Below are 57671 nucleotides of genomic sequence, written 5' to 3' on the forward strand. Positions count from 1 at the left end.
ATCGTGCTGATCTTCTTCTGCTTCCAGCTCATCCTCGGCCTGATCCGCCGCGACCCCACCGCCCTGTCTCGTGCCGCGCTCGGCGCCGGGAAAGCGGTGCTCGGGTCGTTTGTGGTGATCACGTTGGCGGCGTTGGCGTTGGAGATCACCGACCAGCTCACCATCGGGATCATCCAGGCCGCCGGGGAGACCACCGCCACGATGGGCGACAAGATCATCCTGCTCTCCGCGGGCCTGGCCGGTCTGAACCTCTCCGCGCCCGGGGTCGGGGCGATCATCACGATCTTCCTCGGCGGGCTGATGGTCGCCGCGACCGCGATCGTCTGGTTCTCCCTGTTGATCCGCAAAGCGCTGTTGTTGATCGCGATCGTGCTCGCGCCCTTGGCGTTCGCCGGGGCGGCGTGGGATGCCTCCCGGGGGTGGATCGGGAAGTGGGCCGCGTTCGTGCTCGCCCTGATCGTCTCCAAGCTGGTGCTGGTGGTGGTGTTCCTGGTCGCGATCACGCAGATGGCGACCCCGATCGAGGCGGACCTGACCGCGGTGACCGAGCCGATCACCGGGATCGTGATGCTCGCGATCGCCGCGTTCGCCCCCTACATGGTCTACCGGGTCATCGCGTTCCTCGGCTTCGACCTCTACAACTCGATGGGCGCCGAACAAGAAGCCAAGAACGCCATGAACCGCCCCGTCCCGGTCCCGTCGAAACCGCAAGGCGACGGGCCGAAGAAAGTCCTCGACGACAACGGCGGCGGGAACCCGCCCGGCGGCGGAGGAGGTGGGAACCCGCCCGGAGGCGGTGGAGGGGGTGGGAACCCGCCACCCCCGGGCGGCAGCGCACCACCTGCCGGGGCCGGCGCAGGTGCCGGTGCTGGCGCGGGTGCGGGTGCTGGTGGTGGGGCGGCTGGTGCTGGGGCTGCGGCAGGGCCGGCCGCGGCGGTGGTCATCGGCGCGGAGGTCGCGAAGAAGGCCGCCACCGCCGGCCCCGAGGCCGGCAAGGCCGCAGGCTCGCAGGCCGAGACCGCGGCCGACGGCGCGAACCAGAACACCCACAACAGCAACGACGGCGGGGGTGGGAAGGGGTCGCAGGCGCCGCCGCACCAGAACCCGCGACCGAACGCCCCGTCCGGCCCGAACCCTCCCTCCGGGAACGACACGCGGCCGCCCTCGGGCGGGAAGGAGTGACCCGTCGTGAGCACGAAACACAACAACGACACCACGAACACGGGTGCGGAGTTGGTGCCGGTGAAGTTCTCCCGGCTGACCCGCCGCGGCATCCTGCTCGGCCTGTCCGCCTCCCAGCTGGTGACCCTCGGCATCGGGGTGCTCGCGCTGGTGGGGGCGTTCTACGCCGGCGGCGGCAGGCTCATCGCCTACACCGCCCCCGTCTGGGCGGTCTCGGCGGTGCTGACCTGGATGCCCATCGCCGGCCGCCCGGCCGTGGAATGGGTCCCGGTGGCCGGCTGGTGGCTGTGGCGCAGCACCGGCGGGCAGCTGCTGTATCGGCGGCGGATCGTGAAGCCCCGACCGGCGGGCACGCTCGCGCTGCCGGGCGACATGGCGCGGCTGCGTGAGCATGTCGACCCCGAGACCGGGGCGGGGATGATCCACGACCCCCATCAGGGCACGCTGACGGTGGTGTGCGAGGTGCGGCATCCGGCGTTCGTGCTCCTGGACCCGGCCGAGCAGCACCGCCGGGTCACCTCCTGGGGGCGGGTGCTGGCGACCGTGTGCCGGTCGGGCCGGATCGCGACCCTCCAGGTGCTGGAGCGCACCCTGCCCGACTCCGGCACCGGCCTGGCCGAGTGGTGGGCCGCGCACGGCACCCCCGACGCGGACACGTGGGCGGCGACCACCTACCAAGAGCTCATCGACCGGGCCGGCCCGGCCGGGGAACGCCACGCCACCACCATCAGCCTGAGCCTGGACATGCGGGCCGCGGCCCGGCAGATCCGCACCGCCGGCGGGAGCCTGCGCGGCGCCGCCGCCGTGCTGCGCCAGGAGATGAGCACCCTCACCGCCGCGCTGCGCGCCGCCGACCTCACCCCGACCGGCTGGCTCACCCCCGGCCAAGTCGCCGTCACCCTCCGCTCGGCGTACGACCCTGCCGTCGCCGCCACTTTGGAACGGCACGGCGAGCTCGGGCAATCCTTGGCGACGGCGGGGCCGGTGGCGGTGACCGAGACCTGGACGAACCTGCGCACCGACTCGGCCCATCACGCGGTGCTGTGGATCAGCGAGTGGCCGCGGTCGATGGTGTATCCGGGGTTCCTCGCCCCCGTGGTGCTCTCCAGTGGGATCGGGCGGGCGCTGTCGCTGCTGTATACGCCGATGCGCACCGACCAGGCCGCCCGCGACATCCGCAAGAAAAAAGTCGAACACATCAGTGACGCCGCACAACGGCGCAAGATCGGGCAGATCGAGGACGCCGCCCAGACCGCAGAATACGACGACGTGCTCCAACAGGAAGCCGACCTGACCGCCGGGCACGGGGTGCTGCGCGTGACCGGACTCATCGCCGTCTCCGCCCCCGGCATCGAGGAGCTGGACGCGGCGGTCTCAGCGATCGAGCAGGCCGCGATCCAAGCCTCCTGCGAGACCCGCCGCCTGGTCGGCCAGCAGGCGCAGGCGTTCACCGCCGCCGCCCTGCCCCTGGCCCGCCACCTCTGACCCCTCACCACCGCCGACCCCCGTCACCTCTGATGCGCCGTGGGGTCGCAGGTCGCGCACCTGACACGTAACCGATCATCCATCCACCGTCCGGGAGGCTTGTCATGCCCACGTTCTACGATCCTGTCGCCGACGCCGAGGAGGCCTCGCAAGCATTGCGGGGCCTGGCGCACGCCAGCCGCGACTTCGCCCACCCCGAGGACGCCTACGGCGTGATCGGCGACCTGCTGGGCGGGGTGCGGTCTTTGCAGCAGTCCATCGAGCAGATCGCGCAGCGACACAACCGGCACGAGGGCCGCGCCTTCGATGACGCCGGGAGCCAGGCCGCGGGCATCCGCGACGCGCATCGGGCCGCCGAGCAGCTCTTCGACGCCGCCACCGCCCTGGACACGGTCGAAGAACGCCTGAACGCCGCCTCCCAGACGGCCGGGCGGATCGCCTGGCACCCCACACCCACCACCATCGACACCGACCCTGTCGACGCCGATGCCATCGACGCGGAGGCGGTGGATGCCGGGGCTGTCGGGAGCGAGGCGGCCGGCGCCGAGTCGCGGTGGGTCAGCGTCGTGTTCCTGCAGGGCGACGAGGCGGACTCGGTGCTGTGGCTGATCGACCGCGACGGGCCGGAGGCGGCGATCGAGTACCTGGCCGGTTGGGATGTCGGCGAGGAGACCACCAACGCGGCGATGGAGAACGGCTACGTCTACGACACCGTCCCGACCGGGGCGCTGGACAAGGAGGCCACCGCGAGCGTCTACGCGCTGACCTACAACCACGACCTGGGGCACGTCGGCCTCTACCGCAGGCATCCGATCCCACCCGAAGACCGCCTCGACGCCGAAACACCCGCCCCCGCACCCGTCGCCCCGACAACGGCGGCGGCTGAGCCGGCGGTCGCTGAGGGTGGGGAGGGTCGGTGGGTGCGGGTGGCCTCGTTCGGGCGCACCGGCACCGAGCGTGTGACGGGCATCCTGGCCGAACTCGGGCACGTGGACGCGATCGACCATCTGGCCTCCTGGGACCGCGGCGAGCAGAGCACCACGGAGGCCATCACCCGCGGCGAGGTCTACGACACCCTCCCGGCCACCCCCGATGACCGTGTCCTCGCCTCCGGCCCGTACCGGATGCTCCTCAACCCCGCCGCCGGCACCGTCTCCCTGCTGCGCCACACACCCGACACCCCAGCACCAGCGGCACCGGCACCGGCGGCGCCGGCGCGGCGGGGGCCGGAGCTGCTCCGTTCCTACTCTTCACCCGGCGCTCCACCGGCCGCGCCCGCGCCGAAGAACACCACGGCCGAGAGCGGCCCGCGGGGCGGGGCCAAGAAGAGCGCCCCGGCGGCGCGGGCGAAGCGGGCGGAGTCGGCCGGGTCCTGGTTCGCCCATCCCGGCGTGAGCGCCGTCAAACACGACCGCGGCCTCGGCCGCTGACACCGGAAGCTGAGGGAGGCTGCTGATGCCCACGACCAACTACTATCCCGCCGGGTACGCGTCCGAAGCGGCCCGGAACCTGCGCGAGCTCGCCGGTGCCGGCCCGTTCGCGACCACCGATCCCGGAACCGGCCCGCTCATGATGCAGCTGCGCGAGGCGGCGACCGCGATGCGGCAGGTGCTCGACCAGCTCGCCACCGACCACGCCGGCCTGCGCCACCCGGGCAGGCTGCGCGTGGCCGCCCGCCGCACCGGCGATGAGCTCCACCAGGCCGGCAACGCCCTGGAAGCAGCCCACACCCACCTCGCTGGTGCGATGAGCGCCGCCGAACAGATGACGAGCATCCCCACGGTGCCCACCCGCGAATGGGTGCCCGTCGCGGACCTGCACGGCGCCGACGCCGCCCACGCCCTCGACCTGCTGGATCGAGATGGCCCGCAGGCGACCGTGGTGTTCCTCTCGCAATGGGATCAGGGCGTCGACACCGACGACCGCGCCATCGACCAGGACACCACGCAGGAGCAGCTGCCGCTCGAGCCGGGCGACAAGGCCGTGTCCTTCGACGCCTACACGATCGTCGCCGACCCCGGCCGTGGCCACATCGCCATGTACCGGCTCCTCGACGACCTGCCCAGCCCCGACATCCTCGACGCCCAAGACCGACACATGGCCCCGCCACCGCCCGCCATACCGACGACCTCGCCCGCGACGGCAGCGGCTGCGGCGGCTGAGCCGGCGCCGCCTGAGCCGCCGACACGACGCTCGCAGCGTCAGCAGGCGCCGGCGCGGCACGCCAAGCCCCCGGCACCCCGGGGCTCCTGGTTCGACCCACCCGCCACCGGCGGGGGTGCCGTTCGCGGGCGGGGGCCTCGGCTGTGAGCGAGAAGGAGCGCCTGCACACCGCGGTACTGGTCGCGCCGGCGGCGGAGCGGCGCCGGTTGCGTAAGCAGCGCCGCCAGGCCGCCGCCCGCCTGCAAGCCGAACAACGCCGCCAGGAGGTCGCCGCCGCGAAAGCGAAAGCCGAGGCCGAGCGTGCCGAACGCCGCGCCACCCGCTACCTGCCCGCCGCCGGCGAGCCCGGACCGGCAGCGCTGCGGTCGCCGGGCCGGTTCCGGCTGCCGCGCCACCAGGACACCTCGGCGACGCTCGCGGCGCAGTACCCGTTCCTCGCCGAAGGCGGCCTCGGCTCCCACGGCGTGTTCGTCGGCCAAGACCTCTACTCCGGCGCATCGTTCGTGTACGACCCGTGGGTGCTGTACCAGGCCGGGATCATCACCGCACCGAACGTGGTGCTCGCCGGCATCGTCGGCTCCGGCAAATCCTCCCTCGCCAAGTCCCTGTACACCCGGTCGCTGCCGTTCGGACGGCGGGTCTACGTGCCCGGAGACCCGAAAGGCGAGCACACCGCCATCGCCCGCGCCGTCGGCGGCCGCGCGATCCAACTCGGCCACGGCCTGCCCACCCGGCTCAACCCCCTCGATGAGGGGTACCGGCCTTCTGGGCTGTCGGATGCCGAATGGGCGACCACGGTCGCCTCCCGCCGCCGCGACCTGGTGGGCGCGCTGACCGAGACCGTGCTGGCCCGGTCGATGACGCCGCTAGAGCACACCGCGATCGACACCGCCCTGACCGAGACCGTCACCGAGAACCAGGTGCCGATCCTGCCGATGATCGTCGACCACCTCCTGCACCCCTCCCACGACCCCGACGGGCGCCTCACCGAAGACGGCCGCCTCGTCGGCCACGCACTCAGACGCCTCGTCGCCGGCGACCTCTCCGGCCTGTTCGACGGCCCCTCCACCGAAGTGTTCGACCCGACCCTGCCGATGGTGTCGCTCGACCTGTCCCGCGTCACCGAGAACTCCACCCTCGTCAGCGTCTTGATGACCTGCTCCAGTGCGTGGATGGAATCGGCGCTGCTGGACCCGAACGGCGGACAGCGCTGGTGCATCTACGACGAAGCCTGGCGCCTCATGAGCGAACCCGCGCTCTTGAAGCGGATGGACGCGCACTGGCGCCTCGCCCGCGCCTACGGCATCAGCAACATGCTCATCTTCCACAAACTCACCGACCTCGAAAACGTCGGCGACCAAGGCTCCGCCATGCGATCACTGGCGAACTCGTTGCTCGCGAACGCCGAATCGCGGATCATCTACCGGCAGGAATCCGACCAGCTCGGCACCACCGCCAAGACCCTCGGCCTGACCGGCACCGAACGCGAACTGCTCCCCACCCTCGGCACCGGACAAGGACTGTGGCGGATCAAGGACCGCTCCTTCGTCGTCCAACACCAGCTCCACCCGGACGAATACGACCTCTTCGACACCACCGCCCGCATGAGCTGAAGTTTAAAAGTTCGTCGAAGTAATGAAGGTTTTGGCGGAAACTTGAGTACTCGATGCCCGTTCAGGCTATCTCGTGGTTCAGGTTCGCGGAACAAGACGGTCCGATGCGGGGCGAGGGACCGCGCCCAGGCGCGATGCGTTCGGGGCGTGGGCCTTCTCGGCTCGCTGCGAGTTACCTGCTGGCTGTCGCGGCGACCGGGTCCGGGGTGTGTGTTGTGTCCGGGAGCGCAGTGCGGCGTGTACGGGCGGCGCGGAGGCCGTTGCCGATCACGATGACCTCGGCGACTTCGTGGACGAGGACGACGGCGGCAAGGCCCAGCGTGCCGGTGATCGCGAGCGGGAGCAGCACGACGATGATCGCGAGGGACAGGACGATGTTCTGGTTGATGATCGCCCGTCCGCGTTTCGCGTGCTGCAGGGCTTGTGGGATGAGGCGCAGGTCGTGGCCGGTGAACGCGATGTCGGCAGACTCGATCGCGGCATCGGAGCCGGTGGCGCCCATCGCGATCCCGACGGTCGCGCCGGCCAGGGCGGGGGCGTCGTTGATGCCGTCGCCGATCATCGCCGTCGGCCGCTCCGTCGCGAATGCTGCGACGAGGCGGGCTTTGTCCTCGGGGCGGAGCTCGGCGTGCACGTCGGTGATCCCGGCCTGGCTGGCGAGGGCGTGGGCGGTGCGGGTGTTGTCGCCGGTGAGCATCGACACGGCCACCCCCTGCCCGGTGAGCGTGTGGACGACGTCGGGGACTTCGGGACGGAGCTCGTCGCGCACCCCGATCGCGCCGATCAGCATGTCGTCGCGGGCGACGAGGACGCAGGTCTGCCCGGCGGCCTCCATCGCCGCGACATCGGCGGCGAGCGGACCGGGGGCGATCCAGCGGGGGCTGCCCACGGTGACCCGGCGGCCGTGGATGGTTCCGGAGATGCCGTGCCCGGCCTCCTCGGCCACATCGGCCGCGGCAGGGATCTCGGATGCGGCCGTGGTGATCGCGGTCGCCAGCGGGTGGGTGGAGTGCTGCTCGATCGCGGCCGCGACACGGAGCACCTCGGCGTCGCTCGTATCCACGTCGGGGGCGGTGACGACAGCGGTGACGGTAGGCTGGTTGCGGGTGAGGGTGCCGGTCTTGTCGACGGCGAGGTGGCGGATTGTGCCGAGGCGCTCGAACGCGGCCCCGCTCTTGATGACGACACCGAACCGGCTCGCTGCGCCGATCGCGGACACCACGGTGACGGGCACCGCGATCGCCAGCGCGCACGGGCTGGCTGCGACCAGGACGACCAGGGCGCGGGTGATCCACGTCTCCGGGTCGCCCAGGAGAGATCCGAGGACGCCGACGAGGACGGCGAGGATGATGACGCCCGGGACGAGAGGTTTCGCGATGCGGTCGGCCAGGCGCGCCCGTTCACCCTTCTCCGCCTGGGCCTGCTCGACGAGTTCGACGATCGTGGTCAGCGAGTTGTCTGCCCCGCCTGCGGTGGTGCGCACGTCGAGCGCGCCGGCGGTGTTGATCGCCCCGGCGGACACCGCATCGCCGGGAGCGACCTCGACGGGGATCGACTCGCCGGTGATCGCCGAGGTATCCAGACTCGACCGGCCCGACAGGACGATCCCGTCGGTCGCGACCCGCTCACCGGGCTTGACGACGAGGACCATCCCGACAGTGAGCTCGGCGGCGGGAATCTCCACCGTCGCATCGTTCCGGCGGATGGTCGCCGTGTCGGGCACAAGCTTCAACAGGGCGCGCAGGCCGCTGCGGGCACGATCCATCGCCTTGTCTTCCAAGGCTTCGGCGATCGAGTACAGGAAGGCGAGAGCGGCGGCTTCCTCGACGTAGCCGAGGACCACCGCACCGATCGCGCTGATCGTCATCAGCAGCGCGATCCCGATCTTCCGGCGTGTCACCAGAGCACGGATCGCGCCGGGCATGAAGGTGTATGCGCCCAACAGCAGACCCGCCCAGAACACCCCCAGCGCCACCGTGTCCTGCCCAGACCATTCCAGGATCAGGCCGGTGAGGAACGCGAGACCGGAGAGGATCGGGATCAGGATTCCCGGATCCCGCCACCATGACCGCGACGGCTCATCCCTCTCATCCCCGACAGAGGCAGCAGGGGCGACGTCGGGGGCGCAGCAGTCGTCGCTCACGAGGCATCCTCGTCGGCGTCGGCGGCCGTGCCGCAGCAGCCGGGCACCGAACACTCCGGGTCGATGCACGGCACCTGCTCGTCCACCGCGAGCGTCACATCCACCAGAGCCGTCAACGCCGCCGCGAGATGCGGGTCGGCGATCTCGTACCGCGTCTGCCGCCCCTCGGGCTCGGCGACCACGATCCCGCACCCGCGCAGACACGCCAGATGGTTCGACACGTTCGTGCGGGACAGCTCCAGCTCCCGGGCAAGCTTCGCCGGATACCCCGGCGCGACGAGCAGCGACAGCAGGATACGAGACCGGGTGGGATCGGCCATCGCCCGCCCGAGACGGTTCATCACATCCACACGAGAAGCAAGAGTCAGCATGCACTGACCATACATCAATTGCTGACCAGTCAGCAATTGATGTACCTATAGTGGGGAGTGTGAACTCGGGCGAAAGGAACGCTGTGCGGATAGAAGTTTTGAGCATCGAGGACTGCCCGAACTCCCGGCTGGCCCTCGCAGAGGCAGAAGCCGCCCTGGCATCGCTCGGACTTTCGGCGATCCCGGTCATCGAGCGCCGCGTGACATCACCCGCGGACGCTGCGGCGATCGCGTTCGCCGGGTCGCCGACCGTGCTCATCGACGGCGCGGATGTGATCCCCGGGACCGTGCCGACCGGGAATCTCGCCTGCCGTATCTATCGCACCGAGACCGGCACGGCCGGATACCCGAGCCGGATGCAGATCGTCCACGCGATCGGTGCCCGCACGGACGCGCAGACATAGCCCTCGGTCTTCCCCGCCAACGGCCCGAGTCCGAAGCCTGCGGTCATGCCCGCGCCCGCCGGATTACGGTGCCGCTGGGGTGAGCAGGCTGTCGATCAGGGTCTGGATGCGGGTCTTGATGTCGTCGCGGATCGGACGCACGGCGTCGATGCCTTGCCCGGCGGGGTCGTCGAGCTTCCAGTCCTCGTAGCGTTTGCCGGGGAAGAACGGGCACGCGTCGCCGCAGCCCATGGTGATCACGACGTCGGAGTCCTGCACGGCCTCGGTGGTGAGGATCTTGGGCTGCTCGGCGGTGATGTCGATGCCCTCCTCAGCCATGGCCTCGACGGCGACCGGGTTGATCTGGTCGGCGGGCATCGACCCGGCCGAGCGCACCTCGACCCGGCCTGCGGCGAGGTGGCGGAGGTAGCCCGCGGCCATCTGGGAGCGGCCGGCGTTGTGGACGCAGACGAACAGCACGGAGGGCTTCTGATCGGTCATGTTCGGTTCGCTTCTTTCGTTCAGTGAGTGAGGGTGGTGAGGAGTGCGCGGACGCGGGTTTCGATGTCGTCGCGGATCGCCGCGACCCCTTCCGGGGAGGCGAGGGCCGGGTCGCCCACGGCCCAGTCCTCGTAGCGGACGCCCGGGATGATCGGGCACACGTCGCCGCACCCCATCGTGATCACGACGTCGGCGGCGCGGACGGCGTCGTCGGTGAGCGGCTTCGGGAACGCCGTCTCCGCGTCGTGCTCGCCCTCGATCTCGGTCAGTAGAGACCGCACGTGTGGGTGCACGTCGGCCGCGGGGGTCGACCCGGCTGAGCGTGCGATGACGGTGCCGCCGGCGAGCTGGTTGACGAGGGCGGCGGCGAGCTGGGAGCGGCCGGCGTTCTGCACGCATACGAACAGCACCTGCGGCACCCCGGCTTCCCAGTTCCGGGTGAGATCGGCCAGGCGTTGCCGGGCGAACCGCTCGGTGAGCGGGATCAGGTGCCGGGTCAGCTTCGCCGAGCGGACCAGACCCGCGTAGGACTCCCGCACGATCGCGATCACGAGGTCCCGGTTCAGGCCGGTGAGCTCGTCGGCGAGTTCCTCGGCGAGACGGGTGACGCGTGTGTCCATGTCACGCAGCGCCTCAGCACGGTCCTCGGTCTGCTCCGGCTCGTCGGCAACCGCGGCCGGCGCGAACGCGTCCAGGAGGGCGGCGACGGCGCGCTGCCGGGCCGGGGCGATCCGGTACCAGACCCATGTGCCGCGCCGTTCCGACAGCAGCATCCCCGTCTCCTTGAGCACCTTGAGGTGGTGGGAAACGGTCGGCTGGGACACCTCGGCAAGCTCAGCGAGGTCGCACACGCACGACTCGCCCCGCGGGTCGGTGGCGATCGCGGACAACATCCGCAACCTGAGCGGGTCGGCGAGCGACTTGAGTGCGCCGGCCACGGTCGCGGCGGCATCCTGTCCGATCGCGTGCGTCGAGGACGGTGCGCACGCCTCGACGTCGGGGATGACGGTCGTATCGGTCATGACGTCCTCGATTCGGTGACGGCTTCCGTCGCGTAGGGGTCGGTGTGGAACCAGGCGCGCGCGGCCCAGAGGGAGACGTAGACGAGGCCGACGAGCACGGGCACCTCGATCAGCGGGCCGACGACACCTGCGAGCGCCTGACCGGAGGCGGCACCGAAGGTACCGATCGCGACCGCGATCGCGAGCTCGAAGTTATTGCCCGCCGCCGTGAACGCCAGCGTCGTCGACCGCGCATACCCAAGGCCCAGCCCCTTGCCGAGCAGGAGGCCGGCGAACCACATGAGGCCGAAGTACACCAGCAGCGGCAGCGCGATCCGGGCGACGTCGAGCGGGTTCTGGGTGACCGCCTCACCCTGCAGCGCGAACAGCAGCACAATCGTGAACAGCAACCCGTACAACGCCCACGGCCCCACCCGGGGCAGGAACGTCTCCTCGTACCATTCCCGGCCTCGGCGCTTCTCACCGATCCAGCGGGACGCGAACCCGGCGATGAGCGGGACGCCGAGGAACACGAGCACGTTCAGCGCGATCTGCCACACCGAGATCTCCAGCCCCTGGGTATCCAAGCCGAGCCAGCCGGGCAGCACGGTGAGGTAGAACCATCCCAACACCGAGAACATCACGACCTGGAACACGGAGTTGACCGTGACGAGCACCGCGGTCGCCTCGCGGTCGCCGCAGGCGAGGTCGTTCCAGATCACGACCATCGCGATGCACCGGGCCAAGCCCACGACGATGAGCCCGGTGCGGTACTCGGGCAGGTCGGGCAGGAACACCCAGGCGAGGGCGAACATGACCGCGGGGCCCGCGATCCAATTCAGCAGCAACGAGGAGACGAGCAGGCGCTTGTCGCCGGTGACAGCCGCGACCTTGTCGTAGCGGACCTTCGCGAGCACCGGATACATCATCACCAGCAGGCCGAGGCCGATCGGCACGGAGATCCCGCCGACCTCCATCGCGGACAGCGCGTCGGAGAGCGCGGGAACGAAACGACCCAGCAGCAGGCCCGCGACCATCGCGAGCCCGATCCACGCCGGCAGCCACTTGTCCAGCGTGGACAGCCGCTTCGGGGCCGCCATGACAGGGGCAGTGTTCGTCTGGGTCATGCGAGCAGCTCCTCGATCTTCGCGGCGATCACGGGCTTCGGGTGCGCGCCGATCAGCACGTCCACCCGTTCCCCGGCCCGATAGAACCCGAGCGTCGGGATCGAGGTGACCCCGGCCGCGGTCACGGCCTCCGGATTCGCATCGGCGTCGATCTTCACGATCTTCGCCCGTCCCGCGTACTCCTCACTGAGTTGGTCGAGGATCGGGGCGATCGCCTTGCACGGCCCGCACCAGGCCGCCCAGATATCGACCACGACCGGCAGCTCGGACTCGATCACCTCGCTCTGGAACGTCGCGTCGGTGACATGGGTGACGGGGTTCATGCGGAGACCTCCAGGACGGGAGCCGGCTGGGCGGCGGGGGCGAGATGGGAGAGGTAGTGCTGGGCGTCCTGCGCTGCGGCGCACCCGGTGCCCGCGGCCGTGATCGCCTGCCGGTACGTGTGATCGACCAGATCACCGGCCGCGAACACGCCCGGCAGGTTCGTGGCCGTCGACGGGTGCGCGACCCGCACATACCCGTCCGGATCAATGTCGACCTGCCCGGTGATGAGCTCGGAGCGCGGGTCATGCCCGATCGCGACGAACACCCCGGTCACATCCAGGGAGCGCTCGGCACCAGTGACCGTGTCCCGCAGCCGCAGCCCCGTCACACGGTCGTCGCCGAGGACCTGGGCCACCTCGCTATTCCAGGCGATCTCGATCTTCGGATCGGCCAGCACCCGCTCGGCCATGATCTTCGACGCCCGGAACTCATCGCGACGGTGCACGAGCGTGACCTTCGACGCGAACCGCGTCAGGAACCGGGCCTCCTCCATCGCGGAATCCCCACCGCCGACCACAGCGATCTCCTGCTGACGAAAGAAGAACCCGTCACAGGTCGCGCACCACGAGACCCCGTGGCCCGACAGGCGCTCCTCTTCGGGGAGGCCGAGCTTGCGGTAAGCGGAGCCCATCGTCAGGATCACCGCGTTCGCCTGGAACGTCTCACCGCTGCCGGTCTCGACGGCCTTCACGGGGCCTGTGAGATCCAGCCGTATCGCGTCATCCATCAGGATGCGCGCACCGAACCGCTCCGCCTGGGCGCGCATCGACGCCATCAGCTCCGGACCCTGCACGCCATCGATGAAGCCGGGGAAGTTCTCCACCTCCGTCGTCGTCATCAACGCCCCACCGGCCGTCACCGATCCCGCCACCACGACCGGCGTCAGCCCTGCCCGCGCCGCGTAGATCGCGGCCGTGTACCCCGCCGGGCCGGACCCGACAATCACCAACTCCTGCATCGACATGCCTCTATATTGACGTCTATCGATACAGCTTGCAAGTCGCAAGGCCTCATCCGGGCGAGTGTTCACCCACTGTTCAACCGCGGGAGGGCGATGGAGTGCACACCCGCACGTTCAGTGATCCTGGCCCCTGACTTGCGCAGATGCGGTTTGCAAGCCTGTGTTCGCAGAGGCCGTCGACCGGCGCCATCACGCGAACAGGGGTCGGCATCGTCCTCGAAACGGTGACGGAGAGCGCACCTGCGTCTCGTACCCCGCCCGGGGTACGACGCAACGGAACAGAACGAGGAGGGCGTCGTGTCCGATCAGAGTGAGTTCAGTGATGGCAGCGGTGGTTCACCGTTCCTCGATGCCCTGTCCGCGTTCGAGGCCGGCGTTGACAAGTATGAGGCCGTGCCGGACGCGGTGTTCGCCGAGCCGTCGTTCGGCCGGGATCAAGCGCAGTTCGGGCTGCTCGTCGGCCGCAACAAGGTCATCGAGTTCCGCGCCGGCCCAGAAGGGCTGCAGGCGCGGATCGGCCGTTTCACCGGCAACCGCCGCCGTCCCATCAGCACCGCCGGCGTAGCGAAAGCCCTCGGCAAGCCGGTCTCAGAGACCGAGCGCATGGTGACCCACATCGAACAGGCGCTACGCTCCGGAATCGCCGCCTACCAGGACACCTACCGGCGGCTGGTCATCGAGGCCTACCGCACCGAGAACCCCGTCACCATGACGCCGCAGCAAGACCAGCACCAGGAGCGCATCGAACAGGCCCCGGTCATCGAACACGCCCCAGGCAACGAGCAGCAACAGGCGCTGAAGCACCGGCTGAACGAGGACCCCCGAGTCCGCCCGGCACGCCCGCGCAGATCGGGCACGCACCGCCCTATCGCGCCGTTTCCCACCGAGCGCCCCGGCCGAGATGCACCAGGCCGCTCGTCCGGGCTCTCCCTCTGAACAGCAGCCAACGCGCCGCATGATCCCGCGGCAGCCTCGGGGCGGTGCGGGTGCACCTGGGCGGCATGAGACGACACACCACCCCGCCCGCATCCGAGCCTGTGCCGGTGCAGCTGCGCACCGTGATCCTCGACATCCACACCGATGGGTCGATGGCCGTGACCATCGACGGCGCCCCGCATCCGCCGCCCGAGGGGGTGCCGGCGTGGGTGCGGGGGTCGTTCCCGCAGGTCATCGACCACGCCAGTGAGGACCGGAGGGTGCCGGTGCGGGTCGAGGTGCACGAGGCCGACGGCACCAGCTTCACCGAACTCCTCCCAGCACGCCCGCCCCGCAAGACCGCTACCGAGTCGGCGCCGAAACGGAAGCGGGAGAAGCCGGCTGCGCCGGTGCTGGTCGAGGTCACCGGGGAGGGGTTCGTGCCCGGGGAGGACGTGGCCTGCTGCCTGATCGTCTCCCACACCGACGCCACCCCGCACGGCACCGCCCGCGCCCTCCTCGACCCGAAACAAGCCACTGGCGCTGACGGGGTGGTGCTGGTCGGGCGCATCTCCGGCACCGTCGTGACCCGGAGCCTGCCATGAGCACCACCCCGCCGGGCCGGCAGACCGGCAGCTTCGGCGACGAGCTCACCAACGCCGCGATGATCGGACTGGTCGCCCTGTTCGGCCTCGCGCTGATCCTGCGCGCCGCCGGCAGCGTGGCCGCATTCCTCACCGGCATCCCGCAACCGGACGCGGGGCCTGCCGCCGGGGTCGGGATGCTGTTCCGCCCCGGCAACCCCGCCGACGCACTCGACGCGCCAGGGCTCCACCCGTTCGCATACTGGGCCGTCGCGGTCGTGATGCTCACCGCCCTGGCCGCCGGCGGCGGCTGGGTGTGGGTCCGGCTGCGCCGCCACTCCCGGAAGCAGGCGACCGATCCGCACACCACCGCCGGGATCGCAACCGGCCACGAGATCACGACCATGGCGTCGGCGAAAGCGCTGCTGCGCCGGGCCGGGAACCTGCGCCCCTCCGTCGAGCGCCCCACCCCGGCCGACGCGGGCTACCGGCTGGGCACCAGTCGGGGCCGCGAGGTCTGGGCATCAGTGGAGGACTCGATCCTGCTCATCGGCCCACCCCGCTCCGGCAAAGGCCTGCACGTGGTCATCCCCGCGATCCTGGACGCCCCCGGCGCGGTCATCGCGACCAGCACCCGCCCCGACAACCTCACCGCGACCCTGCGTGCCCGCAAGCGCATCGGCCCAGTCGCGGTGTTCGACCCGCAACATCTAGCCGAGGGCGTGCCGGCGGGAATGCGCTGGTCACCCATCCGCGGCTGCGCCGACCCGCTGACGGCGATGATCCGCGCCACCGGCCTCGCCTCCGCCACCGGCCTGAGTGCGGGCGGGGTCGAGTCCGGCGGGTTCTGGGAAGGCAAAACCCGAACCGCGCTCCAAGCGCTACTGCACGCCGCCGCCCTCGACCACCGCACCCCCGAAGAGCTGTTCCGATGGACGCTCGACCCCTCCGCCGCCGCGGAGGCGGTCGCGATCCTCACCAACAGCCCGACCGCGGCGACCGGGTGGGCGGACTCGCTGGAATCGATGATCGACGCCGACCCCAGAACCCGCGACTCCATCTGGCAAGGCGTCTCCCTCGCACTCGGCGCACTGGCAGACCCTCGGGTGCTCGATGCCGTCAGCCCCGGCCCCGGTGAGGACTTCGACCCCGAAACCTTCATCCGCGAACGTGGCACTCTGTTCCTCCTCGCCACCGGCGCCGGAGCCGGCGCCAGCGCGGCGCTCGTGGCGGCGTTGGTGGAAGACCTCGTGGAGACCGCCCGCCGCCTCGCCGCCCGCTCACCCGGCGCCCGCCTCGACCCGCCGATGTTGCTCGCCCTCGATGAGATCGCCAACCTCGCACCACTGCCCTCGCTGCCGGTGCTGATGGCAGAAGGCGGCGGCACCGGCATCACCTGCCTGCCCGTCCTGCAATCCCTCGCCCAAGCCCGCGACCGCTGGAACGAGAACCAGGCCAATGCGATCTGGGATGCCTCCATCGTGAAGATCATCCTCGGCGGCGCGTCCAGCTCCAAAGACCTCCACGACCTCTCCACCCTCATCGGCGAACGCGACGAATACACCGACAGCATCACCCTCGGCGACCACGGCACGAGGAGCAATCAGCGCTCCGTCCGTCGAGTCGCGATCTTCCCGCCCGACCGCATCCGCACCCTCGCGTTCGGCACCGCCGTCACCCTGCTGCGCGCCGCCCCGCCCATCGTCACCGACCTGCGCGCCTGGCCCGACCGACCCGACGCCACCCAGCTCACAACCGACCGGGCCGAGATCGAGAGCCTGCTCCAGCGCGGCGACCCACGCCGCTGAACCGGGGCGGGTGCGTGCACCTGCCTGCCACAGCGGCCACCAACGAGTAGGGGCTGCCTGAACACAGGAGCCAGCCATGTCCATGCATACCCAGACCTCGACCTCGGGGTTCATCGCTTCCGATCCACAGCTGAGCCAGACCGCCAAGGGCGATGCCCGGTTCTACGCCCGGTTCGGGCAGGAGCACTACCGCCGCGAGTCCGACGGGTCGTTCACCCAGCTGGAGACGACGTACCACAACATGGTGATGTTCGGCCGGTCGGCGCGGCACGCGCACGAGCGGTTCGCCAAGGGCGACAAGTTCATCGCCGAGGGCTACACCCGCACACCGGAGTACGAGCGCGACGGGGCGATGGTCGCCGGTGAAGAGGAGTTCATCGCCAAGCGGATCGGGCACGACGCGGCGCGCACTCGCTACGAGGTCGACCGCACCCCGCGCCGGCCCGCGGCAGAACACGCCGCCGAACGCCAGGCGCCCTCGTTCGACCCGCCCGAGCGCCAGCAGGCCCGGCCCGCGCCCGCGATGGGCATGTGAGGACGAGGGAGGCGACAGCGATGACCGACCAGACCCCGCACGATCCCGCCGCGGACGAGACCCAACCCGGAGACCTCCCCGACGACCTCGACCTCGACGAAGACGACTACGACGACGAGTACGAGCCCGAAGACGAAGACGAGGAGGAGGCTGGCCCGCCGCATCCGGTGAACTGGCACCTGCTGCGCGCCGACCCGCTCGAGAAGGAGTGGTACGCCCTCAACCGATGGGTCGAGACCCTCCGCCGCACCTACGGGCTGCCGGCCAGCGTGATCCCGCCGTTCTGGCACCGCCACGACGAACTCGTCTGGGAACTGTCCGCGCTGCACCTGCACTGGCTGTGCGCGTACCACCCCGAACAAGACGGGTCGGCCCCGTTCGGGTGGCACCGCGACTTTGCCGACGCCCGCGCCCGTCTGCGCGAATGGGTCGCATCCTCCGGCACCCGCCTGGACCGCGACCGCCCCACCCGGCAAACGACCTGGCCCGGTGAGGACCCCGCCGACCCCGTCGAGGACGTGTTCGTCGCCGACCGCGACCAAGACTTCGTCAAACACGTCGCCGCACAGGTCGCCGAACGCCGCGCCAAAGAAGACGCCTTCTTCGCCGGTGCCGACCCGGAAACCGGGGAGGTGAGGGGCTGATGGGCACCTATGTCAAGAAGACCAACCGGCGCCGCTACGAGGACCGCAAGTTCTCCGTGCGCCCTGTCCACCGCGACGCTCCGGACCTGCACAAGCTTTGCGAGGTGTTGATCCGCCTGACCCTGCACGACAGCGGACAATCCCGCATCGACCGACGAGCCGCCGAACCACCCGACACCTACCGCGCCGACACCGTAGCCACGCCCAGCGACGAAGGCCATCGCCCGACCAGGAGTGAAACGGTAGAATGAATGGTGCAAGCCTCGCGCTCAGCGTGGCGTGCTGTGGTCCCAACCCCCCGACCCTGAACGAGGACGGGGCAAGCGTTACGTGGCCGGCGACATCGTCGGCCTGGTCCTAGAACCCCACCGCGGGGTTCCTCTCACGATCAGCACCCGCCAGACGGCGTACACCGTCTCGGCGCGAGGTCCGATCTACGTGAGAGAAGGACCCATGAACGCCACATCCCTGCACACCGACCCGGTGCGCAGCCTTGTCGAACCACCCGCCAGCGGCGCCCTGGCCGTGTCCTACCTGCGCGTGTCCACCCGCGAACAGGCAGAACGCGGCGGAGCCGACGAGGGCTTCTCCATCCCCGCGCAACGGGATGCGAACAACCGCAAGGCCGAACAGCTCGGCGCGGTCATCGTCGAGGAGTTCATCGACGCCGGAGCGTCCGCGAAGTCCGCCGACCGGCCCGACCTGATGCGGATGATCCAGTACGTCAAAGCCAACAAGGTCGCCTACTGCATCGTGCACAAGGTCGACCGGCTCGCCCGCAACCGCAGCGACGACGTGGCCATCCACCTGGCCCTCCAGCAGGCCGGGGTCATGCTCGTCTCCGCCACGGAGAACATCGACCAGACCCCCTCGGGGATGCTGCTGCACGGCATCATGTCCTCCATCGCAGAGTTCTACTCCCGCAACCTCGCCACCGAGGTCACCAAGGGTATGACCCAGAAAGCCATCGGCGGCGGCACCGTCGGCAAAGCCCCCATCGGGTACCTCAACATCCGCACCACCGACGAGCTCGGCCGCGAAGCACGCACCGTCGAACTCGACCCCGAACGCGCCCCGATGATCCAGTGGGCGTTCAAGGCCTACGCCTCCGGCAACTGGACCGTCAGCCAGCTCCACGACGAACTCACCTCCCGCGGGCTGACCAGCCTGCCCACCCCGAAACGGCCCGGCAAACCGCTCGCGGTGTCCTCGGTGCACCGGATGCTGATCAACCCCTACTACAAGGGCGACGTGATCTACCGGGGCACTCGCTACGCCGGCAGCCACGAACCACTCGTACCGCCCGAGGTCTGGTACCAGGTGCAATCGGTGCTCACCGCGCACAAGACGGCCGCCGAAGCGACCCAGCTGCACGACCACTACCTGAAAGGCACCGTGTTCTGCGGCGCCTGCGGATCACGGCTGATGGTCTCGAACGCGAAGAACCGTCACGGCAACGTCTACCCCTACTTCGTCTGCTCCGGCCGGCACTCCAAGCGCACCGACTGCACCCGTGGCGCGATCCTCATCGAGGACGTCGAGCAGATGATCGAGCGGTACTACCAGCGAGTGCAGATCACGCCCGCGCACCGAGAAGCGCTCGGCGGGATGCTGCACCACGAGTTCGACCGGCTCATGGCCGACGAGACCGACGAACTGAACCAGCTCACCGCCAACCGCGACCGACTGCAGAACGAGCAGGAACGACTCCTGCAAGCCCACTACGCCGACGCGATCCCGCTCGCCCTGCTCAAACGCGAACAGGACCGCATCCTCGGCGAACTCGACCAGGTCACCCGCCGTATCGACGCCCACCACGGCGAGTACGCCGACGCCCGCGCCCACCTCGAAGACGCCCTCAACCTGCTGGCCAACTGCGCCGACATCTACGCCCGCTGCGACGACACCAACCGGCGCCTGTGCAACCAAGCCTTCTTCACCAAGGTCTACGTCGAAGAAGACGACGAGCTCCGCGTCGAGTACCAGCGCCCCTACGAGATGCTGACCGACCCCGAGATCAACGGCAACGCCCTCAACTGGGCGCAGGACAGCCAAAAGGCCCGAACCCCTGCCAACGATTCGTCGGGCAAGGGTTCGAGCCTTGTGCGTGGGGTGGAGGCAATGGAGTGTTGCGGGAACAGGCGACCACGGGTTGAGAGGCTGGTTTCCGCGTGGAATCCAAGCACTCGTGGGGATGCCGAGCCCGAGGGCGAGGTCGACGACCCTCTGATCGGCGCGTCGGCGGAACCAAAGAAACGACCTCGAACACGTCTCACTGACACCGAAGTGGACGTTATGCGAACAGCCCGCGCCGACGGTGTCAGTGTGAAGACGCTGGCACGCCGGTACGGAGTTCACCGGGGCACGGTGTGGGCGAAGACGCGGAGGCCGTGAGGAAAGATGAATCGACCGGCTGTTGATGTGGCTAGCGCTATCGCTTGACATGCGCGACGAGCCTCAATCTTGTGTCGTCGGCGAGGTCAATATCATTCATTGGGAGCGCATAGATGCCTACTCGCTTGTCGAGCTGTCGCACGCAACAGCGGGTGCTCCTTGACGATCTCTCGCTGCCGCTCGGCAGATAGCCCGACCTCGTGCAGCAGGTTCAATATCACCACCGCAGTGGTGACATCCACGATGGCGATCAACTCCTCGAAGGTGTGATTCGGTGTTCGTCCTTCGTGGGCCAGATCATTGCGTGCTCGCGTCGTCCGTCGCGCCCATCGGTCAATGTCTGGGACGAGCGTGGACATCGCTTCCTGGTCTGGCCGAGCCGCAAGGGCGAACAACCGTTCGCGCAACGTGGGGTCATTACGGAGGGAGCCCTTGATGCGCTCACGATGCTGCTCAGGCACGTGCGTCAGCATCGCTTCACGCATCGGCTTGAACTCTTCACGCGGCATCGGCGGCTCGTCTATGTCAAGACCGCGATGCAGCACCTCAGCCGCTCCGACCGCCGTCAGGAGGTTGTTCTCGATGTACTCAGCGGGCGCGTAGCGGAGCCCAAGGATCATGTTCAGCGCCGATTGCAGCTGCTCGTGCACCTTGCACCAGCGAGGGATGACCTCCTCGAACGGAAGCGTCTCGCATGTGAAGAACACACGGTGCGGCTCGATGACCTTCGCATCGTGATCGCCCACTTTCGAGGGCGAGTAGATCACCTCGACGTTCCACTCGCGTTGCGGCCTGGTCGGCTCAGGCTCCACATCGCCCTCCGCCAGCCTCAACCGCAGCCAGATCACTCCTGCGGCACGATGTGTCGCCAGTGCGATCAGGTCCTGGACCGTTCGGGCGAGCCTCATCGCCTCGCGCCATGAGAACGGCGTCTCCCGGACGACCCGCACGAACGTCGTGTCACGCACACGGCCTGTAGTCCCGCCCTGACGTTGATCGAAGAACGGCAGGGTGTGGTGGTGCGCAAGAATGAACTCGGCTCCATCGGCCTTGACCGTCTGAGCCTCCACCGGCTTCACAGAGATGGTGCCGCTGCCATCGGGACGGCCTCTGGGAGCGCCCCAGAAGCCCTCGAATACAGACGTTGCTCCCCAGACCCCGAGGTTGTCCACGGAGACCTCCGCTGCCGAGAACACCACCTCGTCTTCACCGCTGACATGCGCTCCGATGAGGCCAGTGATGGACGTGATGGTCTGCTTGTCAGGAGTCTGGACGCGTGCGCCGTACGTGCGTTTGCCGCCGTTCGGGACGCAGCCGAAGAGAGTGATCTCTCGCTGCTCGGCAGCACCGTGGATCACCTCCCACGTTCGGCGTCCTTCATGAAATGCCACCACGCCGGGAGAGATCGTCGTGCTGATGCGGTCCTCGAACGTGCCTATCAACGTGAGCGCCAGCCCATCAGCGCTCGTGTACCGAAGGGTGCCCGGCACCTTGTGGTCGGGCTCGTCGGGCAGCCACCACTCTCCGGCCCACTCGCCGTCGTCATCGAGATTCAGTGGTTCATGAGACACTCTGGATTTCCTCGTTCTCGCCTTGGCCAGGGTCGATGATCGGAACTCGCGCGATCGCGACGGTGAACCCCATCGTGGAGAGTTGTCGCCCCTGTTGCATCAGGTTCAGTTTGCTGAAGAAGGGCAGCCAGTCTCGCCCTTCACGGCTGGAGTTGGCGATGACAGCGTAGGTCACACGGTAACGAGATCTATCGACGGCTTCCTCTGCGCTGGGCACCAAGCGCAACCAGCTCTCAAGAGCTTCCTGGGGCACTTCTGCCTGGATCAGTTCGCGGACCTGGGTTCGGAAGATGCCGTCGTTGACGAAAGCCGCGGCCGACACTCCTCCTTGGGCAAAGAGGTGGCTCAGTGTTGCGGAACGGGACTTGCGCTTCACATGGATCAAGTCGCCGTCATCCGAGAGGACATCACAGAACTCGATGCCGCTGCTGGCGCCTCCTGGCCGCTTGATGCGTGCATCGAGCTTGAGGAGGTGCTGGGGCGAACTGAGGGCGAGGCGGGCGTTGTAGTCGGCTTCAACCTCTCCGACGTGTGCTGGCGGAAGCTGAACCGTCGCGTCGATGAGCCCAGCCGCGAAGGCATCGACCTCCTCGACCAAGGTGGTGCTGACAGCGAACCAGCGACCTTCTATGAGGACGTGCAATTGGTCGTTGATCCGCTGCTCAGTAACGAGGCACTGATAGAGGTTCCAACGCTTGTCAAAGTTTCCTGAGCGTCCGAACCGCACCCACACATACCTGGACTTGAGATTCTCGACTGTGATGGTGGCGCAGTCTTCTCCGATGCGATCAAGATATTCATCGAGATCAAGGTCGTCATAGACATGGCTTCGCGTTCCTGCGATCTTGAACCCGTCGATGTCCTCCCAATCGATAGCTTCCGGCATTGCCAGGTGCGTTGATCCGGTCGCTCCGCTTCGCAACTGCTCCACGAGGAGATCGTTGAGCGCTCCGATGCGTGCGCTGTCACGCACGAGCGAGAGTTGGTCGATCCAGCCAAAGTCTGTCTTGTAGTCGTCGGCTTCGAACGCGACAAGCAGGTCATCGCAGATAGCAGGCAGCTCCGTCACCGGCGCCTTGACTCCCATCACAAGTGAGTCCGCACCGGCGATTCGTTTCGTCACGGACTGGTCGCGCGGCTCCCCGGTGACTGCTCTCAGGATGTCGCGCGATACGTCGACACCAAATGTGGGCAGTTCAGCACTCTTGCTCGCCTGAGTATTCGTCGTAACCACAAGATCCTCGAAGGTCTTGGTATCCAGACTTCGAATCTGACGAGGGTCGATTCGGTTGAGTGCCACTCGGAGTCCGAACTGGTACTCGATCTTTGACAGGTCGAGGAGTGACCTGCCGTAACCGAATGTGAGGGCGAAGATGCGCCCGCTGGTGCGCAGAAGCAGCAAGGCGGACGTGGAAGACGATCTGAGGCTGCCGAGCTGGTCGGCGAGTACCGGCTGGACGAATCCAACCCATGAAGGCACAGACGGGCGGGGCTGGACATAGACGAAGCGCCCGTCTACGCCCGCCGACGGATCGAGATCCACCGCGACGCTGGCCTTCTCCGTATCCAGCGCATCCTCGAACTCGGCAACGTCCTGGCGAAGAAGGTAGAAGGTGAGCCGTCGTGCCTTCACTTGATTCCCCTTAACGATGAGCCTCGCGGCGTCGAACTCATGAGGGCATCTCGTCGCGTTGGCCCGGCCTTCATGCGCTCTTCCTGTACGTTGCGTTGAACACGGCGTCGGCCAGCCAGCGTTTGAAGCTCTCGTTGTCCTGGAACTCTTTGAAGAGCTGCGTGTCATCGGCGATGAGCCGCAGCATGACCTGGCCGAGTGCGCGGTCGCTCTCGACGCGCGCGTTTGCCGGGTCGTTGTTTGCCTGCGCGTGTTGGTAGGCCTCGTCTTCGGCGACGAGGCGTGGGATCTCTTCGGTGATGAAGCGTTCGACGCGGTCGGCGTCGTTCCATTCGATGTTGCCGAAGTGGGCGTTGAAGCTCTTGACGATCTCCGAGAGTCTCTCCAGTTCGGGCGTCGCCAGCATGCCGCCACCTGCCGCGGGCACGGGGTCGAGCTGGCCATCTTCGTCGTCCAGCACGATCTTCATCGCTGTGAGCTTCTCGGCACGGTAAGACTCGAGGTCGATGTTCTCCAGGATTCCGGCGGCGAGGTCTTCCTCCTTCGGGGCGGGGAGCTTCGGCACGAGGTGGTCGAGGAAGATCGAGCGCTTCTCCCACTCAGGGCTGCCGTAGGGCAGCACCGTGGAGAGGAAGTTGTAGGTGCGCAGGAAGGCCTTCGCGTCGCCCTTGAACCTGACCTGATCGTCTTCCTCGGGAAGTTCGACGTACTCCGCGACGCACGCATCGAGAATGGGATCGAGCTGGTCGCGAGGCTCACCGGCCAGGTAGCGCGTCACGAACTCGTCGACGTGTTCCGGCGTGTAAATGCCGAAGGCGTCGAGGTCGTTGACGAGGTCATGCAGTTTGTTGGGGTCGGTCTCTTCGGCGAGCACGGTGGTGCGGTAATACGGATCGAAAGCGCGCTGGATGTCCTCGGCATCGTTGGCGAAGTCGAGCACGAACGTCTCATGCTTCGCCGGGTGCGCCCGGTTGAGCCGCGAGAGGGTTTGGACCGCGAGCACACCCGACAGGGTCTTGTCGACGTACATGGTGTGCAGCAGCGGCTCGTCGTACCCGGTCTGGAACTTGTTGGCGACGACGAGGATTCGGTACGGGTCGGTCTTGATCTGCTCAGCGATGGCCCGGGAGGGGAAACCGTTAAGGCTTGCCTCGGTGACCTGCACCCCCTTGTAGTCGTGTTCGCCGGAGAAGGCGACGATCACCTTGTACGGGCTCTTGCGTGCTGCCAGTGCGTCGCGGATGGCGTGGAAATATTCGATGCACCGCGGGATGGATGAGGTGACGACCATCGCGCGGGCCTGCCCGCCGATCTTCTGCTTGGCGATCACCTGACCGAGGAAGTGCTCGACCATGATGTCGGCCTTCTGCGCGATCGCGTGCTGGTTACCCTCGACGTAGGCTCGCAGCTTCTTCGAGGCCCGCTTCACATCGAACTCAGGGTCGTCCTCGACCGTCTTCATCAGCTTGTAGTAGCTACCCACCGGCGTGTAGTTCGCGAGCACATCCACGATAAAGCCCTCTTGGATGGCCTGCTTCATCGTGTACGAATGGAATGGGCGATGGCCGACCGTGCCGTCGGGGTTCGAGACCGGTTCGCCGAACATCTCCAGCGTCTTGTTCTTCGGTGTCGCAGTGAACGCGAAGTAACTCGCATTCGGCAGCAGCTTCTTCGCTTCGATGATCCGGTTGATCTGATCCTCGACGCTGTCCTCCTCATCAGAATCAACACCGCCACCGAGCGCGCGAGACACGGCGGCCGAGGTCTTCGAACCCTGAGACGAGTGGGCCTCATCAATGACGATGGCGAAGTTGTGGCCCTGATGCTCTGAGCCGATGTCATCGAGAATGTAGGGGAACTTCTGCACCGTTGTGACGATGATCTTCTTACCCGCCGTGATCGCCCAGCGCAGGTCTCCCGAGCGGTCCGCGTGGACGACTGTCGAGCCGAGCTGCAAAAACGACTTGATGGTCTGCGAGAGCTGATCGTCAAGAATCACGCGGTCGGTGACCACGATGACCGAGTCGAAGGCCAGGGTTCCCTGGTGCGTGGCCTCCACAAGCTGGTGGACGAGCCAGGCGATCGAGTTGGACTTGCCACTGCCTGCAGAGTGCTGGATGAGGTATCGCCTGCCAGCGCCGTTGGCGGCGACATCGGCGAGCAACTTGCGAACCACGTCAAGCTGGTGATAGCGCGGGAAGATCGCCTTGGCCGTGCGCTTACCCGTCGTCGGGTTCTTCTCGGTGACGACCTGCGCGTAGTTCTCGATGATGCCCGCGAGTCTTTGGGGGGCAAGGACTCGCCGCCACAGGTAGTCGGTCATCACCCCGTCAGCGTTGGGCGGGTTACCAGCGCCGTCGTTGAACCCCTGGTCGAAGGGCAGGAACCATGACGACTTGCCCTTGAGTTGCGTGCAGAACCGGACCCGCTGATCGTCGAGAGCGAAGTGCGCGATCGTGCGCCCGAAGGCGAACAGCAGCTCTCGCGGGTCGCGATCCCGCTGGTACTGCTGCACAGCGTCATCGACGGTCTGCTTGGTGATGTTGTTCTTCAGCTCGAAGGTGAACACCGGCAGGCCGTTGACGAACGCCACGAGATCGACGGCGTCGCCCCGGTTGCTGGGACTGTGGTGCACCTGCCGGGTGACGACGAAACGGTTCGCCGCGAACAGCTCGGCGGCCTTCGCGTTGCCATCGGTCGCGGTCGGGTAGTACAGGTCGATGTGCTGTCCGAGATGGTCGACCCCGTTGCGCAGCAGATGCACGACACCACGCTTGGTGATCTCGCCCTGCAAGCGGGCAAGGAACTTGTGACGACTGGGAGGCGACTCGGCAAGCGACAATGCCTTCGCAGCGTTCGGCTGCGTCTCCTCGATGAACGTGGTCAGGTGGCCGAGGTCGAGCGCGTAGGCTGCGTCGAAGTCGGCTGGTGCGCCCTCGGTCCAGCCACCTTCGACCATCTGGTCGACGATGAGTTCTTCGAGGCTCGATTCATTGAGGCGGTGCATTGTCAGTTGCTCTCTTCACCCGCATCGGGAGCCCAGATGAGGCGCACCTTGAGCCGCTGACCCCAGGCGAAGTCGCCCGTGATCCGCTGGGCCTGACCAAGAACGATGCTCGGCGCGATGCCAAGGTCTGACGCAAGATCGGACACGGCGGCAATGTTGCGTCCGGTTGGCAACCGGTCACGGTAGCGCTCGGGAACGAGGGTTGACGAGGCGAACTCATCGGCCTCAGCTTCCGCCTGGTCACCCGCGCCTTGAAAGAAGACCGTCTTGTGACCGTGCAGCAGCACATGGCCCAGCTCGTGGAAGAGGGTGAACCACAGTTGGTCGTCGGTCTTGCCGCGGACGGAGAGCTGCACCACCGGGTGCCCCGCGATCCAACGGGTTGCCCCATGCACGCCGAAGCCTGGGATCGGCGGAATCAGGCAGAGCGCCACGCCCACTCCACGTAGAAGCTCAGTTGCCTCCTCAAGTGCCTCAACGGGGTTCGCGTGCGCCGTCAGCGCACGCAACTGTGGAAGCAACGCTTCGAGTGCGGCCCGGTCATAGTCGCTGAGGCTCTCGATCCCGGCTTCGCGTTCGCCAAGCGCAAGCCAGGTGGCACGCTCGTACACCTTGTCGGTGGCGAGCGTCGCTCTGCGGTAGGCCACCTTCCCATGCACCCAGGTGGCGTCGAAGGCGTCGAGGTGCGCTATCCCGAAGATGGTCAACAGTTCCCGCACTGTTCCCGCCATGTCACGTGACTCAGCCGAAACGAACTTCCAGTCGCGCAGGTACTTGAGGGGAAAGCGCTTCGCCTGTTCGTACTGAGCAGCGAGCCGATCGGTCTCCGCGAGGCGGGCGAGGTCCTCTCGGTAGCCCGCCTCAAAGCGGTTCCAAATCCGAGCTGGGATGCCAGTGACCCGCTCCAGCCCAAGCGCTACCGTCGCCGACAAGGGTGCCTTGCCAGAGAGCAGCTCGGAGACGTGCTTCGGGGTCACGTCTAGACGGCGTGCCAGCTCGGCGGCGTTGATGCCGTGGTCATCGAGCCACTCCTTGATGTGGTCGCCCGGAGAAACGGCGTAGTCAGGAAGGGTAGTCATGTCAGCTCCTCTCAGTGATAGTCAACGATCTCGCGGATGAGAACGACGGTGATGATGGTGCCATCGGGTTCCACGATGAGTCGCCAGTTCGCGGTCAATCGACCAGACCACTGCCCGGCACGGTCACCCTTCAGCTCCTCCCACTTGCCCGCGATGAACAACAGGTCACCGAGTTCGCTGACCCGCCGCAACTCATCGAGGCGCAGCTTCAGAGCCTTCGCGCGCTGCGCGCCGAGCTTGCGCTGCATGTAGCGCGCATTAGTGCACTGACGCTCCAGCTCGTTGTCCCCATACCTCAACTCCATAGTGTTACCTATATCGTAACATCCGTGAGGCGGTTCGGGTAGCCGTCGGGGTCACTCATCGGCCACCTCATCCTCGCGGGTGTCGCTCTCTAGAGTGTGGATCGGGTCGTCCAGATGGCGACTTTCGCACTCTGGCACGTCAGCGAGCGTCGTCGCGATCGCACGCACGTCCACCTGCCCAGTCACCACGTCGGCGACGAGGCGCGTGCGGAACTCCTGGAGGAGAGCAATCTCGCTTGTGACACGGTTCATAGTAAGGCGGAGCGTTGAGAGCTCTTCCTCAACCATCCTGACCAGCTCTCGCTGAAATTGGAACGGGGGGACTACGAACTCAAAAGTCTTTAGGGCCGAGAGCGGCAGGTTATTCGCAAGACCCTCTGCACCGCTGATAGCTGTACGAACTTGCTGGCGGTACGCCTGCGCATTCATCGACAAGGCGAGAAAGTCAGCGTCGACGGTTGGCGAAGGGATAAGCCTGAACGTCTTGTCACTCAGGATCGCTTGGTGCTTCAGCCCTGAGACACGTGCCGCCGAACCCACCAGGTGGGGAGAGCCATTCGCCCGGGAGACCAACAAGTCGCCTTCTCTGACGCTCATAGCTTCGGGTATCGCGAATCCATCAGGCAGTCGCTTCACTTGATCCGCGCGGAAAGACCCGCCATTGACGCATCCCGACTTGAGCACTCCCCATTCGCCCGGCCCCGGCTCCTGGTTCTCCGCCTGCGGGCTGACACCTTGATCGACACGATCAAGCAGAGTTTTGAGACGCCTCCGAGGCCAATCGCCACTTCGGAGCACCTGATCACGCAAGCCAGAGCCCTGCTCTTCGAGGAGGGCGATGAGGCGGCGCTTGGCGGCGATGGCCTTGTCGATGCGGGCGTTCGCGTGGGCGAGATACTTCACGATCGCCGCCTGCTCCTCCGGCGGTGGTACGAGGCATGGCATCCGTTTGAGGTCAGGCCAACCCAGCTGTTGCCGTAGACCGCTGCCCATGCCGTAGATCCGTTTCGAGGAATCGACCACGGCCAGGTAGTGATACGCGTAGGCATCACTCCAAGACCCACGAGCACGGAGTCCTACGTAGGCCGAGGTGATGATCCCTCGATCTTTCACGTGACCTACCCGAATACTGGCCTGGTCGTTCTGGAGATCAGTAGGTCGTACGACGATGTCGCCCGGCACGAGAATCTGGTAGCTCTCGTATGAATCTGGCACGAGCCCCCGCTGTTTCTCCACGGGTTTCACTACGACTCGGCCATAGCTGAGGGACAGGACCTGCGACTCGATAAGGCCGTCATTCTTGCGTCGATTCTCTGCGAGAACGGCGAGCCCGGGATGAACCTCCCAGTGACTCGGCACCTTCGCATCCCAGAACTGACTCACCGTCATCTCTGGGTAGCGCGGCAGGTCTCGAAACATCAGCCCTCACCTGCGATCTCGGCGATGAGGTTGTCGGTCTCGGCTTCGAGGGCGCGGATGTCGGCCTGGATCTCGGCGAGGGTGCGCATCGGGGTGGGCTTGTAGAAGTGGCGGGTGAAGGAGATTTCGTAGCCGATCTTCGTCTTGGTCTCGTCGATCCATGCATCGGGCGCGTATGGCTCGACTTCGCGACGGAAGAAGGCCTCGATGCCGTCGGCATACTCGCCGGCGGGTTCGGTCAGTGGCACTTGTTCGGTGTCGCGCAGCTCGGTGTCGGGCTCGTATTCGACTACACGGCTTCGCCCGTCGATGATCGCCTCGTATCGCCCGTACAAGGGGTCGGGCGTTGCGGCGTAGGGCAGCACCTTCTTGATGATCGGCGGTGCTGACTCGTCGCGCACGCCGTCTTCTTTGAGTTGCTTGATCTCGGCGGCCTTGTAGACGCGGCCTTCCTCCACGCCCGCGATACGCAGTGGGCGCTCGACGGTGATCTTGGAGTAGCCGAAGTCGACGCCGTCGAAGACCTTCGAGTGGTCGGGGTCGCCTGCCTGGTCGAAGGCTTTGTAGGTGGCGAGCACGCGATCCGCGTCCGCGTCGCTGATCTCGACACCCTTCTCGCCGAGATTCTTGCGCAGAGGGGTGGACCAGCCGGTGGCGTCGATGAGCTGCACCTTGCCCTTGCGGCGCTCTTCCTTGCGGTTGGAGATCACCCATACGTAGGTGGCGATGCCGGTGTTGTAGAACATCTTGAGCGGCAGGGCGACGATGGCTTCGAGCCAGTCGTTCTCGATGATCCAGCGACGGAAGTTGCTCTCGCCTTGACCGGCGTCGCCGGTGAACAGCGAGGAGCCGTTGTGTACCGATGCGATGCGTGAACCGAGAGCGGTGCCTTGCTTCATCTTGGAGATGAGGTTTGCGAGGAACATCAGCTGGCCGTCGCTGCTTCGGGTGACCAGCGAGTAGTCGGGATCGCCGTCGTGGGTGACGATGAAGCGGGGGTCGATGATCTTCTTCGCCCCACCCAGACGGTCCTGGTCAGTCTTCCAGCTCTTGCCGTAGGGCGGATTGGAGAGCATGAAGTCGAACTCTTCGCCCGCGAAGGCATCGTTCGACAGGGTCGACCATTCGGGGCCGCCGACGATGTTGTCGGCCGCCGTCCCTTCGCCTTTGAGGATCAGGTCTGCCTTGGCGATCGCGTAGGTCTCGGCGTTGATCTCCTGCCCATACAAGTGGGTGGAGACCTTCTTCCCGGCGGGAGCGGTGAGGTGCTTGAGGGTTTCCTCTGCGACGGTGAGCATGCCGCCGGTTCCCATTGCCCCGTCGTACAGACGGTAGGTGCCTGAGGGGATCACCTCGGCGATGGGCTCGAACATCAGTCGGGTCATGAGGCGCACCGCGTCACGAGGGGTCCAGTGCTCTCCCGCCTCTTCGTTGTTCTCCTCGTTGAAGCGGCGCACGAGCTCTTCGAAGACCGTGCCCATCCCGTGGTTGTCCAAGCCTGCGGGCGAGAGGTCGAGGTCGGGCGAGAGGAACTTCTCGATCAGCGCCCCGAGCGCGTCAGCCTTCGTGAGGCGCGGGAGCTGGTTGCGGAACTCGAAGTTGTCGATGATCTCCTGCACATTGGGCGAGAAGCCATCGAGGTAAACTCCGAAGTTCTGCCGGAGCCTGGTGGCATTCGTCGCAGCACGTAGGGTCTTGAGCGTGAAGCCGGACGTGTTGTAGAAGTCCTGCTTCGCGGCGTCCCGCAGCGGGGCGTCTTGGTCGACGATCCCTGCCTGATCGAGAGTCTTCTTCATCGCGAGGACTGCGTCTTGAGTGGGTTCGAGCACACTGTCGAGGCGGCGCAGCACGGTGAACGGCAGGATCACGTCGCGGTACTTGCCGCGCACGTAGAGGTCTCGAAGCACGTCGTCGGCAATGCTCCAGATCAGCGCGACGAGGCGAGCGTGGTTGATGGAGTTCTGCGGCAACGCATGTCCTTCGAGTCGTGCTTCGGGTGTCCGGTCACGGGGCGCGGTGAACCGTCTGCACGCAGATCACACTGGAACCGATGGCTTCGCTCCCCACGGATGACGATAGGCGCCACCGCTGACATTCTCTCAGAGTGTCGCGCCCGACACGGGATCGTCGAACTACGGAGGGCTGGCGGCTGCCCGCTCGACGAGTGCGGCATGGAGCGCCTGGACGTGATGCGAGAGCTTCCCAAACCTCGGCTGGTCAGGGCCGTACGCATTGCGGGTGCGGTCTCGCACGAGGGCGGTGAGTGTCCAGATCACTGAGACCATGAGGTCGTCGTCGGCCAGGACTGCGTTGATGCAGTCGCTGCGCGGGTGCGGCAGTTCGATGCGGCGTTCTCGTACCTCGGTGACGACCTTCTCGACGACCTGCACCTTGACGGCGCCGTCGCGGTGGGCGCGGCGGTCTTCGTAGGCGGCCTTGCGGCAAGCGGGAGAACAGTACAGGCGCGGCCTACCGGTGGACTTCACCTCTTTGAGCTTGGTGCCGCACCGTGCGCAGGTGGTCGGCAGCTCGACTCGGCGCTCAACACGTACCGTTCGGTCCCGGCGGCGCTGCTCCGCCTGCTTCCGTTCACGGAGGCGTGCGGCCTGGTTTGCGTTGATCTCGCTGAGCAGCACGATCACGCGCTTTCGCTCCGCACGCACCGTCGAGTCGGGCTCGTCTCGGTCCACTGCGGCGAGCTTCTTGAGCACGCGCTTGTTGAGCGTCGGGAGTGCCAGGGTCGCTTCAAGTAGCTCGGTATCGTCGCCTGATTCGAGTGCGGCGACCCAGCGGGAGTAGCGGCCGTTGAAGTCGGTCGCTGTGGGGTCGTAGCGTTTGGTGCCCATGCTCTACGGTACGCAAGTTTCGTCACCGACGTAAGTGGCGAATCCTCGATCTGCAAGATGCGTGTGACCTCAAAGCGGAGACGGGCGGACGGGCGAAAGTGTGCATCGTGCAGAGGCCCGTGCACCTGTCTGGCATGCGAGGCGACGAGAGGAATCTGAGGCTGCGGGTGACGCGGCGCGAGGAGCCTGACCTCGGCAAGCTGATCGAGTGGGTGCTGGGCATCGCCGAGGCCCGTCACCGCGCCTGGGTGAACGGCGAACCCGACCCCTACGGGCTTCCACCGCCCGAGGACCTGGCGTCTGCGCACCACTGAGTTCTTCGTTTTGTCAGGGGTGCGCGAGAGGATCGACACCAAGAAGCACCCCGGCAAGGAGGCCCACGATGAGCACCGCAACACTCGACACCACGACGTCCGAGCGGGCCGCCGAGACCCCCGTCATGCTGGCTGTGTCCTACCTCCGCGTCTCGACGCGGGAGCAGGCCGAGCGCGGCGGCACCGACGAAGGCTTCTCGATCCCCGCCCAGCGCGAGGCCAACGCGAGGAAAGCCGACGAGCTGGGCGCGCGGATCGTGCGCGAGTTCATCGACGCCGGAGAATCAGCGCGCTCAGCGGATCGTGACGGGCTGCAGGACATGCTGGCGTTCATCGCCGCGTCGCGGGTGCAGTTCTGCATCGTGCACAAGCTCGACCGGCTCGCCCGTAACCGCGCCGATGATGTGAAGATTCACGAAGCGCTCATCAGCGCCGGGGTCACGCTCGTGTCTGCTACCGAGTCGATCGATCAGACGCCTTCGGGGATGCTCGTTCACGGCATCATGTCGAGCATCGCGGAGTTCTACTCCCGCAACCTTGCCACCGAAGTCACCAAGGGGCTGACGCAGAAGGTCGCGCAAGGCGGTACCCCAGGACGCGCTCCCATCGGCTACCTCAACGTGCGCCAGACCGACGACCAAGGCCGCGAGATACGCACCGTCGAGGTTGATCCCGAACGTGCACCGCTGATCGCGTGGGCGTTCGAGCGTTACGCCGCCGGCGAGACCTCTGTGACGGCGCTGCTGCGGGATCTCACCGCGCGTGGCCTGGTGTCGGTGCCGTCGCCGAAGCGTCCATCCAGGCCGCTGGGGAAGAATGCGCTCTACCGTGTGTTGACGAACCCGTACTACGCCGGAGTTATCCGCTACAAGGGCGCGCTGCATCCCGGCGCGCACGAGCCCATTGTGAAGCCAGCGTTGTTCGATCAGGTGCAGTCGCTGTTGAAGGCTCGCAACGCGCACGCAACCAGGCACGTCCAGCACGCTCACCACCTGAAAGGCCTGCTGCACTGCGGCACTTGCGGGTCGCGGATGCTGCTGGACTTCGCCACCAATCCGAGAGGCACGACCTACGCCTACTTCGTCTGCTCCGGTAGAGCATCAAAACGGACTACCTGCACCCGCCGAGCGGTGCCCGTCCAGGTTGCGGAGCGCTTGGTCGAAGACTCCTACGCGAGCATCACGATCAGCGAAGACGACTACCGGCACCTCGCCGCCGAAGTCGACGCCGCGTTCGACAAGCGATCTGCTGGCCGCGATCAGGAGTTCGCCGACCTCACGGCGAACCGTGCACGCCTGGAAGCCGAGAGCGACAAGCTCCTGGCGGCGCACTTCGCCGACGCCATCGACCTTCCGACTCTCAAGCGGCACCAAGACCGCGTCCGAGCCGGACTCGCCGACATCGAGCACCGCCTGCGCGAGCACGACGAACTGCACGTCGGCGGTCGGGGGTTCATCCACGACAGCCTGCGGCTGCTTACCGACGCGCGCCGTGCCTACGCTCACTCGGACGACGGGAGCAGGAGGCTGGCGAACCAAGCGTTCTACACGCGGTTGGAGATCACCGAGGACGAGCAGCTACACCCGCGCCTCGCGGAACCGTTCGCGACCATCGTTCGAGAGGCGACCGGAGGCAAGGAAGCCAAACGGGACGCCTCGACAGGCTCAGCGACCGGGAACAGCGATGTCGCGTGTTCCCGTACGACACTTTTGGTGGACCTGAGGGGACTCGAACCCCTGACCCCCTGCATGCCATGCAGGTGCGCTACCAGCTGCGCCACAGGCCCAGACGCTGTCCCGGCGAACCGGAGCAACCAGATCAGAGTACAACACGGTTCGGCACCTGCGCCAATCGGCCCGGGCTCCCCGGGCGTGTCAGGAACAACCCGGTCCCGTGCGGTGTTGGCACGGTCGTGGACATTCTCGACAGCGTCGTGATCGGCGCAGGGCAGGCCGGTCTTTCGGCGTCCCACCACCTGCGCCGGCTCGGCATCCGCCACGTCGTGCTCGACAGCAACGACCGCCCTGGCGGCGCCTGGCAGCACCGCTGGGATGCCCTGACCATGACCGACGTGCACGGCATCGCCGAACTGCCGGCATCCACCGCACCCACGCTCGACCAGCAGCGTGCGAACGTCGTCGTGCCCGCCTACTTCAGCGCCTACGAGCGCGAGAACGACCTGCCCATCATCCGTCCCGTCACGGTGCGCAGCGTGACAGACGACGTCGGCATCCTCACCGTCCAAGCCGACGAGGGGGAGTGGCGGACCCGCACGATCATCAACGCCACCGGCACCTGGACGCACCCGTTCCTTCCGCACTACCCGGGCACGGAGACGTTCATCGGCGAGCAGCTGCACACGGTCGACTATCCCGGCCCCGAGCACTTTCGCGGAAAGCGCGTGATCGTCGTCGGTGGCGGCGCCTCGGCCGTGCAGTTCCTCGGCGCGCTCGCCCCGATCACCGACACGTTGTGGGTGACCCGCCGCGAACCGGTCTGGCGCACCGACGACTTCACCCCCGAGGCGGGTGCCGCCGCAGTTGCTCTTGTCGAACAGCGTGTGGCGCAGGGACTCGCCCCGCAGAGCGTGGTGAGTGTGACCGGGCTGGCGCTGCGCCCCCAGGAACGCGAAGCCGAGCGTCTCGGCGCCTACGCCGACCGTCGGCCGATGTTCGCCTCGATCGAGCCCGATGGTGTGCGGTGGGCGGACGGCAGCTTCGAGCGGGCCGATGTGATCCTGTGGGCGACAGGCTTCCGGCCCGCGATCAGCCATCTCGCGCCGCTGCACCTGCGCAGCCCGCAGGGCGGCATCCAACTCGACCGCAACGGCCGCGGTACGACCGCCGTCGCCGACCCTCGGGTGCAGCTGGTCGGCTACGGCCCCTCGGCCAGCACGATCGGCGCGAATCGCGCCGGGCGCACCGCAGCCACCGGAGTGCGCCGGTACCTGCAGCAGGCGGAGCGTCTGAGCGATACGACCCTCGCAGGCTGACCCACTCGCGGCGGCTCACGGCGCGTGCGGAGCGCCTACTCTGAGAGGCATGCTTCGCGCACGCCGCCTCACCGCCCTCGCACTCCTGTGCGCGCTCGGTGTAGTCGCCGGCTGCGCGGCCGAGGCACCCGTCACCGCGACGCGCACGCCCGCGCCATCCGCCTCACCGATGCCCTCGCCGACAGCGGTTGATCCTGCGGTGCAGGCGGTGGCAGAGATGACGACGGCCGAGCGTGCGGCGAGCGTCGTGATGGGCCACATCCCCACCACGGATGCCGCGGCCCTGCACGACTACATGGCAGCCGGGTATGGCGGGTTCATCCTCATGGGTGCCAACATCCCCGCCACACAGGAGCAGCTGCGCGCCGTCACTGCGGCGCTCGTCACCGACACGACGCTGCCGCCGCTGATCGCGATCGATCAGGAAGGAGGAGTCGTCTCCCGTCTGCCCTGGGACGACTTCGCCTCTCCACGGCAGTTGCAGGCGCTGCCCGTCGCTGACACCCGCACCGCTTTCGACCGACGGGCCGCGCTCGTTGCCGACATCGGCGCGAACGTGAACTTCGGCATCGTCGCCGATGTGCCCGCCGATCCCGCCTCGTTCATCAGCTCCCGGGCGCTCGGCACCGACCCCGAGAGCGCCGGCGACCGTGTCGCGGCGGCCGTCGAGGGGGAGAAGGGGCACGTCGCCTCGACCATCAAGCATTTTCCTGGTCACGGTGCCGCCCCCGGCGACTCGCATCATGGCATCCCCTCCACGGCCATGACGCTGGAGCAGTGGCGGGCGAGCGACGCGGTGCCCTTCGTAGCCGGCATCGATGCCGATGGCGAGTTGCTGATGTTCGGTCACCTCGCGTACACGAGTGTCGATGCGGCACCCGCCTCGCTGTCCGCGCGCTGGCACGAGATCGCACGCGACGAGCTCGGCTTCGACGGGGTGATGGTCACCGATGATCTCGGCATGCTGTCCTCGTCGGGCGTCGAGGCCTACCGCGATCCGGTCGCCAATGCGGTCACCGCCCTCGTCGCCGGTAATGATCTCGTACTCATGGTCGCCGGCTCCACGGCTACCACCGCCCCGCATATGGTCGACGGCATCGTGCGCGCCGTCGATGACGGCACACTGCCCGCCGCGCGCCTGCAGGATGCCGCAGAACGCGTCATGGCGCTGCGGCTGGCCCTCGCCCGCGACTGACCCGCTACACCGGCTCGGTGCCCAGCCAGGCGTGCAGCAGGCGTTCCCGCAACACAGCCCCGCGCTCGGCGAACCCGCGCTGCTGTCGCACGTACTCGGCCTTGCCCTCCGCTGTCTCGATCCGTACCGGCTGCACGCCCCAGGCGGACAGCTCGTAGGGGGCGGCCTGCATGTCGAGCAGACGGATGTCGCGGGCGAGCTCGAAGGTGTCCAGCAGTAACTCGCCGGGGATGAGCGGGCCGAGCTTCATCGCCCAGCGGTACAGGTCCATGCCGGCGTGCAGACACCCGGGCTGCTCTCTGTGCGGCTGGGTGTCGCGGCTGAGCAGGTCACGGTTGCGGGGCGCGGCCGCTGGCGTGAAGAACCGAAACGCGTCGAAGTGGGTGCACCGCAGGTCGTGCGCCTCGACGACGGCATCCGTGCCGTCCTGCCCTAGCCGCAGGGGTGCCGGATGCCGGTGATCCTCGGCCTGGTAGACCATCGCCCACTCGTGCAGTCCGAAACAGCCGAACTGGGCCGGACGCGCGGCGGTGCGACGCAGCATCCGCTCGACCAGCGCTGCCAACTCGGGCTTGTCCTCCCGGTACACCGTCGCATCCGGCATCGCGTCGCCGGGCGCATCGCCGGCGGAGTACCAGCGCCAGCCCTGACGCTCGGGGGCCTCCTGCAGCGTGACGCCCGCGCCCGGATGCCAGCGCCGCAGCTGCGACGGCTTGTACGAGTAATAGGTGAACAGGAAGTCCCACACGGGATGCTTCTCGCCGGCGGCAGCCCTAGCCCGGTGGTCGGCGGTCAGCGCATCCGCCCGCCGCTCATGCGCCTGCGCCCTGGCATGCCAGTCGGCGGGGGAGAGCACGGCGCTCATGAGCGCTCGTCGATGATCCCGACTTCGCCCAGCAGGTCACGCAGGCCGGCACCGTCTTCGGCGCTCACCCACGGCACGTCACCCTCGGTGTGCTCGCCGCCGGACCGCCCACCTGCCAGCACGGCCTCGGCAGGGAGGAGTCGGCGGATCGCGACACCGGCGACCTGCTCGGGGTGCTCCTTCTGGAACTGGGAGTAGATGGCCTCGTCGTGCTGCCCGTCGTCGCCGATCAGCAGCCAGCGCACCTGGGGGAACTCCTGCGCCAGGCGCCGCAGATTGCCCAGCTTGTGCTCGCGTCCGCTGCGGAACCACCGGTCGTGCGTGGGGCCCCAGTCGGTGAGGAGCATCGACCCCTTCGGGAACAGGTTGCGGTTGAGGAAGCGACGCAGCGTCGGCGCGACATTCCAGGCCCCCGTGGAGAGGTAGATCATCGGAGAGCCCGGGTGGGTGCGCATGATCTGTTCCAGCAGCACAGCCATGCCGGGAACGGGGGTGCGGGCGTGCTCGTCGAGCACGAAAGAGTTCCAGGCTGCGACGAACGGGCGGGGAAGGGCCGTGACCATGACGGTGTCGTCGACGTCGCTGACGACACCGAAGGTGACACTGTCGGCCACGATGAACGCACGCGCCTCGACAGGCTCCTGCCCCTCGACCGACATCGTGAACGTCTGCCATCCCGGCTCAAGGTCGGCTTCGATGACGGTGTCGATCACGCCGCCACGATCGGCGACGACGTCATGCACCTGGTCGCCGACCTGCACCTGCACGGAGGCGAAGCCGACCGGGATGCTGACGAAGCTGCGCCACCCGCGCACCGATGCGCGCTCGCCGGGGGCCTGCCGTGGTGCCCGGGGCACGATGAGCACTCGTCCCACCACGCGCACCCAGCCGGTGCCGCCGTAACCGGGGAAGGGCACGGCGGTCGCCGAACGTCCACGCCTGCGAGCGCGGCGTTCGCGCCAGACGTGGAAGCGGTGTTCGAGACGGGCGAACCAGTGGATCTTCGCCGCGGTGGCAGGGGACATCCGTCCCAGTCTTTCACGCCTCGGCCGGCGGTTCATCCGTTGCGACCATATGGCGTTCCTCGCGGCGGGAGATGACCTTCTTGATCACGAAGATCGCTACGAGGAACAGCACGATCACACCGACGAAGACGTATCCCGCGTAGTGGACGGTGTCGGCGAGCTCGCGGTAGCTGCCGGCGAGCAGAGACCCGGCCCCGACGTACACCGCGGCCCAGAGCACACAGGCGGGGATGGTCCAGGCGAGGAAGCGCCGGTAGGCGAAACCGCTCATTCCCACGGTCAGCGGCACCAGGGAGTGCAGGACAGGCAGAAAGCGGGAGAGGAAGATCGCGATCCCGCCACGGCGGCGCAGATAGCGCTCCGAGCGTTCCCAGTGGCTCTCCCCGATGCGTCGCCCCAACCAGGAGTGGCGGATGTGCGGCCCGATCCAGCGCCCGAGCCAGAAGCCGATCGACTCGCCGATGAGCGCGCCGATCACCACGGTCACGGCAAGAGCGACGCCCTGCAGCACCGACTCGACACCGATCGACGACACCAGCACGACAGTGTCGCCGGGCACGATCAGACCGATCAAGATGCTCGTCTCGAGCATGATCGCAACGCCGGCGAGCAGCGTGCGCAGCACGGGATCGACGGACTGCACCAGCTCGATGACCCACAGCACCACGTCGTTCACATCATGAGAGTACGACGCCCACAGGGTCGTACGCTGTGAGGGTGCCCGCTCCTTCCACGCTGACGGCGAACCTGCTGCCCGGATGGGCCGAGCCGGAGACCGTGTTCCTCGCGCTGCGCGGGCACGATGATGCCGAGTTCTGGCTGGATGCGGGCACGAACGCGGCATCCGGCTGGAGCCTGTTGGGCTCCGGCGATGTCGTCGCCGACCCGCAGGTGGTTCGGGACGCCCCGTTGGGGGCACCCGCAGTCGGGGAGGAGGGCGCGCTGCCGTTCCGCGGCGGCTGGGTCGGATGGCTCGCCTATGAGGAGGGCGCCGCTGCCGCCGGGGCTCCGGTCGCAGACGGCGGAACGAGCTCGGCCTGGATCGCCGTTCGACGTGCTGTCGCGTTCGACCATGCATCAGGTAGCGCCTGGGCGCTGGCCGGCGCGGAAGAGGCCGAGACATGGACGGCCGAGGTCACCGCGGCGCTCGCCGCAGCACCCGCACCCGCGCCCGCCGCCCCCGCCGCGCAGCAGGCGGCGGCGCGGGACAGCGTCACGAGGTATGTCGACCTCATCGGTGCGTGCCGCGAGGCCATCCGTCGTGGCGACGCCTATCAGCTGTGTCTGACGACGCAGTTCACGGCGGACGCGGCATCCGACCCCATCGAGGTCTACCGGCGCCTCCGACGGGCGACCCCGGCCCACCATGGCGGGTTTCTGCGCATGGGCGATCGTCACCTGCTCAGCGCCAGCCCGGAACAGTTCGTCGAGGTGCGCGGCGATCGCGTGCGCACGAGCCCCATCAAGGGCACGAGGCCCCGGGGGGCGACCCCGGAGGCGGATGCGGCGCTGGCGGCCGAACTGCGTGCGAGCGAGAAGGAGCGCGCCGAGAACGTCATGATCGTCGATCTCATGCGCAACGACCTCTCGCACATCGGCGAGCCGGGCTCCGTCGACGTGGAGCGACTGTGGGCCGTGGAGACGTACCCGGCCGTGCACCAGCTGGTCAGCACGGTGAGCGCCCGGCTGCGACCGGGCCTGACGTTCGGGCAGCTGAGCGACGCCGTGTTCCCGGCGGGCAGCATGACGGGCGCCCCGAAACTCTCCGCCATGACAATCCTGCACGGCCTCGAACGCGGGCCGCGAGGCGTGTACTCCGGCTGCTTCGGCTATCTCGGCCTCGACGGTGCCGTCGACCTCGCCATGGTCATCCGCTCGATCGTGATCACCGGCGGTGCGGCATCCGTCGGCGCCGGCGGCGGCATCACCTGGCTGTCCGAGGCGCAGGCCGAGGCGGCGGAGGTGGCGACGAAGGCGCGCGCGCCCCTGGCCGCGCTGGGAGCCACGCTGCCCGACGACTGGGCGGCCACCCTCTGAACTCGCGATAACCTGGAATCTCCCGTCCTTCCGGGCTTTCCGCATCCGTAGATTGGCCGTTCCTTGTCCGAGCACTCCGCCGTATCCCACGACGACACTCCGTCGCTGTCTCCGCACGCCATTCAGGACAAGTGGCAGGCGTACTGGGAAGAGCACGACACCTTCCGTGCCGGGGGTGACGACGACACGCGACCGCGCAAGTACGTGCTCGCGATGTTCCCGTACCCGTCGGGCGATCTGCACATGGGCCACGCGGAGAACTACCTCTACAGTGACATCGTCGCTCGTTTCTGGCGACACCGCGGTCACAACGTGCTCAACCCGATCGGCTGGGACTCGTTCGGCCTGCCGGCCGAGAACGCCGCGATCCGCCGCGGCGCCGACCCGCGGGAGTGGACCTACCAGAACATCGACCAGCAGAAGGCCGGCTTCAAGGCGTACGGCGTCTCGTTCGACTGGTCGCGCGTGCTGCACACCTCCGACCCGGAGTACTACCGCTGGAACCAGTGGCTGTTCCTGAAGCTCTATGAGCGCGGCCTGGCGTACCGCAAGAAGAGCCCGGTGAACTGGTGCCCGCGTGACCAGACCGTGCTCGCCAACGAGCAGGTCGTCGACGGGCGCTGCGAGCGCTGCGGCACCGAAGTGGTGAAGAAGAAGCTCACGCAGTGGTACTTCAAGATCACCGACTACGCCGACCGGCTGCTCGATGATCTGAATCAGCTCGAGGGCTTCTGGCCGCACAAGGTGCTGCAGATGCAGCGCAACTGGATCGGGCGGTCTGTCGGTGCCGACGTCGACTTCCGCATCGAGGGTCGCGACGAGCCGGTGACGGTGTTCTCCACCCGTCCCGACACGCTGCACGGCGCCACGTTCTTCGTCGTGGCTCCGGATGCCGATCTCGCCGCCGAGCTGGTGGCGGATGCCTCGCCCGAGGTGCAGGCGCAGTTCGCCGAGTACCTGGCGAAGGTGCAGAAGGAGACCGACATCGACCGGCAGTCCACGGACCGCCCCAAGACCGGTGTCTTCCTCGAGCGGTACGCGATCAACCCGGTCAACGGCGAGCGTCTGCCGGTGTGGGCGGCCGACTACGTGCTGGCCGACTACGGCCACGGGGCGGTCATGGCCGTGCCCGCGCACGACCAGCGTGACCTCGACTTCGCCCGCGCCTTCGACCTGCCGATCAAGGTCGTCGTCGACACGACTGCGCCGGTCACCGGTGCGATCCCGGTGATCGAGACGGATGCCGATGGCGTGCCGATCATGCCGGAGTCGATCGACGATCAGGACCCTGCCGTCACCGGCATCGCCCTGACCGGCGAGGGGCGCCTGATCAACTCGGGTGACCTCGACGGTCTCTCCAAGCGCAACGCGGTGGCACGTCAGATCGAGAAGCTTGAAGCATCCGGTCTGGGCCGGGCGGCGAAGAACTACCGCCTGCGTGACTGGCTGATCTCGCGCCAGCGCTTCTGGGGCACACCGATCCCCATGCTGCACACGCAGGATGGCGAGATCGTGCCGGTCGCCGAGGATCAGCTGCCGGTGCGTCTGCCGAGCGTCGAGGGCCTGGACCTCTCGCCGAAGGGCACCTCGCCCCTCGGCGCGGCGGAATCGTGGGTGCGCACGGTCGACCCGACCACGGGAGAGCCGGCGCTGCGCGACCCCGACACCATGGACACCTTCGTCGACAGCTCCTGGTACTACCTGCGGTTCCTGTCGCCGAACAGCGACACCGTCGCGTTCGACCCGACCGAGGCGCGCCGCTGGGCGCCGGTCGATTCGTACATCGGTGGCGTCGAGCACGCGATTCTGCACCTGCTGTACGCGCGGTTCATCACCAAGGTGCTGTTCGACATCGGCCTGGTCGACTTCACCGAGCCGTTCTCGAGCCTGATCAACCAGGGCATGGTGATCCTCGACGGCGCGAAGATGTCGAAGAGCAAGGGCAACCTCGTGCTCTTCCAGGAGGAGCTCGACGCGCATGGCGCCGACGCGCTGCGCGTGAGCCTGGCGTTCGCCGGCCCGGTGGAGGACGACAAGGACTGGGCCGACGTCTCGACGACCGGTGCCGCGAAGTTCCTCGCGCGTGCACTGCGTGTCGCCCATGACGTCGACAGCCCGGTCGGCGTGGTGTTCGCCGGCGGGGACGCGGGCCTGCGCCGGGTGACCCACCGCCTGTTGGCTGATGCGCCCGGACTGGTCGAGCAGACGAAGTTCAACGTGCTCGTCGCCCGCCTGATGGAGCTCGTCAACGCGATCCGCAAGACGATCGACTCGGGCGCCGGGGCATCTGACCCTGCTGTCCGCGAGGCTGCGGAGACGCTCGCGGTGATGCTGGACCTCATCGCCCCGCACTCCGCTGAGGAGATGTGGGAGGCGCTCGGTCACGAGCCGTCTGTCGGTCTGGTGCAGTGGCGTTCGGCCGATCCGGCGCTGCTCATCGAAGACACCGTCACCACCGCTGTGCAGGTGAACGGCAAGGTGCGCACGACGCTCGAGGTGCCGGCCAAGATCGGCGACGCCGAGCTGGAGGCCCTCGCCCGCGCCGACGAGAAGGTGCAGCGAGCGCTGGAGGGCAAGGAGGTCGTGCGCGTGATCGTGCGGGCTCCGAAGATCGTCAACTTCGCCGTCAAGGGCTGAGAACACACGCAGAACGCCCGGAGCGCTGGCTCCGGGCGTTCTGCTGTCTTCGCGTGAGCGGATCCTGGGGTGCGCGGTTCGGCCTCCACACCCGTGGATTCACGCGGACTCTCCACAGCACCCGGAATCGGCCGCTGGGTGGGGTGGGGCGTCGGCCTAGCGTGGGCGGATGCCGGCAGTCGACGATGAGGAACGTGACCAGTCGGCGCCACCACGGCTGAGGCTCGGCGTCGGCGCGGCGGTGACGCTCGGGCTGGTGGTGCTCTCGGCCGCGGTCGGCTGGGGCATCCTGCGGGGGCAGGCGGCACCGAGTGAGACCGTCTCGCTCGACGGCCACGGTGGCGAGGCGTCCGTCAGCGCACCGGCCGGCATTTACGTGCACGTGTTGGGCGAGGTGCAGACGCCCGGTCTGTACCTGCTGGCGCCGGATGCGCGGTTGGTCGATGCCCTCGCGGCAGCGGGCGGCTCGCTGAAGACGGCAGACCTGCGCGCGGTGAACCTCGCGCGCCCGTTGACGGACGGCGAGCAGATCGTCGTACCTGCCGAAGGCGCCCTACCTGAGATCGCTGAGACTCCGGGGGTCGTCGACGGCAAGGTCGACCTGAACACGGCCGACATCGCCACATTGGAGACGCTGCCGAGAATCGGGCCGGCGCTCGCGCAGCGGATCATTGACTGGCGTGAGCAGAACGGCGGGTTTCGCTCCGTCGACGATCTGCTCGCGGTGCCGGGTATCGGCGAAAAGCTCATGGAGGGTCTGCGCGAGCAGGTGCGGGTATGAAAGACCCGCGCGGCGCGGTCCTGGCGGCCTTGGTTTGGGGCGCAGCGCTGCTCGCGGTCTTCGCCCCAGAGTTCGCCGGAGGGATGTTGGCACTGTGCATAGCTGGCGCGCTGGGCGTCGGGGTTTTCGCGCGACAGCGCGGTGTGGCGGTGCTGGTGCTCCTCGCCTGCGCGGCGGTGTCGTGGTCGGTCGTCGCGGCAGGGCCAGCGCGAACGGAGGCCGCCCGGTGGGATGGGCGCGCCGTGGAGACCGTCGTTCAGGTCACGTCGTCAGCGGTGCGCGGCGACGACGGGCGTCTGTGGGCGGACGCGCAGACGCTCAGTCTCGGGGCACCCGGCTCGCCCCGCGCGACGACTGTTCCTGTCCGGATCGGGGTCGACGAGATGGATGGAGTCGATCTCGGAGCGACGCTCCGGCTGTCCGGGCAGGCGAAGGCGACGGATGCGGGGGAGCGTGCCGCTCTGGTGATCTTCGGAACCCGAGCTGAGGTGGAGCGCCCCGCCAGCGGCGTCTTCGCTCTCGCGGCCGACGTACGTGCCGGCTTCGTGCAGCGAGCAACGCGGCTTCCGGGGCCCGGCGCCGGTCTGCTTCCCGGGCTCGCCGTCGGTGACACGACGGCCGTCACCGCCGAACTGGATGCCGCCATGCTCGCCTCCGGGCTCAGCCACCTCACCGCTGTGAGCGGCGCGAACTGTGCCATCGTCGTGGCGGCCGTGTTCTGGGTCGTGTCCCTCTGCGGAGGCCCGCGGTGGCTGCGTGTGACTGTGGCGCTCGTGGCCCTCGCCGCGTTCGTCGTCCTGGTGACGCCGGAGCCCAGCGTGATCCGGGCATCGGTCATGGCCGCGCTGGCCATGCTCACGATCCTTCTCGGGCGCCCCAGCGCGGGTCTGGCCATGCTGTCGCTCGCGGTCACCGGCATCCTGGTGATCGACCCCTGGCTGGCGGCGACCCCGGGATTCGCGCTCAGCGCGGCCGCGACGGGCGCTCTGCTGCTGCTTGCCCGACCGCTGATGCGCGGCATGACCCGGTGGATGCCGGCGGCGCTGTCGCTGGCGATCTCGGTGCCGCTGGCCGCGCAACTCGTCTGCGGGCCGATCGTCGCGCTGTTCTCGGAGCAGCAGTCCCTCGTCTCGGTGGCCGCGAACCTGTTGGCGGCGCCGGCCGCGCCGTTGGCGACCGTGATCGGACTGCTCGCCTGCCTCTCGGCTCCGATCCCGCCTCTGGCCGATCTGCTCGCGGCAGCGGCCTGGCTGCCGTCGGCGTGGATCGCGTCGGTGGCCGAGGTGTCCGCCGCGCTGCCTGGGGCAGTGCTGCCGGTGACGGCGGGTCTGCTGAGCGCGGCCGTGGTCGGCCTGCTCAGCGCGGCCGTCGGGATTGTGCTGGTCAGGCCGCCGTCGCGGGCGCTGCGGCGTGCGGCGGTCGCCGTGCTGGTCGTCACGGTGGGGCTCGAGGGAGCGCGGATGCTGCTCACTGGGCCGCTCGCGGCCGCGGGGAGCCCGGAGGGCTGGAGCATCGCCGCGTGCGACATCGGCCAGGGAGACGCGATGGTCGTGAGATCTGAGGGCGCTGTGGCGTTGATCGACACCGGGCCGGACCCCGGGCTGCTCGACGCCTGCCTGCGCGCGCTGGGCATCGACCACATCGATCTGCTCGTGCTCACGCACTTCGACCTTGACCACGTCGGTGGGGTGGACGCGGTGCGAGGGCGGGCAGAGACGGTGCTGCACGGCCCGGTCAGCGAGGGGGACGAAGAGCGCCTGCTGGAGATGCTCGCCGACGGCGGCGCCCGGCTCATACAAGCCTCGCGCGGCATGCAGGGCACCCTGGGCGGGGCGAACTGGCGCGTGCTCTGGCCGCGAGCAGACGACCGCGTCTATCCGGCCGGAAACGATGCGAGTGTCGTGCTCGACATCTCTGGCGGCGGCGTGCCGCGGTCGCTGTTCCTTGGTGATCTCGCGGCCGAGCCGCAGCGTCAACTGGTGCGCGACGGCAGCCTGCTGGGAGACTTCGATGTCGTAAAGGTCTCGCATCACGGCAGTGGGGATCAGGACGCCGGACTGTACGAGTTGCTCGGCGCGGAGGCGGCGGTGATCGGCGTCGGAGCAGACAACGACTACGGGCATCCGCGCGCCGAGACCCTCGCTCTGCTCGAGACCGCGGGCTCCCACGTGCTGCGCACGGACCAGCGCGGGCGCATCCTGCTCAGCATGCGCGATGGGCAGCTCGCGGTCTGGAGCGAGCGGATGCCCGAGTGAGCTGCGGCCACCGGTCGTCGTCGGGAAGCGACGTCGGTGACCCCGGATAGGCTGGTGTCATGGCCGCTCGTCCCCCCGCTCGCAGTTCCGCCGCGAAGGGGCCCAAGATTCCCCAGGTCTCTTGGCGTGAACCGCGTCCGGCGCCCATCGTGCTGGTGTCCGGCCCCGAAGAAGTCCTCGCCGAGCGCGCGATCGCCGGGGTGCGCGACTACCTGCGTGCAGAAGACCCCGCGCTCGAGGTCAGCGACGTCCGTGCCGACGACTATGCCGCCGGCACACTGCTCGCCCTCACCTCGCCGTCGTTGTTCGGCGAACCGCGGCTCGTGCGGGTCGCTGGCGTCGAGAAGTGCACGGATGCCTTCCTGCAAGAAGCGCTGAGTTACATCGAGCACCCGCAGGAGGGAGCCACGGTCATCCTGCGCCACACGGGCGCCAGCGTGCGCGGCAAGAAGCTGCTCGACGCGATCCGCGCCGGCACCGGTGACGGCATCGAGATCCCCGCCGCGGCCATCAAACGTGACAGCGACCGGGTCGACTTCGCCGCCGGCGAGTTCAAGGCGGCGAAGAAGCGCATCGTTCCGACCGCGCTGCGCGCGCTGGTCTCGGCGTTCGCCGACGATGTCACCGAACTGGCCGCAGCCTGCCAGCAGCTCATCGGCGACGTGGACGGCGACATCACTGACGAGGTCATCACCCGCTACTACGGAGGGCGGGTGGAGGTCTCGGCCTTCGTCGTAGCCGACACCGCGATCGCCGGTCGCTACGGCGAGGCGCTCATTGCCCTGCGTCACGCCCTTGCCTCCGGCGCCGACCCGGTGCCGATGGTCGCCGCGTTCGCAATGAAGCTGCGGGGAATGGCTCGGGTCGCGGGTAACCGTGAACCCAGCCGCCAGCTTGCCCAGCGCCTCGGTATGAAGGACTGGCAGGTCGATCGCGCCCGCCGTGACCTGCAGGGGTGGAACGAGCGCTCCCTTGGACTCGCGATCCAGGCCACGGCCCGCGCCGACGCCGAGGTCAAGGGTGCGGCCCGCGACCCGATCTTCGCGCTCGAGCGCATGGTCACCGTGATCGCCACCCGCGCGCCGTTCGGCACCGAGCCCGGGCGCTGACTCTCACGCCGGAAGCGATGCCACCCCGCGATACGTGTACGTGAACGGCCGGTTGAAGCGGGGGCCGGGGGAGTAGGCGAGAGCTGCCTGTCGATCGCGCCCGGCAGCATCCGATCTGTCCACCAGCCCATGCAGGGAGTGTAGCCACTGCCCCCAGGGACGACGAAGGCCCGCCTCCAGGGGAGACGGGCCTTTCGCGAAGGTCAGTGGCTCAGAGGCCGGCGACCTGCGAAGCGATGGCCGACTTGCGGTTCTTCGCCTGGTTCTTGTGCAGCACACCCTTGCTGACGGCCTTGTCGAGCTTGACCGAAGCGGCGGTCAGGGCGGCCTCAGCGGCCTCCTTGTCGCCGGCGACGACGGCCTCACGGGTCTTGCGGACGAGCGTCTTGAGCTCACTCTTGACGGCCTTGTTGCGCTCCTGAGCCTTCAGGTTGGTCTTGTTGCGCTTGATCTGCGACTTGATGTTTGCCACGTGTGGACACTTTCTGTCTGGATGATATTCGGATGCCGCCGGCGGTAGAGGGGCGCCGTACGGCGGTCGTGAGGGACAAACCCACACGCAAGCCAAGAACCAAGCCTACCAGCAGCAGGGCAGAACACGCGAAACGAGCCCCGCCGCGTCACCCCGCCTGAGCAGCGTCTTGTTCCATCGTGGCCAGAGCCAACTTGAGGATGGCGTTGAAGACCTGGGGGCGCATCGCCGTCACCAGATGCGAGGTGCGCGGCACGACAATCAGTTCGGCATGCGGAGCGAGCTTGCGAAACAGCGCCTCATGGGTGCGCAGCTGGTCATACTGGCCGTTCACGAACCACAGGCGAATGTCGATGTGCGCGACGGCCGTGGCCAGATCCAGCGCCGAGAGACTGCGCAGCGCGACATCCTGCGCATCGAGCGCGTAGCCGCCCGCGGAGAAGTCGCCCCTCGTCTCTTCGGGGATGGTCGCGGTGAGGATCTGCTCGGCGATCCACAGGCCGCGATCGGGCAGCCGGTCCACTGTGCCGGCGAGAAAGCGGTATGCCGCGAGGGCGGCACCGCGGGGGAGCGCAGTGCACGAGGCGGCGATCAGCGCAGCCACCGGTGGGCGCTCGGCGGCTCCCGTGTATGCCAGCGACACCAGGCCACCCATCGAGTGACCCACCAGCAGCACGGGACCGCGCGCCGCGGCCTTCCGTACCGCCTCGTCGATCGTCTGCAGGGCGCCGTCAAGGGTGAACTCCTCGGCCATGCGGCTGCCATGGCCGGGGAGGTCGACGGCGGTCACCGGCACGCCGTGCTCCTCAAGCCACGCGACCTGCGAGCGCCACATGGTGGCGGAGGTGCGGATGCCGTGCACGAGGACGACCTGAGCGTTCACGCCAACATCATAGGCAGAACACGAGAAAGCGGGGCCGGTGGCGAACCACCGACCCCGCTTCGACAGCGAGCTGCTTACTTCTCCCAGCCCGTGTTCTCGACCGGCTGGACGCCGAATCCGTCAAGACCCACGTAGGGCTCGGGGGTCAGGTTGGCCAGACCCTTCTTGACGGTCGAGATCGACGGACCGTTGTAGAGCGGGATGATGCCCCAGTCCTGGAAGATCTCGGCCTCGAGCTTCATGGCTGCAGCCGTCTGCTCCTCGGCGGTCGGGAGCGACTCGACCTCGGTCTTGATGCGCTCGTCCATCTCAGGCGTCTGGACACCCGAGAGGTTCAGGCCCATGTCCATGCAGTACAGCTGGCAGAACCAGGCGGCACCGAACGGGTCGGACGAGGTGAAGCGGAGACCTGCGACATCCCAGTTCTTCGAGGTGTAGTCCTCGGCGAACTTGGCGGCCGGACGGACATCGACCTTGAGGTCGAGGCCGATGGCCTTCTGCTGCTGCTGCAGCGCGGTCGCGAGCGCCTTCTGCGTCGGGTCGTCGCTGAAGATCGGGTAGGTCGCCTCGAGACGGACGCCGTCCTTCTCGCGGATACCGTCTTCACCCTCGACCCAGCCGGCCTCTTCGAGCAGCGCCTTGGCGCCCTCGACGTCGTACTTCCAACCGGCCTCTTCGAGCGCGTTGGAGTAGCCAGGCTGGAACGAGAAGAGCGTCAGCGAACCGGCGGGCTCCTCGGTGTAGTCGAGGCCGTTCCATGCGATCTGCTTCTGCTGGTCGATGTCGATGGCCTTGAAGAACGCCTCGCGGACCTTGACGTCCTCGAACTGCGGCTTCGTGGCGTCGACCTCGAGCAGCGTGTTGGCGGTCTGCGTCGAGCGGTAGGTGACGACGTCTTCCATGTCGGCAACCTGAGCCAGGCGGTCCTTGGTGCCGGTGCCGACCATGTCGATCTCGCCGTTCTTGAAGGCGTTGATCGAGGCCTGGGCGTCCATACCGGTGAAGGTCACCTTGTCGAGCAGCGGCTTGTCGCCCCACCACTCGGTGTTCGGCTTGAACGAGACGTAGTCCTTGTTCGCGTCGAACTCGTCGATCGTGTACGGGCCGGCGCCCCACTCGGGGTGCGGGTCGTCGATCATGGCCTCGTTGAACTTGGTCGGGTCAGCCAGGGCCGGGTGGATGATTCCGGTGAGGAACGGCATCTCGGGCCAGGCGAACTCGCCGTCGAAGGTGACGATCGCCGTCTTGGCGGTGTCGCCCTGCTCGACCGACTTGATCTGCTTGTAACCGTCGGTCGCGTTCGGGTTGAAGCCCTCGTCGATCGAGCGGTTGGCCTTCCAGGTCGCCTCGATGGCGGTCCAGTCCATGTCGGTGCCGTCGTTCCAGTGCGCGTCATCCGTGAAGGTGAACGTGATCTGGGTGTTGCCGTCGACCGTGTCGATCTTCCACTCGTCGAGGTACGCGTCGTGCTTGTACGGGGTGCCGTCCGGCTCCTGCAGCAGGATCTGGGGCATGTACCACGCAGCGATGCGTGCCGTGTCCGCGCTGCCGTCGCCGTTGAAGGCGTTCAGCTGCTCGGGGATCTCGTTGATCGGGAAGTGGGCCTCGCCACCCTCCTGGAGGTTCTCGCGGGGCTGGGGGTTGTAGTCCGCCATCTCGGTGGCGGCCGCGTCGCCGTCACCGTTGCCTTCACCGTCGGTGCCGGTGTTGGCTGCACACCCACCGAGAACGAGTGCGAGGGCGCCGCTGAATGCGATCGCCCCCATCAGCTTCTGCTGCTTCATGGTGCTCCTTTCGCGCCTTTCGGCGTGTCATAAGGGGAGGATAGTTCGCGATTCAGCCCGAATGAGGGGATGTGGGTGAATCGTGACTAACCGTTATCGGACAGTGATCCGGGCCGAAAAAGCACAGCGGCGCACCGTCCCCCATTCGGAGGACGGTGCGCCGGAAAGCGCTCGCTGATCAGACGGTGGCTGGCTTGGTCGACATCGTCTCCGGATCGAACACGACGCGCTGACGCGTGCGCTCGATGTCGGGGTCAGGAACCGGGATGGCCGAGAGCAGTGCCTGCGTGTAGGGATGCTGCGGGTTCTCGAACACCTCATCGACATCGCCGTGCTCGACGAACTCGCCGAGGTACATCACGGCCACGCGGTCGGCGATGTGACGCACCACCGAGAGGTCGTGCGCGACGAATAGGTACGACAGGCCGAGCTTCACCTTCAGCTCATCGAGCAGGTTGATGACACCAGCCTGGATCGACACGTCCAGCGCCGACACCGGCTCATCGAGCACGACGATCTTCGGGTTGGTCGACAGCGCGCGAGCGATGCCGATGCGCTGACGCTGACCACCCGAGAACGCGCCGGGGAACCGGTCGCGGTGGGCGGGGTTCAGACCCACGAGATCCATCAGCTCTTCGACCCGGAGCATCGCCTCGTCCTTCGGCGTGCCGATCGCCGACAGCGGCTCCGCGATGATGTCCGCGACCGTCATACGCGGGTCCAGGGCTCCCATAGGGTCCTGGAAGACGATCTGGATGTCGCGACGCAGCTCGCGTTCGACCTTGTGGCTGTGGATGTCGTTGACGCTGGTGCCGGCGATGATGATGTCGCCGTCCTCCTGCTTCGCGAAGTCCATGATCTGCAGCAAGGTCGTCGACTTGCCACTGCCGGACTCACCGACGATCGCCATGGTCTCGCCCTCGCGCACGTCGAAGGTGACGCCCTTGACGGCGTGCACCTCGCCGACCTTGCGCTTGAACAGCGCACCCTTGAGCAGGGGGAAGGTCTTGGTGAGGTTGCGCACGTCGAGGGTGACCGGACGCTCTTCACGCGGGGTGCGCGTGAGGGTGCTCTCGGGAACAGCCTTGACGGGGTAGACGGGCAGGCCACCGATCAGCCCGCCGTCGGCGATCTCATCGGCACGGATGCACGCCGCCAGGTGCGGCTCTCCGCTGCCCGTGGCAACCGACACGAGGTCGGGCTCGCGCGTGCGGCAGGCGTCCACCGCGATCGGGCAGCGCGACGCGAACGGGCAGGCATCGGGCAGATCGATCAGCAGCGGTGGGTTTCCCTTGATCGGGGTCAGCGGCTCCTTCTCGGTCTTGTCCACACGGGGGATCGCGCCCAGGAGGCCGATCGAGTACGGCATCCGCGTGCGGTGGAACAGCTCGTGCGCCGGGGCGTGCTCGACGGGCTTGCCTGCATACATGACCATCACGTCGTCGGCGGTACGAGCGACCACACCCATGTCGTGCGTGATCATGATGACGGCGGCGCCGGTTTCATCCTGCGCCTTCTCGATGAGGTCGAGGATCTGCGCCTGGATGGTCACGTCGAGTGCGGTCGTCGGCTCATCGCAGATGATGAGCTTGGGGTTGTTCGCCATCGCGATGGCGATCACCACACGCTGGCGCATGCCGCCCGAGAACTCGTGCGGGAATGACTTCATCCGCTTCTCGGGGTTGGTGATGCCGACCAGACGGAGCAGCTCGAGCGAGCGATCCCAGGCATCCTGCTTGGACAGGTTGCGGTGGGCGGTCAGCGCCTCGATCAGCTGATCACCGATCGTGAACACCGGCGTGAGCGAGGTGAGCGGGTCCTGGAAGACCATCGCCATGCCGTTACCGCGGATCACCGACATCTGCTTGTCGGACTTGCCCAGCAGCTCCTCGCCGTCGAACACGATCGACCCGGTGATCTTGGCGTTGTCGTCGAGCAGGCCCATGATCGCCAGCGAGGTGACCGATTTGCCGGAGCCGGACTCACCCACGATGCCGAGGGTCTTGCCGGCCTCGAGGTCGAACGAGACGCCGCGCACGGCATCCACTCGTCCTGCCTCTGAGGGGAAACTGACCTTGAGGTCGCGAACGGACAGTACGGTGCTCATGCGCGGCCTCCTGCCGACGAAGTGGGATCGAGCGCGTCACGCAGACCGTCGGCCACAAGAGCCATCGAGACGGTCAGCAGGGTCAGCGCCAGGGCAGGGAAGTAGAACAGCCACGGGGCACTGGTGACACTCGCCGATCCCTCGCCGATGAGCGAGCCGAGCGAGACATCCGGGATCTTCACACCGAAACCGATGAACGACAGGCCGGTCTCGGTCATCACTGCGCCCACAACGCCGAGGGTGAAGTTGATGACGAGCAGCGAGCCGATGTTGGGCAGCAGGTGGCGCAGCACGATCTTCATGCCCGGCACGCCCATGTAGCGCGCGGCCGACACGTACTCGCGCTCGCGCAGCGAGAGGGCCATCGTCCAGATGACACGGGCCGGGAAGAACCAGCCGACGACGAAGATCATCACCAGGGCGATCACCCGCCAGTCACCACCGGCCGCGTTCGACATCATCGCCAGGATGAGGAAGTTGGGCACCACCATCATGAAGTGGATCACCAGCAGCGAGATGCGCTCGGTCCAGCCGCCGAAGTAGGCGGCGGCGGTGCCGACGATCGCGGAGATGATCGTCACACCCACCGACACCGTGACGGCGATCATCAGTGACCGCTGCAGACCGACGAAGGTCTGGGTGAACGTGTCATTTCCCGACGCGTTGGTGCCGAACCAGTGCTCGGCCGAAGGGCCGGTGCTGAGGTTCAGGAAGTCCATGTCGGTCGGCGTGTACGGCGAGAACAGGGGCACGACGATCGAGGCCAGTGCCAGCACGACGAAGATGACGATGCCGCCGACGGCGGGCTTGTTGCGCATGAAGCGCCGTGAATAGAGAGTCCACTTCGACAGACGCTTGCCGGGCAGGCGCTCCGCGGTGGTGTCCGGGCCGACGGGCGGCTGGACGACAGGGTCGATCATTTCGGTGCTCATGCTCAGCTCACCCTCACTCGCGGGTCGAGAACGACGACGGCGATGTCGGCGAGGATTGCGCCGATGGCGGTCAGCACGGCGCCGAAGGCCGCGACTGCGACCACGCCATGCACGTCGTTCCCGTTGATGGTCGTCAGGAAGTAACGACCCATGCCCTGCCAGGCGAAGATCGTCTCGGTCAGGATCGCGCCCGTGAAGACGGTCGGGATCGTGAACGCCACCTGTGTGGCGACCGGGATCAGCGAGGTCCGCAGGGCGTGCTTGCGGATGGCCTGCTGCTTGGTGAGGCCCTTGGCGCGGGCGGTTCGGACGTAGTCGGCCTTGATGTTGTCGAGCAGCAGCGATCGCTGCAGGAAGTACGTGCCCGCGTAGCCGGTGATCACCAGAGCGATCGTCGGCAGGATCAGGTGTTGCAGCGCATCCACCAGCACGGGGAAGAAGCCGGTGACACCTTCACTCGACGAGCCCGTGACGTAGAACACTCGCTCGCCGACCCACTGGTTGAAGTTGATCGCGAGGATCACGATCGCCAGCGCCGCCACGATGATGTTGATGTTCATCGTGATGATCGAGATGCCCTGCACGATGCGGTCGGCCAGCTTGTACTGGCGCGAGGCCGTGTACACACCGAGCGCGATACCGATCACCGTGGCGATGATCGTCGCTCCGAGCACCAGCTCGGCGCTGACCCAGGCGCGGTAGGCGATCTGCTCGTTGACCGAGCCGCCCGTGGGGCTGACCCCCCAGTTCCAGTGCAGGACGATGTCGGTGAGCCAGTTCCACCACCGCTCGTAGAGCGGGACGGAGTCGCTGAGGTTGCGGGGGGCGAGCAGGTTCTCGATCTGCTGTTCACTGAGCGGGGGACGACGTCCCACGTAGTTGCTCTTCGGGTCCAGGTAGGCCCACGCGAGGAAGTACGTGATGTTTGTCGCGACCACGATCATGAGCAGCCAGCCGAGGGCTCTGCGCACGAGGTACTTGATCAAGGTGTGATTCTTTCTCTTTACAGCTGAGCGCGGGATCTGCCGACGCAACGCTGGGTCGGGATCCAGGGGTACTGGACTCCAGGCAACTTTCGGAGACTATCACCGGCCGCTCCGAATCGGGGATTCGCAGGCCCGGAACGTACAATCGACACAACCCGTTCGGCAAGCTCAGGGACCCCATGTCACCACGCGCTCTTTCGCCGCTGTCGCCTGCCGCGACTCCGGCCCCGCAGATCCGCAATTTCTGCATCATCGCTCACATCGATCACGGCAAGTCGACCCTTGCCGACCGGATGCTGCAGATCACCGGTGTCGTCGCTGAGCGTGACATGCGCGCCCAGTACCTCGACCGGATGGACATCGAGCGCGAGCGCGGTATCACCATCAAGAGCCAGGCCGTGCGCATGCCGTGGGCGATCGGTGAGGGCAAGAACGCCGAGACATTCGCGCTGAACATGATCGACACCCCCGGGCACGTCGACTTCACCTACGAGGTCTCTCGTTCCCTCGCCGCCTGTGAGGGTGCGATCCTGCTCGTCGACGCGGCGCAGGGCATCGAGGCCCAGACGCTGGCCAACCTGTACCTGGCGCTCGAGAACGACCTCACGATCATCCCGGTGCTGAACAAGATCGATCTGCCGGCGGCGGAGCCCGAGAAGTACGCCAAGGAGCTCGCCGATCTCATCGGCGGTCGCCCCGAAGACGTGCTGCGGGTCTCGGGCAAGACCGGCGTCGGCGTCGAGGAACTGCTGGACCGCATCGTCGAGCAGATTCCGGCACCGGTCGGCAATGCCGACGCTCCCGCCCGGGCCATGATCTTCGACTCTGTCTATGACGCCTACCGCGGCGTCGTCACCTACGTGCGCATGGTCGATGGCCAGCTGCAGCCGCGCGAGCGAATCCAGATGATGTCGACGCACGCCAACCACGAGCTTCTCGAGATCGGTGTCTCGAGCCCGGAGCCGATTCCCACCAAGGGCCTCGGCGTCGGTGAGGTGGGATACCTCATCACCGGTGTGAAAGACGTGCGCCAGTCGAAGGTGGGTGACACGGTCACCACCGCGCGCAAGCCGGCATCCGAGCCGCTTGCCGGCTACACCGACCCCAAGCCGATGGTCTTCTCGGGCATCTACCCGATCGACGGCAGCGACTACGCCGAGCTGCGTGAGGCCCTCGACAAGCTCAAGCTGTCGGATGCCTCGCTGCAGTACGAGCCGGAGACTTCCGTCGCCCTCGGCTTCGGCTTCCGCGCCGGCTTCCTCGGGCTGTTGCACCTCGAGATCATCACCGAGCGCCTGTCGCGGGAGTTCGGCCTCGATCTCATCACCACCGCGCCGAGCGTGATCTACGAGGTCACCACCGACACCGGCGAGAAGGTCACCGTCACCAACCCCAGCGAGTACCCCGACGGGCGTGTCGCCTCGGTCGCCGAGCCGATGGTCAAGGCAGCGATCCTGCTGCCGAAGGACTACGTCGGCACCGTCATGGAACTGTGCCAGTCGCGCCGCGGTTCGCTGCTCGGCATGGAGTACTTCAGCGAAGAGCGCGTCGAGCTGCGCTACAACATCCCGCTCGGCGAGATCGTGTTCGACTTCTTCGATCAGCTGAAGTCGAAGACGCAGGGCTACGCGAGCCTCGACTACGAGCCCAGCGGCCAGCAGGAGTCCGACCTGGTCAAGGTCGACATCCTGCTGCAGGGCGACAAGGTCGACGCGTTCAGCTCGATCGTGCACCGGGACAAGGCGTACGCCTACGGCACGATGATGGCCGAGCGCCTGCGCAAGCTCATCCCGCGCCAGCAGTTCGAGGTGCCGATCCAGGCCGCGATCGGTGCCAGGATCATCGCCCGCGAGACCATCCGCGCGATCCGCAAGGACGTGCTCGCCAAGTGCTACGGCGGTGACATCACCCGTAAGCGCAAGCTGCTCGAGAAGCAGAAAGAGGGCAAGAAGCGCATGAAGATGGTCGGCCGCGTCGAGGTGCCGCAGGAGGCGTTCATCGCCGCACTGTCCGGCGACGTCGAGGGCAAGGACAAGAAGTAGCGTTCAGGTACGCCGTCTAGGGTGGAGACCATGCGTCGCGGGACATTCCGAGAAGGCACGGTGGATTACGCCGCGGTCGGGGCTACCCATGCCCCCGACCTGATGCAGTATCCGCCGGAGCACAGCATCCCTGCCGAGAACTCCTGGCGGATCGGCAGTGGCGAGGAGCGCTTCCGCGCCACGGGGGAGGCGCTGCTGTCGTGGACGGCGCAGCGCGCCGCCGGCCTCGAGCTGGAAGACGTCCGCCCTGCCGCGGCGACCGGATACACCGGTGTCAGCTTCGACGCGGAGGGCGCTCCGATCGCGCCGAACAAGGCGCAGAGCGAGCAGCGATTCGACGCGGGCGGTACGCCGTTCGTCGCACCCGGCATGACACTCAAGGTACGTGGCCGGGTGGCCGGCATGAGCGCGGATGCCGAACTGCGCGTCATCTCGGTCACGGAGGAGCCGCGCCGGATCGGTTTCGTGCTCGGCACCGTCGGCGGCTCCGTCGTCAGCGGCGAGGAGGCGTTCGACGTGGACTGGCGTGAAGACAGCGATGAGGTGTGGTTCACCGTGCGGGCGTTCGACGCCCCGGCATCCGTGCTGTATCGCACTGTCCCCGCGCTGATCAAACGCCGCCGTCGGGAGCTCTTCGCGCGCTACCTGCGTGCGATCTCGCCGATGTACACCACCCCGCACTGATGGCGGGACCGCTTCCGCTCGGTGACCCGGCTCCGGCCGACGGACACCTGCCTTCGTCTGTGCGCGTCGATCACGACGTGCCCTTCTCGGCGTACCTGCACGTGCCGTTCTGTCGAGTGCGCTGCGGCTACTGCGACTTCAACACGTACACGTCGAGTGAATTGCGGGGGGCGCGGCAGGAAGACTACGCCAGCACGCTCATCGCCGAGATCGAGCTTGCAGCCCGGGTGCTGACCGAAGCCGGGGGCCTGCGGCCCATGCACACCGTGTTCTTCGGTGGGGGCACGCCGACGCTGCTGCCGCCGGGTGATCTCGCGCGGATGCTGGATGCTGCGGCATCCGCCTTCGGGCTGGAGGACGGCGCGGAAGTCACCGTCGAGGCCAACCCCGACACGGTCACCCCCGAGGTCGTCGCGACGCTCGCGGCTGCGGGCGTGACGCGCATGTCGGTGGGCATGCAGTCGGCGGTGCCGCATGTGCTCGCCGCCCTCGACCGCACCCACCGCCCGGAGAACGTCACGACAGCGGTGCGGGCCGCCCGCGAGGCAGGGCTCGACGTGAGCGTCGACCTCATCTA

The 57671-nt window shown here is 67.5% G+C and carries 49 protein-coding genes, 1 tRNA gene and 1 pseudogene (1 of these 51 running past the window's edge); 25 read left to right on the forward strand and 26 right to left on the reverse strand.

Annotated elements, in window-relative coordinates:
• The 5 genes from WDU93_RS12795 to WDU93_RS12815 form a co-directional block, all read left to right on the forward strand.
• Positions 1-1182 (forward strand): conjugal transfer protein TrbL (locus WDU93_RS12795; protein WP_337321244.1); only part of this gene is annotated, 1182 nt, incomplete at its 5' end.
• Positions 1183-1188: 6 nt separating this feature from the next.
• The gene (locus WDU93_RS12800) at positions 1189-2667 is read left to right on the forward strand and encodes an SCO6880 family protein (RefSeq protein WP_293787417.1); all 1479 of its coding nucleotides are present in this window, start codon (positions 1189-1191) and stop codon (positions 2665-2667) included.
• Positions 2668-2771: 104 nt separating this feature from the next.
• Complete coding sequence (locus WDU93_RS12805; RefSeq protein WP_337321248.1) at positions 2772-4097, forward strand: hypothetical protein; 1326 nt, start codon at positions 2772-2774, stop codon at positions 4095-4097.
• 25 nt (positions 4098-4122) lie between these two features.
• Positions 4123-4977 (forward strand): hypothetical protein, encoded by an 855-nt coding sequence (locus WDU93_RS12810; RefSeq protein WP_337321249.1) that lies wholly within the window; start codon positions 4123-4125, stop codon positions 4975-4977.
• Positions 4974-6443, forward strand: a complete 1470-nt coding sequence (locus WDU93_RS12815; protein ID WP_337321251.1) for an ATP-binding protein — start codon at positions 4974-4976, stop codon at positions 6441-6443. Before WDU93_RS12810 ends, WDU93_RS12815 begins: the two co-directional genes overlap by 4 nt.
• A 172-nt stretch (positions 6444-6615) precedes the next feature.
• Here the strand turns inward: WDU93_RS12815 and WDU93_RS12820 are convergent, their stop codons facing one another.
• Positions 6616-8586 (reverse strand): heavy metal translocating P-type ATPase, encoded by a 1971-nt coding sequence (locus WDU93_RS12820; protein ID WP_337321253.1) that lies wholly within the window; start codon positions 8584-8586, stop codon positions 6616-6618.
• The gene (gene cmtR, locus WDU93_RS12825; protein WP_293782268.1) at positions 8583-8957 is read right to left on the reverse strand and encodes a Cd(II)/Pb(II)-sensing metalloregulatory transcriptional regulator CmtR; all 375 of its coding nucleotides are present in this window, start codon (positions 8955-8957) and stop codon (positions 8583-8585) included. Before cmtR ends, WDU93_RS12820 begins: the two co-directional genes overlap by 4 nt.
• Positions 8958-9055: 98 nt before the next feature.
• Here cmtR and WDU93_RS12830 point away from each other — a divergent pair, with 98 nt between their 5' ends.
• Entirely contained in the window at positions 9056-9361 is a 306-nt protein-coding gene (locus WDU93_RS12830) for a hypothetical protein (RefSeq protein ID WP_293782266.1), read from the forward strand.
• Between the two features lie 63 nt (positions 9362-9424).
• Here WDU93_RS12830 and WDU93_RS12835 read toward each other — a convergent pair whose 3' ends face one another.
• Genes WDU93_RS12835 through trxB form a run of 5 tightly spaced genes read right to left on the reverse strand, consistent with a single transcriptional unit; the run spans position 9425 to position 13257 of the window.
• The gene (locus WDU93_RS12835) at positions 9425-9841 is read right to left on the reverse strand and encodes an arsenate reductase ArsC (RefSeq protein WP_293782264.1); all 417 of its coding nucleotides are present in this window, start codon (positions 9839-9841) and stop codon (positions 9425-9427) included.
• 20 nt (positions 9842-9861) lie between these two features.
• On the reverse strand, positions 9862-10863 hold the full coding sequence (locus tag WDU93_RS12840) for a metalloregulator ArsR/SmtB family transcription factor (RefSeq protein WP_337321258.1): 1002 nt from the start codon (positions 10861-10863) through the stop codon (positions 9862-9864).
• Positions 10860-11969, reverse strand: a complete 1110-nt coding sequence (gene arsB, locus WDU93_RS12845; RefSeq protein WP_293782260.1) for an ACR3 family arsenite efflux transporter — start codon at positions 11967-11969, stop codon at positions 10860-10862. The genes WDU93_RS12840 and arsB overlap by 4 nt, the downstream gene beginning before the upstream one ends.
• Positions 11966-12292, reverse strand: a complete 327-nt coding sequence (gene trxA, locus WDU93_RS12850) for a thioredoxin (protein WP_293782258.1) — start codon at positions 12290-12292, stop codon at positions 11966-11968. The genes arsB and trxA overlap by 4 nt, the downstream gene beginning before the upstream one ends.
• Positions 12289-13257: a thioredoxin-disulfide reductase gene (gene trxB / locus WDU93_RS12855; protein WP_337321263.1), complete on the reverse strand. Its 969-nt coding sequence runs from the start codon at positions 13255-13257 to the stop codon at positions 12289-12291. Before trxB ends, trxA begins: the two co-directional genes overlap by 4 nt.
• A 294-nt stretch (positions 13258-13551) precedes the next feature.
• On the opposite strand from trxB, the gene WDU93_RS12860 reads away from it, so the two are divergent.
• The 7 genes from WDU93_RS12860 to WDU93_RS12890 all read left to right on the forward strand — a co-directional run bounded on the left by WDU93_RS12860 (position 13552) and on the right by WDU93_RS12890 (position 20134).
• Positions 13552-14190, forward strand: coding sequence for a hypothetical protein (locus WDU93_RS12860; protein ID WP_337321265.1), 639 nt, complete (start codon positions 13552-13554; stop codon positions 14188-14190).
• Between the two features lie 65 nt (positions 14191-14255).
• Positions 14256-14774, forward strand: coding sequence for a hypothetical protein (locus WDU93_RS12865; protein ID WP_337321267.1), 519 nt, complete (start codon positions 14256-14258; stop codon positions 14772-14774).
• A complete protein-coding gene (locus tag WDU93_RS12870) occupies positions 14771-16561 on the forward strand; it encodes a type IV secretory system conjugative DNA transfer family protein (protein ID WP_337321269.1) in 1791 nt (596 codons plus the stop codon). Before WDU93_RS12865 ends, WDU93_RS12870 begins: the two co-directional genes overlap by 4 nt.
• Positions 16562-16637: 76 nt before the next feature.
• Positions 16638-17096 (forward strand): single-stranded DNA-binding protein, encoded by a 459-nt coding sequence (locus WDU93_RS12875; RefSeq protein WP_337321271.1) that lies wholly within the window; start codon positions 16638-16640, stop codon positions 17094-17096.
• Between the two features lie 20 nt (positions 17097-17116).
• Positions 17117-17740, forward strand: coding sequence for a hypothetical protein (locus WDU93_RS12880; protein WP_293782246.1), 624 nt, complete (start codon positions 17117-17119; stop codon positions 17738-17740).
• Positions 17740-17991, forward strand: a complete 252-nt coding sequence (locus WDU93_RS12885) for a hypothetical protein (RefSeq protein WP_293782244.1) — start codon at positions 17740-17742, stop codon at positions 17989-17991. Before WDU93_RS12880 ends, WDU93_RS12885 begins: the two co-directional genes overlap by 1 nt.
• 202 nt (positions 17992-18193) lie before the next feature.
• Entirely contained in the window at positions 18194-20134 is a 1941-nt protein-coding gene (locus WDU93_RS12890; RefSeq protein ID WP_337321274.1) for a recombinase family protein, read from the forward strand.
• Between the two features lie 92 nt (positions 20135-20226).
• Here the strand turns inward: WDU93_RS12890 and WDU93_RS12895 are convergent, their stop codons facing one another.
• From WDU93_RS12895 to WDU93_RS12930, 8 genes are all read right to left on the reverse strand, one after another.
• A complete protein-coding gene (locus tag WDU93_RS12895) occupies positions 20227-21705 on the reverse strand; it encodes an ApeA N-terminal domain 1-containing protein (protein WP_337321275.1) in 1479 nt (492 codons plus the stop codon).
• Positions 21695-23338, reverse strand: a complete 1644-nt coding sequence (locus tag WDU93_RS12900) for a DUF6119 family protein (protein WP_337321278.1) — start codon at positions 23336-23338, stop codon at positions 21695-21697. Before WDU93_RS12900 ends, WDU93_RS12895 begins: the two co-directional genes overlap by 11 nt.
• Before the next feature lie 70 nt (positions 23339-23408).
• Complete coding sequence (locus tag WDU93_RS12905) at positions 23409-26345, reverse strand: type I restriction endonuclease subunit R (protein ID WP_337321280.1); 2937 nt, start codon at positions 26343-26345, stop codon at positions 23409-23411.
• A gap of 2 nt (positions 26346-26347) precedes the next feature.
• Positions 26348-27424: an ImmA/IrrE family metallo-endopeptidase gene (locus WDU93_RS12910; RefSeq protein WP_337321282.1), complete on the reverse strand. Its 1077-nt coding sequence runs from the start codon at positions 27422-27424 to the stop codon at positions 26348-26350.
• Between the two features lie 11 nt (positions 27425-27435).
• On the reverse strand, positions 27436-27672 hold the full coding sequence (locus WDU93_RS12915) for a type II toxin-antitoxin system RelE/ParE family toxin (RefSeq protein WP_231935765.1): 237 nt from the start codon (positions 27670-27672) through the stop codon (positions 27436-27438).
• 108 nt (positions 27673-27780) lie between these two features.
• Entirely contained in the window at positions 27781-29148 is a 1368-nt protein-coding gene (locus WDU93_RS12920) for a restriction endonuclease subunit S (protein ID WP_337321285.1), read from the reverse strand.
• Positions 29148-31118, reverse strand: coding sequence for a type I restriction-modification system subunit M (locus tag WDU93_RS12925; protein WP_337321288.1), 1971 nt, complete (start codon positions 31116-31118; stop codon positions 29148-29150). The genes WDU93_RS12920 and WDU93_RS12925 overlap by 1 nt, the downstream gene beginning before the upstream one ends.
• A 162-nt stretch (positions 31119-31280) precedes the next feature.
• Positions 31281-31994 carry a hypothetical protein gene (locus WDU93_RS12930; protein WP_337321290.1) on the reverse strand — a complete coding sequence of 238 codons (714 nt, stop codon included), beginning with the start codon at positions 31992-31994 and terminating at the stop codon, positions 31281-31283.
• A gap of 167 nt (positions 31995-32161) precedes the next feature.
• Here WDU93_RS12930 and WDU93_RS12935 point away from each other — a divergent pair, with 167 nt between their 5' ends.
• Positions 32162-32308: a hypothetical protein gene (locus WDU93_RS12935; RefSeq protein WP_337321292.1), complete on the forward strand. Its 147-nt coding sequence runs from the start codon at positions 32162-32164 to the stop codon at positions 32306-32308.
• A gap of 125 nt (positions 32309-32433) precedes the next feature.
• Positions 32434-33414: pseudogene (locus WDU93_RS12940) on the forward strand (recombinase family protein); the annotation flags it as partial.
• Here WDU93_RS12940 and WDU93_RS12945 read toward each other — a convergent pair.
• Together WDU93_RS12945 and WDU93_RS12950 are read right to left on the reverse strand one after the other, a co-directional pair.
• Positions 33409-33768 (reverse strand): hypothetical protein, encoded by a 360-nt coding sequence (locus WDU93_RS12945; RefSeq protein ID WP_337321294.1) that lies wholly within the window; start codon positions 33766-33768, stop codon positions 33409-33411. The pseudogene WDU93_RS12940 and the gene WDU93_RS12945 overlap by 6 nt on opposite strands.
• 250 nt (positions 33769-34018) lie before the next feature.
• Positions 34019-34094: transfer RNA gene (locus WDU93_RS12950), tRNA-Ala, on the reverse strand.
• Positions 34095-34220: 126 nt separating this feature from the next.
• On the opposite strand from WDU93_RS12950, the gene WDU93_RS12955 reads away from it, so the two are divergent.
• Positions 34221-35300, forward strand: coding sequence for an NAD(P)-binding domain-containing protein (locus WDU93_RS12955; RefSeq protein WP_337321296.1), 1080 nt, complete (start codon positions 34221-34223; stop codon positions 35298-35300).
• Positions 35301-35349: 49 nt separating this feature from the next.
• A complete protein-coding gene (locus tag WDU93_RS12960) occupies positions 35350-36495 on the forward strand; it encodes a glycoside hydrolase family 3 N-terminal domain-containing protein (RefSeq protein ID WP_337321298.1) in 1146 nt (381 codons plus the stop codon).
• A 4-nt stretch (positions 36496-36499) separates the two neighbouring features.
• Here the strand turns inward: WDU93_RS12960 and WDU93_RS12965 are convergent, their stop codons facing one another.
• Genes WDU93_RS12965 through WDU93_RS12975 form a run of 3 tightly spaced genes read right to left on the reverse strand, consistent with a single transcriptional unit; the run spans position 36500 to position 39061 of the window.
• Entirely contained in the window at positions 36500-37360 is an 861-nt protein-coding gene (locus tag WDU93_RS12965; protein ID WP_337321300.1) for a 3-methyladenine DNA glycosylase, read from the reverse strand.
• A complete protein-coding gene (locus WDU93_RS12970; protein ID WP_337321302.1) occupies positions 37357-38385 on the reverse strand; it encodes an App1 family protein in 1029 nt (342 codons plus the stop codon). Before WDU93_RS12970 ends, WDU93_RS12965 begins: the two co-directional genes overlap by 4 nt.
• Positions 38386-38398: 13 nt before the next feature.
• On the reverse strand, positions 38399-39061 hold the full coding sequence (locus WDU93_RS12975) for a DedA family protein (RefSeq protein ID WP_337321304.1): 663 nt from the start codon (positions 39059-39061) through the stop codon (positions 38399-38401).
• 41 nt (positions 39062-39102) lie between these two features.
• On the opposite strand from WDU93_RS12975, the gene pabB reads away from it, so the two are divergent.
• The 5 genes from pabB (at position 39103) to holA (ending at position 47204) form a co-directional block, all read left to right on the forward strand.
• On the forward strand, positions 39103-40422 hold the full coding sequence (gene pabB, locus WDU93_RS12980; protein ID WP_337321306.1) for an aminodeoxychorismate synthase component I: 1320 nt from the start codon (positions 39103-39105) through the stop codon (positions 40420-40422).
• 63 nt (positions 40423-40485) lie between these two features.
• Positions 40486-43059, forward strand: coding sequence for a leucine--tRNA ligase (leuS, locus tag WDU93_RS12985; protein WP_337321307.1), 2574 nt, complete (start codon positions 40486-40488; stop codon positions 43057-43059).
• A gap of 169 nt (positions 43060-43228) precedes the next feature.
• On the forward strand, positions 43229-43840 hold the full coding sequence (locus WDU93_RS12990; protein WP_337321309.1) for a ComEA family DNA-binding protein: 612 nt from the start codon (positions 43229-43231) through the stop codon (positions 43838-43840).
• Positions 43837-46095 (forward strand): ComEC/Rec2 family competence protein, encoded by a 2259-nt coding sequence (locus WDU93_RS12995; RefSeq protein WP_337321312.1) that lies wholly within the window; start codon positions 43837-43839, stop codon positions 46093-46095. The genes WDU93_RS12990 and WDU93_RS12995 overlap by 4 nt, the downstream gene beginning before the upstream one ends.
• 59 nt (positions 46096-46154) lie before the next feature.
• The gene (gene holA, locus WDU93_RS13000) at positions 46155-47204 is read left to right on the forward strand and encodes a DNA polymerase III subunit delta (RefSeq protein ID WP_337321314.1); all 1050 of its coding nucleotides are present in this window, start codon (positions 46155-46157) and stop codon (positions 47202-47204) included.
• 211 nt (positions 47205-47415) lie between these two features.
• Here the strand turns inward: holA and rpsT are convergent, their stop codons facing one another.
• From rpsT to WDU93_RS13030, 6 genes are all read right to left on the reverse strand, one after another.
• Complete coding sequence (gene rpsT / locus WDU93_RS13005; RefSeq protein ID WP_337321315.1) at positions 47416-47676, reverse strand: 30S ribosomal protein S20; 261 nt, start codon at positions 47674-47676, stop codon at positions 47416-47418.
• A gap of 148 nt (positions 47677-47824) precedes the next feature.
• Entirely contained in the window at positions 47825-48559 is a 735-nt protein-coding gene (locus tag WDU93_RS13010; RefSeq protein ID WP_337321316.1) for an alpha/beta fold hydrolase, read from the reverse strand.
• Positions 48560-48633: 74 nt separating this feature from the next.
• On the reverse strand, positions 48634-50343 hold the full coding sequence (locus WDU93_RS13015) for an ABC transporter family substrate-binding protein (RefSeq protein ID WP_337321317.1): 1710 nt from the start codon (positions 50341-50343) through the stop codon (positions 48634-48636).
• Positions 50344-50521: 178 nt separating this feature from the next.
• Positions 50522-52450, reverse strand: a complete 1929-nt coding sequence (locus WDU93_RS13020) for an ABC transporter ATP-binding protein (protein WP_337321318.1) — start codon at positions 52448-52450, stop codon at positions 50522-50524.
• A complete protein-coding gene (locus WDU93_RS13025; RefSeq protein ID WP_337321320.1) occupies positions 52447-53382 on the reverse strand; it encodes an ABC transporter permease in 936 nt (311 codons plus the stop codon). The genes WDU93_RS13020 and WDU93_RS13025 overlap by 4 nt, the downstream gene beginning before the upstream one ends.
• Positions 53383-53384: 2 nt before the next feature.
• Positions 53385-54368 carry an ABC transporter permease gene (locus tag WDU93_RS13030; RefSeq protein WP_337321322.1) on the reverse strand — a complete coding sequence of 328 codons (984 nt, stop codon included), beginning with the start codon at positions 54366-54368 and terminating at the stop codon, positions 53385-53387.
• A gap of 179 nt (positions 54369-54547) precedes the next feature.
• Here WDU93_RS13030 and lepA point away from each other — a divergent pair, with 179 nt between their 5' ends.
• The 3 genes in view from lepA to hemW are tightly spaced (at most 30 nt apart) and all read left to right on the forward strand, a layout consistent with a single transcriptional unit that may run on beyond the window.
• A complete protein-coding gene (gene lepA, locus WDU93_RS13035) occupies positions 54548-56410 on the forward strand; it encodes a translation elongation factor 4 (RefSeq protein WP_337321324.1) in 1863 nt (620 codons plus the stop codon).
• 30 nt (positions 56411-56440) lie between these two features.
• Positions 56441-57094 carry a DUF1990 family protein gene (locus tag WDU93_RS13040; RefSeq protein ID WP_337321326.1) on the forward strand — a complete coding sequence of 218 codons (654 nt, stop codon included), beginning with the start codon at positions 56441-56443 and terminating at the stop codon, positions 57092-57094.
• Positions 57094-57671, forward strand: the 5' end (the start) of a protein-coding gene (hemW, locus tag WDU93_RS13045; protein ID WP_337321328.1) for a radical SAM family heme chaperone HemW. Its footprint extends 643 nt past the window's final position; only the first 578 of its 1221 coding nucleotides appear in the window; it begins with the start codon at positions 57094-57096; its stop codon lies beyond the right edge, outside the window. The genes WDU93_RS13040 and hemW overlap by 1 nt, the downstream gene beginning before the upstream one ends.

The organism is Microbacterium istanbulense, assembly GCF_037204145.1.
Classification (GTDB): domain Bacteria; phylum Actinomycetota; class Actinomycetes; order Actinomycetales; family Microbacteriaceae; genus Microbacterium; species Microbacterium istanbulense.

Excerpts from the sequence above, each read along its gene's own strand:
- WDU93_RS12805 (WP_337321248.1), top strand. The coding sequence starts at position 2,772 with ATGCCCACGTTCTACGATCCTGTCGCCGACGCCGAGGAGGCCTCGCAA.
- WDU93_RS12810 (WP_337321249.1), top strand. The coding sequence starts at position 4,123 with ATGCCCACGACCAACTACTATCCCGCCGGGTACGCGTCCGAAGCGGCC.
- cmtR (WP_293782268.1), bottom strand. The coding sequence starts at position 8,957 with ATGCTGACTCTTGCTTCTCGTGTGGATGTGATGAACCGTCTCGGGCGG.
- WDU93_RS12835 (WP_293782264.1), bottom strand. The coding sequence starts at position 9,841 with ATGACCGATCAGAAGCCCTCCGTGCTGTTCGTCTGCGTCCACAACGCC.
- WDU93_RS12840 (WP_337321258.1), bottom strand. The coding sequence starts at position 10,863 with ATGACCGATACGACCGTCATCCCCGACGTCGAGGCGTGCGCACCGTCC.
- arsB (WP_293782260.1), bottom strand. The coding sequence starts at position 11,969 with ATGACCCAGACGAACACTGCCCCTGTCATGGCGGCCCCGAAGCGGCTG.
- trxA (WP_293782258.1), bottom strand. The coding sequence starts at position 12,292 with ATGAACCCCGTCACCCATGTCACCGACGCGACGTTCCAGAGCGAGGTG.
- trxB (WP_337321263.1), bottom strand. The coding sequence starts at position 13,257 with ATGTCGATGCAGGAGTTGGTGATTGTCGGGTCCGGCCCGGCGGGGTAC.
- WDU93_RS12865 (WP_337321267.1), top strand. The coding sequence starts at position 14,256 with ATGAGACGACACACCACCCCGCCCGCATCCGAGCCTGTGCCGGTGCAG.
- WDU93_RS12870 (WP_337321269.1), top strand. The coding sequence starts at position 14,771 with ATGAGCACCACCCCGCCGGGCCGGCAGACCGGCAGCTTCGGCGACGAG.
- WDU93_RS12875 (WP_337321271.1), top strand. The coding sequence starts at position 16,638 with ATGTCCATGCATACCCAGACCTCGACCTCGGGGTTCATCGCTTCCGAT.
- WDU93_RS12880 (WP_293782246.1), top strand. The coding sequence starts at position 17,117 with ATGACCGACCAGACCCCGCACGATCCCGCCGCGGACGAGACCCAACCC.
- WDU93_RS12885 (WP_293782244.1), top strand. The coding sequence starts at position 17,740 with ATGGGCACCTATGTCAAGAAGACCAACCGGCGCCGCTACGAGGACCGC.
- WDU93_RS12890 (WP_337321274.1), top strand. The coding sequence starts at position 18,194 with ATGAACGCCACATCCCTGCACACCGACCCGGTGCGCAGCCTTGTCGAA.
- WDU93_RS12905 (WP_337321280.1), bottom strand. The coding sequence starts at position 26,345 with ATGCACCGCCTCAATGAATCGAGCCTCGAAGAACTCATCGTCGACCAG.
- WDU93_RS12910 (WP_337321282.1), bottom strand. The coding sequence starts at position 27,424 with ATGACTACCCTTCCTGACTACGCCGTTTCTCCGGGCGACCACATCAAG.
- WDU93_RS12915 (WP_231935765.1), bottom strand. The coding sequence starts at position 27,672 with ATGCAGCGCAAGCTCGGCGCGCAGCGCGCGAAGGCTCTGAAGCTGCGC.
- WDU93_RS12920 (WP_337321285.1), bottom strand. The coding sequence starts at position 29,148 with ATGTTTCGAGACCTGCCGCGCTACCCAGAGATGACGGTGAGTCAGTTC.
- WDU93_RS12930 (WP_337321290.1), bottom strand. The coding sequence starts at position 31,994 with ATGGGCACCAAACGCTACGACCCCACAGCGACCGACTTCAACGGCCGC.
- WDU93_RS12960 (WP_337321298.1), top strand. The coding sequence starts at position 35,350 with ATGCTTCGCGCACGCCGCCTCACCGCCCTCGCACTCCTGTGCGCGCTC.
- WDU93_RS12965 (WP_337321300.1), bottom strand. The coding sequence starts at position 37,360 with ATGAGCGCCGTGCTCTCCCCCGCCGACTGGCATGCCAGGGCGCAGGCG.
- WDU93_RS12970 (WP_337321302.1), bottom strand. The coding sequence starts at position 38,385 with ATGTCCCCTGCCACCGCGGCGAAGATCCACTGGTTCGCCCGTCTCGAA.
- WDU93_RS12990 (WP_337321309.1), top strand. The coding sequence starts at position 43,229 with ATGCCGGCAGTCGACGATGAGGAACGTGACCAGTCGGCGCCACCACGG.
- WDU93_RS12995 (WP_337321312.1), top strand. The coding sequence starts at position 43,837 with ATGAAAGACCCGCGCGGCGCGGTCCTGGCGGCCTTGGTTTGGGGCGCA.
- holA (WP_337321314.1), top strand. The coding sequence starts at position 46,155 with ATGGCCGCTCGTCCCCCCGCTCGCAGTTCCGCCGCGAAGGGGCCCAAG.
- WDU93_RS13015 (WP_337321317.1), bottom strand. The coding sequence starts at position 50,343 with ATGAAGCAGCAGAAGCTGATGGGGGCGATCGCATTCAGCGGCGCCCTC.
- WDU93_RS13020 (WP_337321318.1), bottom strand. The coding sequence starts at position 52,450 with ATGAGCACCGTACTGTCCGTTCGCGACCTCAAGGTCAGTTTCCCCTCA.
- WDU93_RS13025 (WP_337321320.1), bottom strand. The coding sequence starts at position 53,382 with ATGAGCACCGAAATGATCGACCCTGTCGTCCAGCCGCCCGTCGGCCCG.
- lepA (WP_337321324.1), top strand. The coding sequence starts at position 54,548 with ATGTCACCACGCGCTCTTTCGCCGCTGTCGCCTGCCGCGACTCCGGCC.
- WDU93_RS13040 (WP_337321326.1), top strand. The coding sequence starts at position 56,441 with ATGCGTCGCGGGACATTCCGAGAAGGCACGGTGGATTACGCCGCGGTC.